The sequence below is a fragment of the Salinicola sp. MH3R3-1 genome (assembly GCF_001937155.1).
GTDB classification, from domain to species: Bacteria; Pseudomonadota; Gammaproteobacteria; order Pseudomonadales; family Halomonadaceae; genus Salinicola; species Salinicola halophyticus.
Window position 1 is genome coordinate 57134 of sequence record NZ_MSDP01000014.1, and the last position, 57251, is coordinate 114384.

Genomic DNA, 57251 nt, shown 5'->3' on the forward strand with positions numbered 1-57251 from the left:
GTCGCCGCCGTAGTGGCTCATCATCGCCTGACCCAGTTGGCTCGCTTCCTGCCATAGCGTCGCCTGCTCGTCGGCGCCCAGATCATAGACTTCGACGACCCGCTCGCGCTGCGGAATCAGAATCGCCCAGGGGTAGCGCGCATCCCGACTCAGGCGAACCTGACACAACGCCAGATCGATGACGTGGACGCTGTCCTGCTGCAGGCGCGAGTCGAGGGTGAAAGTGGGCATGAGGCCTCCGAGTGAGAACGATGAATGACAGTGGAAACGCCAGCTCCAGAACCGCTGACGGCGAGTCGGTGACCGGTAGCAGTTTAGACGCCAAATCCGGCAGTTAGACAAGTTGTCGTACGCCTTTGCGCGACTCTCTGCTACCTTGATGACAGGCCGATAACAAAACGGCCCGGATGAGCTACGAATTCATCCGCCCAAACCGTTAAGGAGGACGACACCATGAAACGCCTAATTGCTTTCTCTCTGTTCGCACTGTTCAGTGCCGGTATCCTGGCGGGCTGCAACACCGTCGATGGCGCTGGCAAGGACATCGAGAGCGGTGGCGAAGCCGTACAAGACGCCGCCAGCTGAGTTCGCGACGCCCGATCCCCAGGATCGGGCGTTTCGGTTGTATCGTCAGGCGAGTCGTATCGTCAGACTAATCCTATCGTCAGACCGGTCGTTTCGTCAGCACGACCCCGCGCCAGAAATCCCGCGTCGTCTACCACCCGTGATATCGTTTCACTGCTTCCCGACGCCCGTCGATGGAATGGAGTGACCTATGACAGCGCCGTTATCCTCTCGCACTGAAAACCCCTCGCAGGATCCCCAGCGCGAGCTCGATCCGTTGACGGCTTTCGAGGATGCCAGCGGCCTGGCGCTCGATACGCTGCCCGGTCCGCAGGAATCGCCCGTCTCGATCGTTTTCAACGATACGGCTTACGCGACGGTACTGGCGACGCCGGATCAACTCGCGTCGCTGGCCGTTGGTTTCGCGTTCAGTGAAGGAGTGATCGATCGCTATGCCGATGTCGAAGCCGTCGACATCGAAACCAGCCGGCATGGCTTTCGGGTCCGCCTGCGGGTCGCCGAGCGGATCGCCAGACGTGCCGGGAGTCAGGCGAGGGCGACGCTATCGACCAGCGGCTGCGGGGCCTGCGGCGTCCAAGAGGAATCGCAGCTGCTGTTCGGCTTGACCCGCCTGCCGGCCACGACCTTGCCCGAGACGACGACGATCGCCGCCGGGCTGGATGCGCTGCGAAACGAGTCCGCCCCCGGCGTGCATCTGGCTCTGGGGCTGTCCGAGATCGGCGAGATCATGACGGTGGGCCGTGATATCGGCCGCCACAATGCGCTGGATAAGGTGATCGGTGCCAGTCTGATCGCCGGCAACATGCCCGCGCTGGTGATGACCTCCAGCCGCTGCAGTCTCGAACTGGTGCAGAAAAGCGTTCGGGCGCGGATCCCGGCGCTGGCAACGCTCTCTTACCCCTCCCGGCTCGCGGTCGAAGTCGCGCGCAGCTGCAATTTGACGCTGATCAACTGCCACCGCGGCAAACGCCTCGAACTGCTGAGCCGCGGTGACGGCTAAAAGTTCGTCCACTCCCCGGTTATCCTCAAGCGCAGCGCGTAACGGCCGATACGCTATCCCGTTTGGCGCGCAAGCCCTCGTCCGTCAGGTTATCGACAGCTGAAACGTTAGCGGCGTAATATACTTTGGTATTACGACCAACGTTCATGTCGGCTCCGTTGCCCATCCAGCGCGCGAGGCTTTCCTTGCGCCGAGAGCGAATCCCGGTCTTCATCGCCGCCACACTGCCGTGTGCCGGTGGCGGGCGCGTCTGTCACTGCCATTCCCGTTCGTCACCCCTCGAACGTGTAAGGAGAAGCATGTCCCAGTCCCAGCAGGAATCCAGCCCAGACGTGTCCAGTGCTGATGCCACTCAGCCCGATGCGAAGGTGTTCGCCTATCACAATCCGGCCGGTGGCTGGGGCGCGCTGAAGTCGGTGGGCAAGCATCTGTTGCACAGCCGCTCGCCGGCGCTCAATGCGCGTTCGCTGTTCAAGCTCAATCAGCCGGACGGTTTCGACTGCCCGGGCTGCGCCTGGGGCGATCCGGAGCACGCGTCGTCGTTCGAGTTCTGCGAGAACGGGGTCAAGGCGGTGACCTGGGAAGCGACCGCCAAGCGTGTCACGCGGCAGTTCTTCGCCAGGCACAGCGTCAGCGAATTGAAGACCTGGGACGACTATCGCCTCGAGGATCAGGGCCGTCTGGTCGAGCCGATGCGCTATAACGCCGAAACGGATCACTACGAGCCGATCGGCTGGGACGCGGCGCTGGACCTGATTGCGGCGGAATTGAAGGCGCTGCCGTCACCGAATGATGGCATCTTCTATACCTCAGGCAAGGCATGTAACGAGTCCGCCTACGTGTTTCAGCTGCTGGCGCGGTTCTTCGGCACCAATAACCTGCCCGACTGCTCCAACATGTGCCACGAAGCCAGCGGCTCGGCGATGAACGCGGCGCTGGGTACCGGCAAGGGCAGCGTGCTGCTGGAAGATTTCGAGAAGGCGGAAGCGATCTTCGTCTTTGGTCAGAACCCCGGCACCAATCACCCGCGTATGCTGGGCGTGCTGCGGGAAGCGGCAGAACGTGGCGCGACCATCGTCACCTTCAATACGTTGAAGGAGCGCGGGCTGGAGAAGTTTGCCGATCCGCAGAAGCCGTTCGAGATGCTGCATAACGGCAGCCACCGCATTAGCAGCCACTACTTCCGGCCCAAGCTCGGTGGCGACATGGCGGTGGTGCGGGGCATGGCCAAGGCGCTGTTCGCTCGCGATGCCGCCGGAGACGACGTGCTCGATCACGACTTCATGGCCGAGCATACCGCGCATCTGCAAGCCTACCGCACCCGCGTCGAGGCGACCGACTGGGCGACGCTGGAAGACCAGTCCGGCCTGACGCGCGACGAGATGGAGCAGGCCGCCGAACTTTACGCGCGTTCCAACGCCACCATCGCCTGCTGGGCCATGGGGATCACCCAGCACGAGCACTCCGTGGCGACCGTGCGCGAGATCATCAACCTGCTGATGCTGCGTGGCAACATGGGCAAGCCGGGCGCCGGCCCGTCGCCGGTTCGTGGGCACTCCAACGTGCAGGGCGACCGCACCATGGGGATCTTCGAGAAACCCTCGAAGGCCCTGCTGGACGCTCTCGAAGCGCGTTACGCCCGAGCCATGCCGCAGGAATTCGGCGTGGACTCGGTGGCCGCGGTCAAGGCGATGCGTGACGCGCCGGGCAAGGTATTCATTGGCCTGGGAGGCAACTTCACCCGCGCCATTTCCGATAGCGTGGTCACCGAGCAGGCCATGGCCAACTGCCGGCTGACCGCATTCATTAGCACCAAGCTCAACCGCAGCCACCTGGTGACCGGCGAGCAGGCACTGATTCTGCCGTGCATCGGGCGTACCGAGATCGATGCCAACAGCGCGGGCAAGTCGCAGCTGATCACGGTGGAAGATTCGATGAGCATGGTGCACGGTTCCGCCGGGATCAATAAACCGGCAGACAAGTCGCTGCGCTCGGAAATCTTCATTCTGACCGGTATCGCCGAACGCTTGTTTGCCAACGACGAGCTCGGTAACGACGGGGTCGACTGGGCCTCGCTGCGCGAGGATTACGACGTCATTCGCGAGCATATCGCCGACGTCATTCCCGGCTTCGTGGACTTCAATCAGCGGGTTCGGCAGCCACGTGGGTTCTGGCTGCCCAACTCGGTCGCCAGCCTCGAGTTCGCTACCGCGACCGGCAAGGCTGAGTTTTCCGACGACGCGCTGCCGCAGGCCGTCATGCATCAGCGTCTGGCGAAACGCGACGGCTGGCTGACGCTGCAGACGATGCGTTCGCATGACCAGTACAACACCACCGTCTACGGCTATAACGACCGTTATCGCGGCATCGAGGGCGGCCGTCAGGTGATCTTCCTCAACCGCGACGATATCGCGCGGCTGGGCTTCGAGGCCGGGCAGTGGGTCGATCTGGTCGGTGAGTCCGATGACGGCGTTACGCGCCGTGTCGACGGTTTCAAGATCGTCGCCTACGACACGCCCCAGGGCTGTGCCGCCGCGTATTACCCGGAAACCAACCCGCTGCTGCCGTTGGATCACAAGGGCGTGCAGAGTCACACGCCGGCATCGAAATCCATCGCCGTGCGCCTGGAAGCCAGCACGCGACTTGCCTGAGCTTCCGGAACTTATCGAGCTGCAGCGCCAATGGGAGGCGCTGCAGCTCGAGCATCCCCAACTCAACCCGGTCGCGGCTCTGGTGCTGGTGGCGCTTCGGCAGTCCGATGCGCCGAGTGCCAGCGGCGTTTCCTCGGCGGTGCTGTCGCGCCACCTGGGGCTCGAACATGCCCTGATCCGGCGCGCGGCGGCCGAGCTGGAGGCCGGCGGCTGGGTCACTGCCCGGCCGTCCGGTGGCGCCAGCCCTGCCTTGCGGTTGATTTTGACACCCACTTGCTGACTCAATGCCGGTATCGACGACTGTCGCGATCATCGCAGAACACGATCACCGTAGAGAGGAAGCCTGCATGTCGGATCATCACCTGAATGGACGAGTCGCCGTGATCACCGGTGGCGGCGTGGGCATCGGTTACGCCATCGCGAAGGCACTGGCGGCTGCCGGGGCGCGAGTCGTCATCACCTACCGCTCCCACGAGCCGGATGCAGAGGCGCTGGCGGCGTTGACCGCCAGTGGCGGAGAGACGGCGCTGGCCCGGTCGCTGGACGTCACCGATGAAGCTGCCGTCGAGGGTTTCGCGCGCTGGCTGAAAGAGAAGGTCGGCGGCATCGATATCCTGATCAACAACGCCGGCGGCTTGATTCAGCGTTCGACCATCGAAGAAATGCCGTTCTCGCTGTGGCGAAGGGTGCAGGCGCTCAACGTGGATTCGGTCTTTCTGGTCACCCATCATCTGCTGCCGCTATTTGGCGACAACAGCGGGCGCATCGTCACGGTGTCATCGCTGGCCGGACGCAATGGCGGGCATGCCGGTGCCACGGCCTACGCCACCGCCAAGGCGGCACTGTTCGGCTTCACCCGCGGACTGGCCAAGGAAGTGGCGGGGCGGGGGATTACGGTCAACGCGCTGGCGCCGGGTTTCATCGAAGCGACACCGTTCCATGCGACCTTTACCACCGACGAATCCAAGCGCGCCACTATCGACACGATCCCCGCCGGACGCGCCGGTCTGCCCGAAGATGTCGCCTCGGCAGCGGTCTGGCTGGCGAGCGACGGTGCCGCGTTCGTCTCCGGCACCATCGTCGATATCAACGGCGCCCAGTACTTTGGCTAAGGGCTTTGGCTAAGGGCTTTTATTAAGGGTTCTAGCTGACGGCCCGCTAGTCGAGCGAGGCGAGGAAATCGTCGAGGCAGGCGGCTAGCGCTTCGGGGCTTTGGAGCATCGGGGTGTGGCCGGCGTCGAGGATCTCGAGTCGGGCGCCGGCGATACCTGAAGTCAGCGCTCGGGCGTGCAGGAGTGAGCGGGCCGGGTCGCGCTCGCCGTGAACGACCAGCGTCGGGCAGCGGATGTCGCCTAACCGTCCCGTGAGATCGAGTCGACGCAGGCTCGTCATGGCGCGGTAGGCGCGTTGGGGGCCAGCGGAAAGCGCGTAGCGGCGCAGCGCGTCGCCGTGGCGAGCCAGTGGTTCTTCACCGATGCAGCGCAGCAGGAAAGTCTCGATGAAGGCTTCTCCCCACTGTGCCAGCAGCCGCTGCGGCAGATCGGGATCGCCATGATGGGCGGCGCTGGCGCCGGTATCGATCAGAATCAGCCCGTCGAGTCCGGCCCCCAGCTGTGCCGCGACCTGCAACGCAACGACCCCGCCGGCCGAGTGGCCTACCAGAACTCGACGATCCAGAACCCGATGGCCCAGAACCCGATGGCCGAGCTCCCGCGCCGGCCAGCGGGCGACGATCTCTCCGGCGGCGATCTCCAGGTCGCCATTGCCCGGACCGACGAGCCAGTCGAGGGGCTGCCAGCGCCAGCCGTTTCCAAGCAGTACCGGGTCGAAGATCGTCGGTGACAGCAGCGTGCCGGGCAGCGCCATCAGCGAGCCCGGCATGAGGGTCATGTTGCCATTAGCCACCGATGGCGCCGATCAGCCAGGCGAAGGCGAGCAGAATGATGCCGATGCCCCACGCCCACAGGAAAGTGAACTTGAGATGCTCGCGCAGCTCGACACCGGCCAGACCGATAGCGAGATAGACGCTGGGCACCACCGGGCTGATGCTGAAGCCGGTGTTCTCGCCGATCAGCATCGCGCGAGCAACCGCTTCGACCGGGACGCCGGCAGAGGTGGCGATGTCACGTACGATCGGCATTAGCGCGAAATAGTAGGCGTCCGGCGAGAACAGCATGCCCAGCGGCACGCCGAAGAAGCCGACGATCAGGTGCAGAACACTGGCCGAGCCATTGGGCAGCAGATCGATCAGCGCAGTGGCCATGCCTTCCGACATCCCCGCGCCGGCCAGTATGCCGAGCAGAATCCCCGCGGCCAGCATCACCAGCGCCATCTGCAGGGCATCGTTGGCGTGCCTGGCCAGCTCCTTGCCCTGCGCTTCCGGGCGCGGGTAGTTGAGCAGCAGCGCGATACCCAGGCCGACCATGAAGCTTGCGTAGAGCGGGAAGGCGCCGGTGAACAGGATCAGCAGAATGATCAGCGTCAGCACCACGTTGGCCCAGTAGCGCCAGTTGCCGATCGGCAGCGCCGTTTCCCGCGGCGGCAACAGGTAGGCGCTCATGTCGCCGCCATTGCCAGCCTGACCGTGGCCGTTGGCTCGATTGTGACGTTGGGCCTTGATGCCGAAGTAGCTCGCCAGCGCCAGCAGCAGCACCATACCCAGCGCCTGTACCGGGATCAGCGGCAGCCACAGCTCGGAGGCTTCCACGCCGGCCGTGGCCGCCGCGCGCGCCGTCGGGCCGCCCCACGGCACCATGTTGATCACGCCAGCACTCAGCCCGACCAGGCAGAGCAGAATCAGCGGGCTCATGTTGAAGCGTTGATAGAGCGGCAGAAAGGCCGGAATGGTGAGCAGGAAGGTGGCCGCGCCGACGCCGTCGAGATGGGCGATGGCGGCCACCAGCACGGTAACGATGGCGACTCTGAGCGGCTCGCCGCGGGTGCGTTTGATCAGGAAGTTGACCAGCGGATCGAACATGCCGCGCTCGCGCATGATCCCGAAATAGAGAATGGCGAAGATGAACAGCGTGGCGGTCGGCGCGACGGCAGTCAGGCCATCCTTGATGAAGCCGCCGGTTTCGGCCGGGCTAAAGCCCGCCAGCAGGCTGGCAGCGACCGGGACCAGGGCGAAGGCGACCACCGGGGTCAGTCGTTTGAGTAGTATCAGTGCGATGATGCCCAGCATCATCACGAATCCGAGTGTTGTTATCATGATGGCTCCGTGAGTTGGCGTTGTGGGACGCTCGAGCGTCTCTTGGCGTGGTCAGAACAAAGGTGAATGTCGAAGGGCCGAAGTCGAAACCGGTTGAATCGGGTCGAATCGGGTCGCTCAGCCGTCGGGCGCCGGCAGACGCATGCCCAGCAGCAGATAGCTCAGACTCTTGCCGTGGCGGTCGAGCGTCGCACTCTGATTGACGCCGCCTTCCAGTGCGCCCTCGATGACGAAGTTCATGCCATCGAGATGGGGCAGGCAGTATCGGGTCACCTTGCTTGGGTGGCGATGCTCGAATCGTGCCGCTATCGCCGCTTCGCCAAGGTGTTGCTCGAGCCACGCGTAATGGCGGCTCTCGAAGGCGAATACGGCCACGTTCAGCGTGTCGCCCTTGTCGCCGGCGCGGGCATGGGCGAAGTCGGCAAGTAAAACGTCTTGGTTCGTCATCGGTGCCTCATTGCCAGGATACGAACGGCGTGACTCGTTCGCGCGCGATCAAAAAAGATTGGGTGCGCAGCGATTCGCCGAGTTGCCGACGCACGCCACCGCCACCGGCCGGCCCGTTGAGATAGAGCGCTTCGAGTTCCTGCAGCGCCGTGTCGATGGCATCACGGTCGCGGTCGACGATGCCCAGGCGCAACCGCACGTCTTCCACCGCCGGGGCTTCCCTCAGGCGCTTTTCCAGCCACTCGCCGCTGCCGTCGTTGAACAGGCTGGCGACGCCGATCAGATCGAAATGCGGCCTCAGTTGCGGCAATCGGGTGCCCAGGCGCTGACGCAGAATCTCCAGCGCCAGTTGGGCGCGTTCCACTGCGTCAGGGCCGGCGTAGGAGATGCCCGCTTCACCGAACCACAACCCGCGCAGCCCCAGGTTGCCCTTGAGCGTCGCGGGGGCCGGGTGCCCGTGAATGCCGTGTATCGCGACCCGGTCCGGGCCCAGGGTTTCGAGTCTCGCCCGCGAGACATCGAGCGTGACGTCCGGCGTCAGATAGGCCGCCGGATCGTGAACCTCGTAGAGCAGCTGTTCCTTGACCGTCTGCTCGGTGACGCAGCCACCGCTGCCCGGCGTCTTGGTGATGACTAGGCTGGCGTCGCTGCCGACTTCGGCGATCGGGCAGCCAAGATTGGCGAGATCCGCGACGGTCTTGCGCCTGGCATCGGCGAAATAGCCGCCGGTGATTTGGGTTCCGCATTCCAGCAAGTGGCCGGCGGCGGTCGCCACCGCCAGATGCTGCCAGTCATCTGCCGCCCAGCCATGGGCGTGACGCAGCGCGCCGACCGCCATCGAAGGGTCCGCCAGCCGCCCGCCGATGACGATATCGGCGCCGTCGCGCAGTGCCTGAGTGACCGCTTCCGCACCGATATAGACATTGCAGGAGACGACCTCCTCGCGCGGACAGTCGGCGGGAAGCCAGTCGGCCCTCGCGGTCTGGCCGTCGAGCGCGTCGCCCAGATCGTCGCCCATCACGCAGGCGATTTTCGCGTCCAGGCCTTGGGTCTTCAGCTGCCGGCGCAGCCGCTGTGCCGCTGCCACCGGGTTGGCGGCGCCACCGTTGGTGATGATCGGAATGCCGTGTGTCAGGCACGACGCGACGATCGGCTCGAGAAAGGCGAACAGATGCGTGGCATAACCCAGGGCCGGGTCTTCGAGCTTGCGTAGCTGTGCCTCGGCCAGGGTGCGTTCGGCCAGCAGTTCGAAAAACAGATAGCGCGCCCCGTCTCGCTCGGCGAGTGCTTCGACCAGCGCGACGGCGGCATCCGGGCGGTCGCCGGCGAACCCGGCACCGCAGCCGATGTGTGCGTAGCGAATGGATGGGGAAGATGACATGGGGAATCCGTTGAACCGTCGATGGCAGAGACAATGGCGCAGGGCGACAAGATCAGGCAAAGCCATATATCTTATGAATTGATAAAAAATATCTATTCGGAAGAGCGATGTTTCACCAACGACAACTCCACGCATTCGTGTTGACCGCCGAGATGGCCAGCTTCACGCGGGCCGCGAAGGAAATTCACCTGTCGCAGCCGGCGTTGAGCTACCTGATACGAAAGTTGGAAGAGGAATTGGGTATCGCGCTGTTCGCTCGCAACACGCGCACAGTGATGCTGACGGAAGGAGGTGAACTGTTTCTGGGCCACGCCCGGCGAATTCTCGCCGACATGACTCTGGCGCTGGATGAGACTCGCAACGTGCGCGAGCTCGAACAGGGAAGACTCACAGTGGCAGGGCTGCCCTCGGTCGCCTCGTCTCTGCTCCCGCGTACCATTGCCGCGTTTCGCAAGCGCCACCCCAGGGTGACCATTGCCTTGCGCGACGGCTTGGCCGATCAGGTCCACCAGTGGGTACGCCGAGGCGACGTCGACATGGGGCTGGGCTCGCCGCTGGATCAGGATCGCGAGCTCGATTTTCAGCCGCTGTTTCACGACGATCTGATCCTGATCACGCCGCCGCGGGTGGTGAGACGTAGCGAATCGCCCTGGTACGGGCTCGATGAGATGCCGTACATCGCCATGACCCCGGGCTCCAGCGCCAGGCACTATGCGGATCTGGCAATGGGCCATGCCGGCAGGCGGATCGAACCCAGCTGGGAAGTGAGCTTCATGAGTTCGGCGATCGCCATGGTGAGAGCCAAGCTCGGCTATGCGTTGCTGCCGGCGTCCAGCGTCGACGTCTTCAACCTCGAGCAGATCACCCGGTTGCCCATCAACATGCGCGAGCCGCGGGAAATCGGCATTCTGCGGCGCAAGCCACTGCATTCATCGCCGGCGCTGGAGGCATTCGTGCGGCAGCTGCGCAAACAGATCGTGCTGAATGACAGCGGCGAGCACCTGAGTGCCACCGACGACTAGCCGCCGAACGACTAGCCACCAAAAGAATATCGCCGCTCCAGCCGTTCGAACAACAGGTCGGTGACGATCGCCAGCAGGCCGACCAGCAGCGCGCCCTGGATCACGTAGGCGAGATTGTTGCCGACCAGGCCGGCGATCAACGGCGTGCCCAGGCTCTTGGCGCCGACGGTGGAGCCGATGGTGGCGGTACCGATGTTGATGATCACCGAGACGCGGATACCGGCGATGATGACTCGCATCGCCAAGGGCAGTTCGACCCGACGCAGAATCTGCCAGCGGCTCATGCCGTTGCCGCGGGCGGCTTCGAGCGTGGTATGCGGCACCGTGCCCAGGCCGGCGATGGTGTTCTGGATCACCGGCAGCAGGCCGTAGAGCGACAGCGCGATGATCGTCGGGGCGAAGCCGAAACCGGCCAGCGGCACGGCGATGGCGAGCACCGCGGCGGGCGGGAAAGTCTGGCCGATCGCGGCCAGCGACGACACCATCGGTTCGAACTCGCGCCCGACCGGGCGGGTCACGAATAGCCCGGCGGCGACGCCGATCGTCACCGAGATCAGCGACGACATCAGCACCAGGCCGATATGCGCGAGCATCAGGTTGAGGAAGCTGTCGCGCGAATAGAGCGGGTTGCCGAGATCGGGAAACAGCGCCCGAAACAGCGGCTCGAGTTGACCCATGCCCAGCGTCAGTCCGACCAGCAGCACGATCAGCACGCCCAGAACGCCGTTGCCGGCGGAGGCGGCGCGAAGTCGGCCGAGCCCCTGAGTTGCGCCACTCATGACGCCGGGTCTCCTGCGCTCAGTCCGCTTTCGGCCTCGATCCCCATGATCCCCTGCATGCCGATCTCGGCGATCAGCTTGCCGGCGTCATCGACCACCGGCAGTACCATCACGCGGTACCACACCATTCGGGAGAGCGCTTCCTTCATGCTCATCTCAGGCGTGGCGCTCCACTCGGGTTTGACTTCGGTCACTTGATGATCGTCGTCCAGCCGGGCGCCCTCGAGAGCGATCGGCCGGCCGGCGTCGTCGAGTTGCCAGCAGTGGTCGAGACCTTTCAGCGTCGCATGGTGCTCGAAACTCGGCTCGCGTTGATACTGATGAACCCAACGCCGGGAGAGCAGCTTGAGACCGAGATCCGCCTGGCCGATGAATTCGCGGACGAAGTCATTGTCGGGCTTCACCATCAGCTCGATGGGCCGGTCGTACTGCACCAGCTTGCCGCCATTGAGCAGCGCGATGCGCGTCGCCAGCTGAAGCGCCTCGTCCATGTCGTGGGTCACGAAGACGATGGTCTTGCCGGTCTGCCTATGCACGCGGCGCATTTCGGCCTGCAGCACTTCGCGGGTAAGCGGATCGACGGCGCCAAAAGGCTCGTCCATCAGCAGTACTTCGGGGTCGGCGGCCAGCGCTCTCGCCACGCCGACGCGCTGCGCCTGACCGCCGGAGAGCTGGTGCGGGTACTTGTGGCGGAACTCGGTCGGGTCGAGATGAAACATCGCCATCAGCTCGTCGACACGATCGTCGATGCGCGACTTCGGCCACTTGAGCAGCTGCGGCACGGTGGCGATATTTTGGGCCACGCTCCAGTGGGGAAACAGCCCGGTCGACTGGATGGCATAGCCGATCCGTCGTCGAAGCTGTTCCGCCGGCAGCTCGGTGACGTCGTCGCCGTTGAGAATGATGCGCCCGCCGCTCAGCGGCACCAGGCGATTGATCATCTTCAGCGTGGTCGACTTGCCGCAGCCGGAGGGGCCGATCAGCACCCCGAATTCGCCGGTATCGAGCGTCAGCGAGACATCGTCGACGACGTTCTTGCCGGCGTAGGTCTTGGTCAGTCCTTGCAACTCGATCATGCGGATCTTCCCTGATTGGGACCCTAAAGTACGCTCAGCGAGTGCCCGGCGGCCGGCTGAGCGTGACCAGAATCTGCAGCGCGAAGTCGGCGATTACCGCCAGCACGATGGTCGGGATGGCGCCCAGCAGCACCAGATCGATGGCGTACTGCCCCAGGCCCTGAAAGATGAAGGCGCCGAAACCGCCGGCCCCGATCAGCGCGGCGACCACCACCAGGCCGATCGCCTGCACGGTGACGATACGCAACCCCGAAAGAATCACCGGCAGCGCCAGCGGGATCTCCACCTGCCACAGGATCTGGCGTGGCGTCATGCCCATGCCGCGCGCGGCTTCGAGCGTGCCGGCAGAGACGCCGGCCAGGCCGGAGTAAGTATTGCGAACGATCGGCAGCAGCGAATAGAGCACCAGGGCGATGATCGCCGGGGCCACGCCGATGCCGCTAACGCCGAGATCGCCAAGCCACGGCACGGCGCGGCCGAGCGCCGAAAGCGGGGCGATTAGCAGGCCGAACACGGCGATCGACGGTAGCGTCTGGAATACGTTGAGCATGCTGAACAGGCCGTTGCGCAGACCGTCGCGGCGATTGACCAGCAGCCCCAGCGGCAGGCCGATCGCCAGGGCCGGGATCAGCGCGCCCGCCACCAGCAGCAGATGACGAATCAGCTGATCGACGAAATTCGCTTTCTGGTTGGCGAATTCGCGCATGATCGACAGCGGCGAAAGCAGATCGCCGGAGAAGCAGGCGCCGATCACGGCCAGCGCCGCCGCGCCGAACAGCGCGCGCTTGACCAGCCCGAGACGCAGCCGCTGTAGCGCATCGATGGCGATCAGCGCGCTGGCGAACAGCAGGATCCAGAAGGTCGCGCCTTGAGAGACACGTGCGGCCGGTGAAGCATCGACCAGCGCGCGGTGGGCATAGTCACCGAGCGCGAAAAAATCCAGCCCCAGCAATGACAGGGTGGCGATCAGCGAAAGCCATAAAGAGGTGCGCCGGGGCAAGGGCCTTGCCAATGTCGCGGCCAGCAGCGCCAGCCCGATGAGCGCGAGCGCCGTGAGCTGCCACCCCGGCAGGGCTTGCCACAGCATCATCGGCTGCCCCGAGGACAGCCGGTTGGGAGACAGGCTGGCAAACGGCAGCAGCACGCTGCTGGCGACCGCCGCAATCAGCAGCGTCAGCAGCACCCGGTTGCCGACCAGGCGAGAGTCGGCAGATCGTGCCAGCGTCATGATCGAATCAGTCCAGCAGGCCCTGTTCGACGAGGTAGTCGTGGGCGACCTTGTCCGCCGACAGGCCGTCGACCTGAATCTTGCCGTTGAGCGTCTGCAGGGTTTCACGATCGAGCGATTCGAACAGCGGTTTCAGCAGCCCTTCGATCTGGGGATGGGCATCGAGCACAGACTGACGCACCACCGGGGCGGGCTCATAGACCATCTGCACGCCTTTCGGATCATCCATGACCTTGAGGCCGGCGGCGGAGATGGCGCCGTCCGTGCCGTAGACCATGGCGGCATTGGTACCGCTGGTGCCTTCCGCGGCGGCGCGAATGGTAGCTGCGGTGTTGCCGCCGGAGAGCACCAGCAGCTGATCTTCGTTGAGCGTGAAATCGTAGGCGCGCTGGAAGCTCGGCAGCGCCGCGTCGCTTTCGACGAATTCGGCCGAGGCGGCCAGCTTCACTTCACCGCCGTCGCTGACCCAGTGACCGAAGTCGGCCATGGTGGAGAGGTCGTTGTCACCGGCCACATCCTGGCGAACGGCGATGGCCCAGGTGTTGTTGGCGGGCGCCGGCGTCAACCAGGCCAGCTGGTGTGCTTCGCTGTCGGCGGCCTTGATCTTGTTGTAGCCGGCCTGTTCGTCTTTCCACGCCGGGTCATCGGTGGTGTCGGTGAAGAAGGCGCCGTTGCCGGTATATTCGGGATAGAGATCGATATCCCCGGCGACGATTGCCTGGCGCACGATGTTGGTCGGACCAAGCTCCAGCCGACTGTCGACCGGCAGATCGGCGTTCTCCAGCACGTCGACGATCATGTTGCCGAGCAGAGAGCCTTCGGTATCGATCTTGGAAGCCACCCGAATCGGTTGCTGGTCATCCTGGGCCATGGCCTGACCGATGCCGAGACTGGCGGTGATCGCCGCGGCGGCGACGGAAGTGACGAAATGGGTCGTGAGCGACTGGCGCATGGTGGCATTCCTTTGCGATCGATGAACTCAAGGCTCGATTGTTGCAGAGCAGCCATCGACAATGGCGACTCCCGGTGGCCCGCCGACGAGGCTGGCCTGACTCGTGCAGGCAGAGTCTGAGTTTAGCGGGAGTGCGCCCGGTCGACCAGCCGATGCCGAGCCTGACGCTAGCTGCTAGGCTAGGAGTCATGGTGGGGCGTTAGATGATCCGTTGTCGACTCGATACTTATGCGACATTCTGTTCGACGAGACAGGGCATTCGGCACGGTGTTTTCAGAACACCGTTTCCAGCAAATCGCATTCAGAAAGTCCTATTCAGAAAGTCGTATCTAAAAAATCGTACTCAACAGGAGCAGGCGATGAAGATTCCCGGCGCGGCAATGATTATCAGCGGCATGCTATTGGCGGGTTGCAGCACCGCACCCGAACCCGATCAGGCGCCGCCGCCACCCGATGTGAAATCGGTTCCCGAAGATGCCTGCGGCGCCCAGAAAGTGGGCAGTCTGGTGGGCGAGATCCTGACGGACGAGCTGCAGGCGCGTATCGGCGAGCGCTCGCGCGCCGAGAACATTCGTGTCGTGGAACCCGGCAAGAACTACACCATGGATTATCGATCCGAGCGTCTCAACATCAAGGTCGATCAGCAGCGCAAAATCACCGATATCGCCTGCGGTTGAGACCAGGAATTCGCCAACGCCCGCCTGGGCGAATTGTCGATCGTCTACAGCAGCGTGCGTCGAGGGCCGGCCAATCACCGGCCCTTTTCATGCCCGCATGTCGGGTCAGGCACGCAATCGTTTTTGCGCCAATGTCATCCGTGGACGCCACTGGAACGGCATCGGCGGAAAAATGCGCATCGATTGAACGAGGAGTCACCATGCTACGTACCGAAGTCATCACCGAAGGCACGCTGACCTGTTTTCCTTCCGGGCTGACCTACGACGACGGTTCACTCGTCAACGTCGAGGTGTCGGCCGTGGTTTTCGACGGCCAGCGCCTGATTCTGGCCAGCGACAAACCGATTCCCGGTGAAAGCCGGTCAGCCGCTTTTGCCTTCGATCTGATCGATGGCCTGCCGGATCCGGACAGCCATCGTTTCCTGACGGCCGAGGCCATTCGGCGCGCGGTCAAGTACGAGGATTTCGCACTGACCGTCGATGGCCGCTATATCCTGGCGACCACCGGTTTCGATCGTATCGATGACGAGAGCCACGATCTCAATGCCTACAATCATCTGCTGATCTGGCCGGTGGGCGACCCGGACCGCGTGCAGGTCGTCGATCCGGACCCACGTGACGGTGTCGAAGGTTCGCTGGAGCTGAGACGTAAGCTCGATGACGCAATCGGCGTGCCCTACTACAAGATCGAAGGGCTGGCGGCAGTGCCGTCGCGGCCCGATCTTGGCGAAGAGAGCGACGGCCTGCTGCTGTTCGGGGTACGCGAGCAAGGGCGGGCTCATGACGACTTCGAGTACGTGGCCCGCGTGGTGGGCGTGCACTACCGCATGACGGTCGACGGCAATCTCGAGTTCGTCGACGAGCTCTGCGAGCGCTATCGCTTCCAGCCCTCCGAGTATGCCGGCGTTCGCCATATCTGCGGGCTCTCCAGTCTCGAGTACGACCCCTACAACGATCGTCTCTATCTGATGGCCAGTTTCGAAATCGAGGACGAGGAGGGCGAACAGACCGGTGGCTATTTATGGTCGATGTCGCTGGCCGACTTGAGCAGTGGCGCCAGCCCGTCGATCGTCGAGGACGCCCACGGCGAAGTGCTGGAGTTCGAACACAAGGCCGAGGGGTTGGCGGTGCTCGATACCGAGCGGCTGTTCGTCGCCTACGACAACGATCGCGATATGACGCTGGGCCGGATCGACGAGCGCGACGAACGGGAAGCCTGCGAGGCGCCCTACACGGTGCTTCGGATCATCGACTGAGGCTGCGAATCCTTCTGACGCCATGAGTCTTAGGTTGAAGCGGCGGATCTTTGGCTGACGCTCCGGATCTTTGGCTGACGCGTCAGCTCATCGAGTCGTTGCCTGCGCGTTGGGAATGTACGACAGTCGGCTTTCACGACGTGATTCACAGAGGCAGGACGATGTTGAAGGATTCCCCGCAACACTATGGGTCGGTCACCCGAGCCTTTCACTGGCTGATCGCGTTGCTGGTCATCGCACAGTTGACCAGCGTGTTCTCCAGCTTTCTGTGGGAGCACAACGCCTATAGTCAGCTGATTCTGCCCTGGCACACGACGATCGGGGTCAGTGTCCTGACCGTGATGGCAATACGCACGCTGTGGGCCCTGTCGCAGCTGTCACGGCGGCCCGCCCATGAAGGGAGACTGCAGCGCCTGGCCATCGCCGGGCACGTCATCATGTATGCCCTGCTGATATTGATGCCGCTGTCCGGCGCTCTGATGACCTGGGGCTCGGGTTACGGGATCCATGTGTTCGGTACGGCCTGGTTCGAAGGCGCCGACGCGCCGTGGGCCGCCGGTTTCGGCAAGCTTCACGGCACCTTCGCCTGGCTGCTGTCGTTCATGATCGTGGGGCACATCGTCATGGCGATGTATCACCATTTCGGTCGCCGGGACGACACCCTGCGCCGGATGCTGGGGCGCAAGGATCCCGGCTGACCGTTCGGCTCACGTTCCGAGGCCTATTCGGGGCGGGCGTCATGGCGCGTTCGCGGCTCGCTGAGTTCGCTTTTCCAGCGCTTCACGGCGACCTGCTCCTTGAGCAGTTCCAGCATGTCGATCAGCACTTGCTGAGTGACCCGATCGGTCCTGTCGTCGACCTGTAGCCAGGCATCCACACCGCTGCCGACCAGGTCGGTCATCAGCGAGTGAAAATGCGGCGAGCGCAGCCCGTCGATGGCCTCGTGAACCACGCGGCTGGCGATATCGCTGAGACTGCGTTCGATACTCTCGGCCACGGCATCACCCATGGGCAGCCGGCGCAGACGGCGTAGCTCGTCGTTCTCTTCCATCGTTCTGGCCACCAGCGCGGCGACGTATCGGTGCACCTGCTGGTGGTTCTCGGCGTAGCCCTTGTTGATCGTTCGCTCCAGCCGCGCCGCCACCTCATCGACCAGGGCCGCCCTACGCGGCTGAATCACTTCGTTCGAGATGCGCTGGGTCAGGTGCTGGCTGTCCCGAATCTCGTTCTGCATGTCTTCCAGCAGGTTGATCGCCACACGGTCGGAAATCTCCTCCATCAGCACGCCGTAGTAAGTGCGATAGAAGCGGTAGAGACGCCAGCGGGTGATGTCGATCACGCCCAGTCGCTGCAGCCGGACGAGCAGCGAGACCACACGAAGCACGCGGAGCAGCCGGAAGCCGGCTAGGGGAATGCAGCCAAGCACGTCGTACCAGTGCACGAACGGATAGAAGAACCACCGCGCGTAGCGTTTCTGGGCGATCGCGATGGCCCAGCCCAGCAGCACGTCGAAAATGAAGATGGCGACGAAGCAGAGATCGATCTCAACGAAATTGGCCCGGATCGTGGTGTCGTAGGCGTCGTGAAGGCTCGGCGCGACAGCTTCGAAGGCGGCGTTGAGCGGCGCGATCAGATAGAGACTATCGAAAAGCAGCAGCGCCAGATTGATCGCCACCAGCGCGATGACGGCGAAATCCCAGACCAGCAGCAGTCGCTCGCTGAGCGGGCTTAGCCGCCGTGTGGCGCGTGGATGGCGAGGGTCGGCTTCAGGCATCGAACGTCCTTGTCCGCAAGGGCAGCGTGATCGGTGGGTATGTCGCGGGGATCGGCCGTGTCATTGACCGGCCGGGTAGGCCTTGAGATGCGCGGCCACGGCGCTGCGTTCCGCCTCGGCTTCCTGCTTGCGCAATGTCTTGCGTAGCGCGGCCTTCTCGAAGCGTAGCTTCTGGAGCGGCGTGTTCAATTCCAGTGCCGGCACCGGGACCGGGTTCCCGTCGCTATCGACGGCGACCATGGTCAGGTAGCAGCTGTTGGTATGCCGGATCACTCGCTCCTGGATCGACTCTGCCAGCACCTTGATGCCGACCTCCATCGACGAGCGGCCGACGTGGTTGATCGTCGCCAGAAAGGTCACCAGCTCGCCGACATGGATCGGCTGCTTGAACAGCACCTGATCGACCGAGAGCGTCACCACGTAGCTGCCGGCATAGCGGCTGGCGCAGGCATAGGCGACTTCGTCGAGCTTCTTGAGAATCGCCCCGCCATGGACCTTGCCACTGAAGTTGGCCATGTCTGGGGTCATGAGTACGGTCATCGACAGTTCATGCTGTCGAGGCAGGTCATCGGGCGTCACGGTGTCCTCGGAATGGCGGCAAGACGTTATTGTGCGCCACATGTAAGCACGTTTCGCCGCAGCTGCCCATCGATCGGCCCGAACGCCGGCTCCCGCGGCGGTAAGCCGGCTTTTGAAAAGGCGCTACCGACAGCCAGTGGCTACAGCAAGGTCAGCCCCAGCCCGATCACCACGCCGGTGACCACCAGCTGGATCAGGCAGAAGCCCATGATGTCCTTGGCGTTGAGGCCGGCAATGGCGAGAACGGGAAGCGCCCAGAACGGCTGCAGCAGATTGGTCCAGGCATCGCCCCAGGCCACCCCCATGGCGACGCGAGACACATCGGCACCCAGCGCCTTGGCGGCCGGCAGCATCACCGGAGCCTGGACCGCCCACTGGCCACCGCCGGAAGGGATGAACAGGTTGACCACGCCGGCACTGATGAATGACCAGAACGGCAGCGTGTCGGCGTTGGCGATGGCGACGAACATCTCGGACAGCGACTGCGCCAGACCGGACTGCATCATGATCCCCATGATCCCGGCATAGAACGGAAACTGGATGACGATGCCGGCGCCGCCCTTGATCGCCTCGTTGAGGCTGGTGAGCAGACTTCTTGGCGTCCGATGCAGCACGATGGCCAGCATCAGGAACAGCAGGTTGACGCTGTTGAGGTTGAGCCCGCCGCCGGCGAAGACGAAATAGTAGGCCAGGTAGAGCAGCCCCGGGATACCCACTAGCAGCGACAGCAGCGTACTGGTCTCGAGTCGATCAGCCGGACGGGTGATGGCGTTCGGATCGGGGCTCGGCGGTTCGGCCAGCTGCTCGCGACTGACGAAGACGCTCTCCTCTTCCGGCGGCAGCATCCAGCGATTGATCAGCGGCATGATCACGAACAAGGCCGCGACGATGATCAGGTTGTAGGCGGCGAAGATCGTCTGCGAGGTGGGAATGATACCGATCTGGTCCTCGCTGAAATGGCCCGGCGTGGCGATGGTCAGCGGAATCGAGCCGGCAAGGCCGCCATGCCAGACCACGAAGCCGGAGTAGGCGCTGGCGATCAGCAGGCGGTAGTCGACCCGGACCTGGCGTGCCAGCGCCTTGGCGAACAGCGCCCCGACGACCAGGCCGAAGCCCCAGTTGATCCAGCTCGCGGCCAGCGACACCAGCGTGACCAGAATGATGGCGCGGGCCGGAGTCCGGGCGGTAGCGGCCAGTCTGTCCAGCAGCCGCTTCAGCGGCGGCGAGTTGGCGAGCATGAAGCCGGTGATCAGGACCAGCAACATCTGCATCGAGAACGACAGCAACCCCCAGAAGCCGTCGCCCCAGTACTGAATCACCGCCAGCGGCGTCTGCTGTTCGAACAGCATGGCGGCCAGCGCGGCGATGATCGTCAACAGCAGCACGAAGATATAGGGGTCGGGCAGATAACGCTCGACCAGCTTGACCGCGGGGCGGGAAAGGCGCTGCAACATGGCGTGGGATCTCGTCGGGTAACCGTTAGCGCGAGCCTACCCGATCCTTCCCGGAATCATCAGTCAACCTTGGTCTAGTGGCTTGATTCCGGGGAGATTTCGCTCCCGTGTTCAGGTGACCAGCGCGTTTTGCGATAGCGCAGGTAACAGAGCCCGAGCGAGGACGAGCGGATGAAGGTGAAGAACAGAAACGAAAACCACAGGCCGTGATTGCCATAGCTCTGGGTCAGCCACCACATCGGCAGGTAGCAGGCGATCGCCAGCCAGACGGTATCGCGCATGGCGCGGCTCTCGGTGGCGCCGATGAAGACGCCGTCGAGCAGATAGCTCCACACCGCCAGCGCCGGCATCGCGATCATCCACGGCAGGTAGTCGGCGGCGGTGGCGCGAACTTCCGGCAGGTCGGTGAGCAGCGATATGAGACCGTCGCCGGCGACCGCGAACAGCAGCATCGAAGCGCCCGCGACCAGCAGCGACAACCTGCCGGCGGCGCGCACGGCATCGCCGAAGTCGTGCCAGTCACGCCGCCCTACGGAGCGCCCGGTGAGCGCCTCGGCGGCATTGGCGAAGCCATCCAGCGCGAACGAGGTGAGCATGATGAACTGCAGCAGCACGGCATTGGCGGCGAGCACGGTATCACCGAAATTGGCCCCCTGGGCGACGAAGAAAGCCTGGGCGAACAACAGCCCCAACGTGCGCACGAACAGATGCTGGTTGACGCGAATCAGTGCCGAGTAGCGCTCCCATACCCACAGCGCCTGACGCGACAGCGACCCGCCGAGATCGCGGCAGTGAACAGCGACCCGCCACAGCCCGAAGGCCAGGGCGCTGTAATCGGCAATCAACGAGGCCCAGGCCACGCCGTCGCTGGCCAGCCCGAAGCCGACCACGAACAGCAGGTCGAGCACGATGTTGACGCCGTTGGTTAGCAGCAGAATCGCCAGGGTGATCCGTGTCTTCTGCTGGCCGATGAACCAGCCCAGGATCGCGTAGTTGGCCAGCACCGCCGGCGCCGAGAAGATACGAATGTGAGCGTAGCTGGCGGCGAGCGACATCGCCGCTTCGCTGCCATCGAGCAGCCACAGGCCGAGATCGATCAGCGGTTTCGACAGCACGATCAGCGCCAGCCCGATCACCACCGCCATCACCAGCGACTGCGCCAGCAGCAGCCTTACGCCGCTGTCGTCCTCGCGACCCATCGCCTGGGACGTCAGCCCGGTGGTGCCCATGCGCAGGAAACCGAAGCCCCAGTAGAGAAAGCTGAACAGCGTCGCACCCAGCGTCACCGCCGCCAGATAGCGCGAATCCGGCAGGTGACCGACGACCGCTGTATCCACCAGACCCAGCAGCGGCACGGTGATATTGGAGAGGATGATCGGCCAGGCCAGCTGCCAGATATGAGCGGTGGTGTAGCGTCTGATCGGGTCGGGGCTTTCGCCATCAGGGCGAGCATCGGGTTGAGCCACGCGTTCCTTGCCTCTTTTCAGTGCCGATGGAATCCGGTGCCTCGATGAAGATGTCAGCGATTTGCCGTCACAGAGCCGACAGAATAACGCCGCCAAGGAGGCGGCGTTGTAGAAAGTCAGTCCAGATCGACGCTGCGGGCATGAATCGTCAGGCGGCAGTAATGATCTTGTACTTCTCCATCAGCTGATCCTTGCTCTCCTCGTGCTCCGGGTCGAGCGGAATGCAGTCGACCGGGCAGACCTGCTGGCACTGCGGCTCGTCGAAGTGGCCAACGCACTCGGTGCAATGGTTGGGATCGATGACGTAGATCTCTTCGCCCGGCGAGATGGCGTCGTTGGGGCACTCCGGCTCGCAGACATCGCAGTTGATGCATTCATCGGTGATCATCAGGGCCATATCAATGTCCTCCTGACGGTTGGTCGCCGTCTGCCGCGAATCGTCGCCGCAGGGCCTCGGCCACGCACGGCGATACATGTTGGGAAACATCCCCGCCGAGGCGCGCGATCTCGCGCACGATCGTCGAGGAGATATAGGAGTTCTCGATCTCCGGCGTCAGAAACAGCGTCTCGACGTCCGGCGCCTGGGCGCGATTCATGTTGGCCAGCTGCATCTCGTACTCGAAGTCCGATACCGCCCGCAGCCCGCGCAGAATGATGCGGGCCCGCTGCTGGACCAGCAGCTCGGTGAGCAGGCCATTGAAGCCGATCACCTCGACGTTGGGCCATTCGGCAACGACCTCACGGGCCAGCGCCTCGCGCTCGTCGAGCGACAGCGTCGGCTGCTTGCGCGGGCTCTGTGCAACGGCGATCACGACCTTGTCGAAGATCCGCGCGGCCCGGTGAATCAGATCGCGATGACCGTTGGTGATCGGATCGAAGGTGCCGGGATAGACGACGATATTGTGCATTCAAGGCACTCCGCGCTCGTATTCAGTCCAGTGTACCGAAAGGATTGTCGACCTTCAGTGACACCGGGTTGGCGTAACCGGGGATGCGGATCGAATCGCGGCCGACTTCCAGCTCCGGCCCTTCCAGAACGCCCTCGCCGAAGCGGTAGATGACCTCGAACCGACCGGCATCGGCGGCAGCTTCATAGCGTGCCGCGGCGGCGAGCGTCTGTTCGCGACGATGGCGCCAGTCGTCGAGTGCACGCTGGCCGTGGCGCTTGGCTAGCAGGCGCTCGGTCACCTGCGGCGACAGCAGCAGGCCGGTGGCGTTGTTGCCGCCAAAGCCCTTGGCGTTGATGAAGCTGCAGTCGGCCTCGAATGCCAGCGGCTCGCGGAAGAAACGCAACCGCTCGGCATGGACGTCGTCGGCGACCGCATCGAGCGTCGGAATGCCCGGCACCCAGCCGTGGGCGAAAGTCCCCAGCGCACTGGCGATCTGATCCCCGGCGGCGCTGCCCTGGGAGTGGCCGATGAACGCCTTGATCGCAGCGACCGGCCAGTTCTCGATACCGTTGGCCCGCGCTACCTGATCGAAGATATGCGACTCGGTGGTGCGGTTCTTCGGCGTGCTGGTGCCATGGGCATGAAGATAGCTGCGCTGGCGGACGCTCTGCTCGCCGAGGATCGACGTGGCCAGCGCGACCGACTTGCCCAGCGTCAGGTAGTTGCCGATGCCGGGAGCGGAGATCGAACGCTTCCAGCCGTCGGCGTTGACGTTGACTTCCGGCACCGCGGCGAGGATCTGTGCGCCGGTCTCGAGTACCAGCGAATCGTCCATCAGCAGCACGAACTGCGACGCTTCGGCGATGGTGAACCCGCAGTTGCGTGCGAACGGCCGGCAGGCCCGCTGATAATCCTCGTCGGTCAGCAGTTCCAGCGCATCCAGCGCCATCAGGCTCTGATCGTCGGCCAACGCGCTCATGGCGCGGAACCCTTCGATGATCTCCGGCGTCACCGGCGCGTCGCTGGTGCCGACCATGACGATCCGTCGGCGGCCCTGACGAATATCGTCGATGCCCAGGCGCAGGTTGTAGAGGAAGGTAGCGCAGGCGCCCTGAATCGCGCCGGTGGCACCCACGCTGCCCAGCACGTAGGCATTGAGAAAGTCGGCCGGCATCTGGCCGTAACCCAACGGCATCTGCTTGGAAGTGGTGCGGCTTCCGGTGACGAAACTCTTGAGCATGCCGCCCCAGCCGGCATCATCGAGCTGGCCGATGGAGTTGCCGGCATAGACCGCAATGGCGTCGGGATCGACCCGCTCGCGCAGCGATTCCCAATCGAGGCCGCTCTGGCCGAGGCAGTCGCTGACACCGAAGATCGCCATCGACAGGCCGCGCGGGTGGTGGACACTGCGATAGAAGGTGTCCGGCGCGAACCCCGCAGGCAGGCACCCCGCGGCACGTACCAGCGCCTGACGCCGTTCGGGCAGCAGCGCATCCAGCGTGCCGGCGGGAATGCTGACCTCGACCGTCTGCTTGTCGAGTTCGCGAATCTCCCAGCCCTCGGGCAGCGGTTGCGGCAGCTGTCGTCGTGAGGTCGTGAAACGCATCGGCTCCTTGAGCGTCAGTCGCATTTCGCGGTTGCCGGGGATTCCGGCTTCCCGAAAGGCGTCGTCCTCGATGCGCCGAATCAGCGTGTGCTTGAGAATGGACTCGCGATAGCGGGCGACGACCGCCTGTTCGCTCAGCGTTTCCCCATCGGCACCGAGCCACTGACCGTTCCCTTGTGGCGTGATCAACTGCATCAGGGTGGCCAGGGCGACGAGCGTTTGCGTCTGCTCGGCGTCTGGCAGAACGTCGAGAATCGTGCGGCGGTAGGCTTGGTGCCCCGAGGTTCTACCCGCGGCGTTGACGCCGCCCATACCGACGATTACCGGTAAATGTGACAAGCCACGTCCCTCGTGAACATTGGGGGCAATCGGTAACGCATGGCATGGAGAGAACGCGACTGCGATGAAAAGGCGTCTCCCGCCGAAGGCGCGCCGTCGCCGACTCGCGGTCGGTGACGGTACCCCTGAGCTGGCAAGGCAGAACTCTCGAGAGAGCCTGAGCCGGCGCAAGGCAGTGACCGCGCATGCCATCGAAGGCCGTATTGCCAGAATTGGCTGAATGTGGGCAGGGATGATACACCTGCGCGCGCGCGGCGTCATGCCGCGCAGAGTAAGTGATCATGCCGCCGCGGCTGCGGAGGCCGGCGCCGGGCGCATGTCGATGCCCGAACGGCGCGAATGCTGATGTCGAGGCTGATGGCGAGACTGATAGAATGCGCGAGCCGTCGTTCGCCGGTAAACGGCATTCATCACTCTACGGTAGCCATCATCGACGGTACTCATCATTCAAGGTACTCATCATTCAACGGTATTCGCCATGCAAGCGTCTTCCCGCGCCATCACTTCCAGCCAGCTGGGGCCGCACCAGGATCTGATACGCCGCGTTCAGCGAGCTCGCGACGGCGAATGGCAACGCCCGCCGGCGGCGCACACGCGCGCTGCCTTCGACGGGGCGGCCCGCTGGCTGGCGGCGCAGGATAGGCCGCTGATTCTCGATGCCGGCTGCGGTGTGGGCTTATCCACGCGGCGGCTGGCGCAGCGTCATCCGGACCACGCCGTGATCGGCGTGGATCGCAGCGAACAGCGGCTGTCTCGCGATCACGGCGCGTTGCCGGACAACGCGTTGCTGGTGCGTGCCGATTTGGTCGATTTCTGGCGCTTGGCACTTGCCGCCGAATGGCGCCCGGTCGAGCATTATCTGCTCTATCCCAACCCGTATCCCAAGAGCACGCAGCTCAAGAAGCGCTGGCACGGGCATCCGGTCTTTCCGGCGATACTGGCGCTGGGGGGGCGGCTCGAACTGCGCTCCAACTGGAAAATCTACGTTCAGGAGTTCGCGCTGGGGGTGGAAACGCTCTGTGGCGTCGATGGCGAGCTCACTGCCTTCGTGCCGGGGGATTCGACCATGACACCATTCGAGCAGACTTTCCTGACGCCGTTCGAGCAGAAGTATTTCGAGAGCGGCCAGGCGCTGTGGCGCTACTGCGTTGATCTGACGGCAACCGTTGTCGACTGAACGGGGTATATATCGTATTAACATCACGCCAGGCATCGCATCCGAACAGCGTTAGTTGGTACGCTCTGGATCAGTTTGGCCCTCATTTTTCTTCGGAGCGAGCATCCCATTATGCGGCGATGGCTAGGTCGTGGTTCTGTGTTTATCGGTGCGTTGTCCCTGTCCGTCGCCTCCTTCGTCGCCCAGGCGGCCGGATTCGATCATGTCGGCCGGCTGGCTGACAAAGGCTTCGCGGTCAGTGCTCAGGCGCGTCTGCTCGACAGCGGTGAAGTGCTGGGCGCCATCAATCCGGCGCAATCGCTGTCGCCGGCTTCGGTTACCAAGCTGTATACGGCGGCGGCCTCGCTGGACCGCTGGGGCCCCCAGCATCGTTTCACCACGCGTTTCGTCTCTACCGGCGCGCTCGACGGCGATGGCGTGCTTCATGGTGATCTGGTGCTCGAGGGCGGCGGAGACCCGGCGCTGACCTCGGAGGCGCTGTGGCAGTTGATCCAGAAACTGCGCGAGCGGGGTGTCTCCAGCGTCGACGGCCAGCTAGTGGTCAGCCAGGCGCGCTTCGGCCCGGTCAGCTGCATCACGACCGACCGCTGCGATACCCGGACGGAGGGCACCAATGCCTACGCCGCGCTGCTCTCGTCCGCTGCCATCAACTACGGCAACTGGTGTGCCACGGTGATGCCTGGCGTCGTCGGCCAGCCGGCGCGAATCACCAGCTGTGACACGGTGGCGCCGACCATTCGCATCGAAAACGGCGTGAAGACGGTGGCGGCCGGCGGTTCGGCCAGCCTTTATGCCAAGCGAGTGACCGACAGCCAGGGCGATACGCTGCGCGTCAGCGGGCAGATTCCCGCCGGCAGCTATCCGCGCCCGGTCTACAAGGCGAGCTCGGATCCGGCCGACCAGACCGGCCAGACGCTGTTGTCGCTGCTGCGCCAGTCAGGGATTCCGGTCAGCGGTGGTTACGCGGTCAGCCGTCAGGCGCCGCCGGCCGCGGCGCAGTCGTTGGCCGCCGTCGAAGGCAAGCCGCTGCAGGAGCTGCTGCTGCGCACGCTCAACTATTCGAACAATTTCATGGCCGATACGCTGGCGCTGGATCTGACCTCCGGCACGCAGCAGGGGCTGCCCGACGCCGGGCGCGCGCTGGAGCAATTCGCCGCCGGCCTGCCGGGACACGGCCCGGTCACCTTGCACAGCGGTAGCGGGCTGACGCCGGAAAACCGTGTTTCCGCCCAGAATCTCAATGCGCTGCTCGGTGCGATGTACGGCCGCGCGTCGCTGTTCCCCACCTTCGTCGCCGGCATGCAGGTTCCGACCAACGGGCCGATGCACTTCATCCGCCGCGGCAGCCAGACCTTCCAGGATCACGTGATGCTGAAGACGGGGACGCTCAACGAGCCGGTGACGGTACGCGCCATTGCCGGTTATTTTCGAACCGAGAGCGGTCGCTGGGGCAGTTTTGCGGTACTCGTCAACGGCACCGGGTCGACGCCGTATCTCTCCTGGCGAGAGACGCTGCCAATGATCTCGGACGATCTGACCGCGATGATCGAACGCCACTAGGCGCATCCATCGACGCATGTCGGGCGATCCGCATTGCCGGCGCGATCGCCCGCGCGAGATACGTTTTCATCCGTTGTCCACAAGAGGAATGCCATCGTGCTGTCACGTTTTCCCCTGCTGACCGTTACTGCCGCTCTGGCCGCCGCTCTGGCCGCAACCCTGGCCGTTTCCGGCTGCGCCACGAACCCCGGCGCCAGCGATACCCAGGCCGTTGCCGATACTCAGGCGGCTGGCGACTCGCAGGCCGCCAGCGAGGCGCTGGTCGGCACCTATTGGAAGTTGATGACGCTCGACGGCAAACCGGTGGCCGTCGCGGACAATCAGCGTGAAGCGCATCTGGTTCTTGACGGCCAGGGGCGTGTGACCGGTTCGACCGGCTGCAATCGACTGATGGGCAGTTACATGCTGGAGGCCGATGCACTGACCTTTTCTCAGCTGGCCTCGACCCGAATGGCCTGTCCGGCGGAGATGATGGCGCTGGAGCAGGCCTGGCTGGCGGCGCTTTCCGACACAGCGCACTATTCGATATCGGGCCAACGATTGGTGCTCGAGGATGCCAACGAGCAACCGCTGGCCGAGCTCAAGGTCAACGCGCTGTATTGAACTGCACGGCGAACACCGACCCGACGACGAGAACCGAACCTTGACCCTGATCGACTGTGAGTTCGGCCGGCACGGCGATGCCGTGCTGGCGATCTTCAACGATGCCATCCTCAACACCACGGCGCTCTACGAATATCAGCCGCGCACCGCGGCGTTTGTCGAGGGCTGGTTTCAGGCCAAACGCGATGGCGGCTTGCCGGTCATCGGCATGCTCGACGACGCCAGCGGCCGATTGATGGGCTTCGCCAGCTATGGCCCGTTTCGCCCTCATGCCGCCTATCGCTACAGCGTCGAGCACTCGGTCTACGTGGATCGGGATTTCCGCCAGCGCGGTGTGGCCAGACGACTGATGACGGCGCTGATCGAGCGCGCCGAGGCCCAGCAGTATCACACCCTGATCGGCGGCATCGACGCCTCCAATGCGGCGAGCATCGCGCTGCATCAACAGCTGGACTTCAGCCACGCGGGAACCGTTCGTCAGGCCGCTTACAAGTTCGATCGCTGGCTCGATCTGGCGTTCTATCAGCGGATCCTGTCGACGCCGGGGAATCCCTGCGGGGGCTGATCAGGGCGTGTCGCCACTCGACGCCGACGGGTCCTGGTCGCTCTCTTCGGACTCGGCGTCGTCACTGATGGCGTCTGTCGGGGTGCTGGGAAGGGCGTCGGAGCCGATCGCCAGCTTGTCGGCGTCGGCCATGTAGACCTCCTGGCTGCTGCGCCGGAACAGGCAGAGTTCCTGCCCGGCCTGGCCGTTCATGTGTTTCTGTGGATAGTGACCCTGGATCAGCAGTGCCGTCATCCCGGCTTCATCGTCGAACAGCACCGGGTCGCCCGCTGGCGCGGCGTCCGGAAACTGGCTGGCGTCCTGGCACTGTTCGATGACCGCGCGGTCGTGCTCTTGCCACGCGGCATCGCTGGAGGCGCTGGCGGAGCCGGCCAGCGGCAGCAGCGCCGCGGCCAGGAAAAGGGGGATGAGCTGCAATTCAGAACGACGCATGGGGCGTTCCCTGTTCCGGTGTATTGAGGTGCCGATGCGCGTGGCCCGTCTGTCAGGCGGGCGGATCCGTCATCGGACGTGAATCTTTTCATGGGCCGCCGAGGCCCGTCATTGGAGTATAGACCCCGTATGGTGTTCCCCGTTGCGTTGCTGTTTCTGGCCGTGGTGTTCTCGACGTCGGTGCTGTCCGGCGTATTCGGCATGGCCGGCGGATTGGTGCTGCTGGGCTTTCTGCTGGCCTGGCTGCCGGCGGCGACGGCGATCGCGGTGCATGGCGTGATCCAGCTCACCGCCAACGCCTCGCGGGCCTGGCTGTCGCGACGTTTCATCGAGTGGCGAATCGTCGGCATGATCGCCTGCGGGGTCTTGATCGCGGCGGCGCTGCTGACGCTGGTGCGCTATTCGCCCAGCGAGACGGTGGTGCTGATCGTGCTGGGGCTGATGCCGGTGATGGTGTGGATTCCCAAACGCTGGTTCCACTTCGATGTCTCGCGGCCAGGCCATGCGGTCATGTGCGGCCTCGTCTCCGGCGGCCTGACCATCGCGGTCGGGGTCTCGGGCCCGACCATCGATATCGGCTTCATCCGCACCCAGCTCGACCGACGCACCGTGGTGGCGACCAAGGCCACCATCCAGGTGATCGCGCACAGCCTCAAGATTCTCTTCTACTGGCAGGCGGCGATGGCGATGGACAGCGGCGAGTGGGGCTGGGTGGCGCTGGCGATTCCCTTCGCTTTTCTGGGCACGCGCACCGGCAATCTGGTGCTGGCGCGGCTCACCGACGACGGTTTTCGCTACTGGACACGCTGGATCGTCACCGTGGTGGGCGCTTATTACCTGATTCGCGGGCTGATGAATCTCTTCGCCTAGGTCTTTTCATACCGCTGCGCTTGGGTCTGTTTCTATCGCTGCGCTCAGCTCTGCGACGGGCTGACGCCGAAATAGCGCTTGTACTCGCGGCTGAACTGCGAGGTGCTGCGATAACCGACATCGGCGGCGGCGCGAGAGACGTTGATGCGCTGCTGGCCGAGGAGAACTCGCGCCCGGAGCAATCGCAGCCGTTTGAGATACTGCACCGGCGATAGCTGCGTGGTGCGTTTGAAGTGATGATGAAAGTGGGAGGCGCTCATGCTGGCGCGCTCGGCGAGCGTCTCTACCGTCAACGGCAGCGCAAAATGGCGATGGAGATAGTTCAACGATTCGGCGATGCGCGCGTAGTGGCCATGCTGCTGTACCAGCTGGCGCAGCGACTGCCCCTGCGGGCCATTGAGCGCGGCGAACAGTACCTCCCGCACCCGTCCCGCGCCGAGCGCCCGGCTGGCGTGTTCGTCCTGCAGGCACTGCGCCAGGCGTTGCACGGCTTCCGCCATGGCGTCGTCGAGTGCGACCGCCGCCATGGGCTCGGGGGCGCCACGATCGACACCGGACGGCGCGGGCAGATGATGCACCAGCTCGCTCAACGTCAACGGGTCGACGGCAATCGAAATACCCAGCAACGGCGCATCGGCGCGGGCGAGCGTTTCGCACTCGAACGGTAGCGGCATCGCCTGGACCAGATAGTTGCCGGGTCCATAGTGAATGACCCGGTCTCCCAGATAACCGATCTTGTCGCCCTGGGCGATGACGAATATCCCTGGTTCGTAGATCAACGGCGTGCGCGGATGGCCGCATCCGGAAGCGATCAGTCTGACGCCGTCGATGGCGGTCTCGGAGAAGCCGTCGGCCGTGGCCAGCGGCGCCAGCGTCCGGGCCAGTCGCGAGGCCCAGGACACGTTAGGCCTCGAAGCGTCGAGAGACGGATTCGTAGGGCCGCGGTGGACTCGGGATGGTTCGGAAAGGCGATCGAGCATGACGACCTCGCGCTGATGAGGATAGACAGGTTCAGCGTATTGTGCATGAGTCCAGCCGGACAGAGGTAGTGGCCTCCTGGATTGGAGAGGATCGAGCAGACGTTGCAGAGGAAACGGCATGGCCGCCGAGCGAGTTGTCGACCACACTGGGCGCACGATCCATTCATTCACCCATCTTTCATGGGGAGTCATCCAGATGACACAAGCTACCGCCGCGCCCGCCAAGGGTTACGCCGCACATTCCGCCACGTCGCCGCTGGAAGCCTGGGATTTCGAGCGCCGCGCACCGCGGCCGGACGATGTCTCCATCGACATTCTCTACTGCGGCGTCTGCCACAGCGATCTGCACTTCGCCCGCGATGATTGGGGCATGGCTTCCTATCCAGTGGTGCCGGGTCACGAAATCGTCGGCCGCGTCACTGCCGTCGGCGACGACGTCAATCAGTACAAGGTCGGCGATCTGGTCGGCGTCGGCTGCATGGTCGACTCCTGCCGCCAGTGCCAGGCTTGCAACGACGGGCTCGAGAACTACTGTGCCGAAGGGTTCGTGATGACCTACGGCAGCCCGGATAAGCATGACGGCACCCTGACCCAGGGCGGCTACTCCGACAAGGTCGTGGTCAGCGAGCGCTTCGTCGTGCGCATGCCCGACGGTATCGATCTCAAATCCGCTGCGCCGATCCTGTGCGCCGGTATCACCACCTATTCGCCGCTCAAGCACTACGGTGTCAAGCCGGGCGACAAGGTCGGCATCATCGGCATGGGCGGCCTCGGCCACATGGGCGTCAAGCTCGCCAAGGCGCTGGGTGCCGAAGTCACGCTGTTCACCCGTTCCGAGTCCAAGAAGGCCGAGGCGAAGAAGCAGGGCGCCGATCACGTGGTGATCTCGACCAACGAAGACGAGATGGGTGCGATCACCGAGACCTTCGACTTCATGCTCGACACGGTGCCGGTGCAGCACGACATCAACCCGTATCTCAACGCCTTGAAGCCGGACGGCACCCATATTCTGGTCGGCCTGCTCGAGCCGCTCGATCCGGCGGTATCCGGTGCCAATCTGGTGTTCCGTCGCCGGGTGCTGGCGGGTTCGCTGATCGGCGGCATGCCGGAAACCCAGGAAGTGCTCGATTTCTGCGCCGAAAAAGGCATCACCTGCGACGTCGAGATGATCAACATCGATCAGATCAACGAAGCCTGGGAGCGGATGCAGAAGGGCGACGTGAAGTACCGCTTCGTGATCGACATGGCCTCGCTCAAGGACGCCTGATAGTTACGAGTTACGAGTTACGAGTTACGAGTTACGAGTTACGAGTTACGAGCTACGAGCTACGAGCCTGCGCCGAGTTTGGGGCGCTGTAGAAAGCAGCTACGGGCTAAAAGCTAAAACCTGAGCCGGCTTCGGGACGCCAGAAGAGAATGCCAGCGACGTTCGTCGCTGGCATTTTTTGTACCGGAAACTTCACTCTGATTTTCGCGGCTCGCGGCTCAGGGCTGAACCCTCACCAACCCTTCCTGCGCCGTCGAGGCGATCAGGCGCCCCTCGCGATTGTAGAAGCTGCCGCGAGCAAAGCCGCGCGCCCCCCCCGCCCACGGGCTTTCCATGACGTAGAGCAGCCACTCGTCGACTTTCGGGTCCTCGTGGATCCACAGCGCATGATCCAGGCTGGCAATCCGCAGGCGCGGGTCGCCGAACTCCACGTCGTGGGCCAGCAGCGAGGTCAACAGCAGATTGAAATCGGAGCTGTAGGCGAGCAGATAGCGGTGCAGTGCCGGGTCTTGCGGCATCGGGCCGCCGCCCATGCGGAACCAGATCATCCGCGAGGGCGGTCGCTCGCGGCACTCCTCGACCGTGATGAACTCGACGGGATGCCCGCGGAAACGCTGATGAACCGCCTCGCCCTCGGCAAGCAGCGCCTCTGGAGACGGCACTTCCGGCATGTCGGGTTGATGACTCAGGCCGTGCTCGCGGCCCTGGAACGAGGCGCTGCAGAAGAAGATCGGCTTGCCTTTCTGAATCGCGGTGACGCGTCGCGTAGTGAAACTGCCGCCGTCGCGAACGCGGTCGACGGAGTAGATCACCGGCAGCTGGGCATCGCCGGGGCGCAGAAAATAGCCGTGCAGCGAGTGCAGATAACGGTCCTCGGGCACCGTGCGAGTCGCGGCAGCGGCGGCTTGCCCCAGCGCCTGGCCACCGAACAGCTGGGGCAGCCCCAGATCCTGGCTCTGGCCACGGAACAGATTCTCTTCCAGCGCTTCCAGGCCGAGAAGCTGGATCAGGTCGTTCAGCGCTTGTGTCATTCGGGTATCCTTGATGGCACGTCAATGAAGCTTTGCGAATCAGACTTTTTCGAATCAGGCTTTCGAGCAAGGCTTTCGAGCGAGGCTTTCGAATCAGGCTTGCCGCGAGTATATCCTGCTCGACGGCAGCCCGCCGCGACGGCGACGACCTCAGACCGGCTCGCGAGCGCAAGAGACCGGGCCGCGATGCCGCAACACGGAATGAGCACGATGCGCAGCGATGAATTCTACATGCACCGGGCGCTGGAGCAGGCGCAAATGGCGTTCGAGCGTGGCGAGGTGCCGGTGGGCGCCGTGGTGGTCGATCCCGCCGGCGAAGTGATCGGCGCGGGCTACAACTGCCCGGTTAGCGGCCAGGACCCCACCGCCCATGCCGAAGTGCAGGCGCTGCGCAGCGCAGCATCGGGTCTGAGCAATTATCGGTTGGACGGTTGCACGCTGTTCGTCACCCTCGAACCCTGCCTGATGTGTACGGGGGCGATCATCCATGCCCGCGTCCGGCGGGTCGTCTACGCCGCCGCCGAGCCCAAGGGCGGCATGGTCGAATCCCGGGCCAATCTGTTTGCCCAGCCGTGGTTCAACCATCGCGTCGAAATCGTCGGCGGCGTGCTCGCTGCCCCGGCCAGGCGACTGCTTCAGCAGTTCTTCCGGGAGCGCCGCCAGCGCGAGCCATCGCCAGCGGGCGATGCGAACCACGCGAGCCACGAATCCTCTTGAGCTACGAATTCTCTCTGGCCACGAAGCTTCTCTAGCCACGAATCCTCTCGAGCCATGAATTCCCTTGAACCCCGATTCGGACGGACGGCTCTTGCGACGCTCCGGTTTTAGAGGGCGTCGGCGAGAACGACGCGATTGCGGCCATTCTGCTTGGCGCGATACAGCGAGTCATCGGCCGCCTGGAAGATCCGGTCGCGATGTATCGACAGTGTCTCGATGACGTTGACCCCGATGCTCAACGTCACCGGTTCGCCATCGGGCTGGACGAGGCCGCTGTCGGCAACCGCCCGGCACAGGGCTTCGGCGATCTCTTCGGCTCGGTGGCGATCGCACCGCGGCAGGCAGGCGACGAACTCCTCGCCGCCGTAGCGGGCGAACATTCCCCCGGCGCGCTCCACCGGCAGGCGACAGCACTGCGCGATCGTCTTGAGATAGCGATCGCCTTCCAGATGGCCGAAGTGATCGTTGACGTTCTTGAAGTGATCGAGATCGCAGATCATCAGCGCCAGCGGCAGCGGCTCGCTCTGGATATCCATCCAGCGCAGCAGCTCGCGCCGGTTGGGCAGGTGCGTCAGCTCATCGTGCCGGGCGATCCACTCGATCTCCTGCTGCAGCCGTTCGCGCTCTCTTATCTCTTCGCGCAACGAGACATTGGTTCGGTTGGCCAGGCGGTGCTGATGCGTCAGCCGACGGTAGATGTAAAGCACCATGTGCAGCAGGTAGGCGAGCACAATGCCGAACACCAACGTGATGTCCGGCAGTCTGTCGCGATTGGCTTCCAACCAGTGCAGTGAAGGCTTCACGCTGAGCGTCAGCCGATCGGTACCCAGGGCCACCGTTTGTCGGTAGCTCCAGTCGGCGAGGTCACCCAGCGGACCGTAGTGAAAATAGAGCCGATCGCCGCCACGGAGCGTCACCGCCCGGTCCTGGTTATCGGTCTGCGCCAGCAGTGAATTGAGCAGATTGTCCACGCTCACCACCATGGCGACGGCGCCACGCAGCGTGCCGTCGACCGCATCGCGGACCGGCAGGTAGCTGACGACTCCCCGTCCGCCCTGCAGGAAATCGATGATGCCGGTCTGGCCTTCGATACCGTAGATCAGGGGGCGATCCAGCGCCTCCCTGGCGGAAGGATCCGACGCATAGAGATTGACGCCGAGCACCGACTGGTTCCCCCGCAATGGGTAGACGCGGATGACGGTGCCATCGAGATCGACGAAGGCAATGTTGCGGAAGTAGCTGAAATCGTCGTGATAGCGCTTGGCCTGCTGCTCCCACTCCGAGCGGGTGGGCACATGATCCATCATGTTCCAGAAGCTGGTGAAGCGTCGCATCGCCTCGAGATGGGCGGACGTTTCGGAAGCCAGCCGGGTGGCGATGTCGTTGCCTTCGTCGGCAGCGAGGTTATAGAGACGCTGATTGTCGGTCTGACGCTGCTCCTGCCAACTGGTCATGGCCAGCAGCGCGATCGATCCGCCGATCATCAGCGGCGTCACGATGCGCCGCCAGTAGCAGCGAAGCGTGGGATACAGCACCAGCCCCTGGGCGAACCAGAGCAACCACAGCGAAGCCAGAATCGGCAGCGGTATGCTGACCATGCCGGACGCGTATTCCGGCGGCGGCGTCAGTGAGCGATAGCTGAGCCAGCTGCCGCCCATGGCGACCAGCAGCAGCAGAATCGGCGAGCCGAGGCCCAGGCGCGAAAGCAGTAGGACGTTGAGAATCAATCCGAAGACGATGCTCAGCGACAGAATGGGAGGTCGGCTGTGGAAGAACTCCCAGTGGCCGGGGAGATGATCGAGCCAACGCTGCCAGACGTCGACGCTCAGCCAGTTTTCGGCGATCAGAAAGCTGCTGATGATCGCCAGGGTCAGGAGTCCGATGGGAATCAGCAGCCAGCGGCTGGCCCTGTGCCAATCCTGGGACGCGGCAAGCTGGCCCAGCCACAGCGCGCCCACCAGCGGCATCAGGATCCAGCGCTGCCCGGGTTCGTCGCCGGGCCAGATCGCCAGCAGCAGAATCGGTAATGCCAGGTACAACGACAGACGAGATACCACCATAGTCGCTAGGGTTCTCCACGGTGGGTTGCCAACGATGCGTTATCAGCAAGGCATTACGGACTACAGCAGCGGAGCAATGACCTCGAAAGGAGGGTTCTCCTCTCCCTCGAGGGCTCGCTCGCCTAACTGATTGAACTGCTGCTGGCTTCGGTTGACGTACTTGAGTATCTCGTAATAACGGCGAATGTTGCGCACGTAGATTACCGGTTCCCCACCACGAGCGTAACCGTGGCCCACCCGAGAGTACCACTCGCGCTGCTGCAGCAGCGGCAGGGCTTCGCGGACGTCGGCCCAGCGCTCGGGGTTGCCGCCGCGCAGGCGAGCGATCTCCTGGGCATCGAAGAGATGGCCCAGGCCGACGTTGTAGGCGGCGAGTGCCATCCAGGTCCGGTCCGGCTCGGGAATGTCGTCGGACAGCCGCTGCTTGACCTGGAGCAGGTACCGGGCCCCGCCGTCGACGCTCTGGCGCGGGTCCAGACGGTCGTCGATGCCGATCTCCTTGGCGGTGGGGCGGGTCAGCATCATCAGCCCGCGAACGCCGGTCGGTGACTCGGCGCCGGGCTTCCAGTGCGATTCCTGAAAGCCCAGCGCGGCCAGCAGGCGCCAGTCGAATCCGGTGTCGCGTGCGGCTTCCTTGAAATACGGCAGGAAGCGCGGCAGACGGTTGCCCACGTGGCGTATGAACAATCGGGCGCCGACGTACTCGAGATAGTCGTCGTGACCGAAATAGCGCCCGACGAGTTCGTCCAGGGTGCCGTTTCGGCGTTGCGCGTCCAGGAAGTGGTTGGCGGCCGTAAGCAGATCGATCGGCTGATCCGCGGCGAACGCCCAGCTCAGGCTCATGGGTTTGCCCAGCGGGAAGCCCCGCTCGACGTTGGGGAAGAATAGTCGATTGAGCTGGAACTGGTGGGTGTAGACGACGGCCGCGTCGAGATCGTCTCGTTCGACCATCTCCATCAGGTCGGCGATGGTCACACCGTCCGCCTCGCGCCAGCCGAGTCCCGGCAGATTCTTCTGCTGTGCGCGCAACGCGGCCGCCGTTCCGGAGTCGGCGATGGCGCCGATGCGCAGACCCACGAGATCGTCGAGAGTGCGCACCGGGGGCAGCCCGCGACGATAGACCACCATTGGCTGCAGCGTCAGGATCGGCTCGCTGTAGCGAATGCCCGGCCGGTCGAGATCCAGCGTGAGTGCCGCGGCACCCATGTCCGCGTCGCCTTCGCGTACGTGGTCGAAGACGTCGGCGATTCGTGTCTCGCTGTCGACTGCCAGGCTGACGCCCAGCGACTGCGCGAAACGTCGCATCAGTTCATATTCGAAGCCGGTCGGGCCGTGGCCTCCCGCATAGAAGGTGATGGGTCCATTGCGGGTGGCGACCTGCAGGAAATCGCGTTTGCGGATCGGATCGAGCCCGTCGCTGAAGCGCAGCGCCAGCTGAGCGGGGCACAGGAGAGTTGCCAACGCCAGTAGCACCGTCAGCACGAGTCGCAGGCGTGTCGAGAGCTTGGACATGCAGTGGGATCGGTGACAGCGTGACGGCACACCATATCCGGCGATCGTCCTGCTGTCATCTATTGGCTACCAGGCTATGTATCCCGGAACGCGGGCGCCGTGCCTCGCTCCGACCAGCGTCTGGCGCGTATCGAAACATGCCATGGATCTCGCGGCGTTGGCTTAGCGAGCGCCGCCGCTTTCCAGTATGATATCGCCCTGATCCGGCATCGCCGCCCCGTCTCGCAATGGCCGTTTCGAATGAGACGGACGCGATCCTCGACCGTCCTGGAGGCTTTCCTCGCCATGCTCGAATTGCAAGGCGCGCCTGCGCTATCTGCATTCCGTCACGCCAAACTGCTCGCCGATCTTCGTGCCGTCGCGCCCGAAGTCGAGTCCGTCACGGCGCACTACGTTCACTTCGTCGATGTTCTTTCCGTCGATCATCAAGACGAGCTCGATGAGCAGCCCCGCCAGGTGCTCGAGCGATTGCTGGACTATGGTTTTCAAAGCCATGGTTTCCAAAACGCTGAAGGCCAAGGGGGCGGCGGATCCGATCGTGATGCGCCGCTTGAGGGTCACCTGTTTCTGGTGGTGCCGCGCATCGGCACGATCTCGCCATGGTCCTCCAAGGCTACCGATATCGCGCACAATTGCGGGCTCGAACAGATCGCGCGCATCGAGCGCGGGATCGCCTACCGGGTGACGCTGAAGAGTGCCCCGGGTGCCGAAGCCTACGACGCCATGGTGGCATGTCTGCACGACCGCATGACCGAGACCGTGCTGTTCGACGCAAGCGATGCGGCCAAGCTGTTCTCGCATCATCAGCCGACGCCGCTGGCGACGGTGGACGTGAAGGGCGGCGGCCGAGCGGCGCTGGCGGATGCCAATGACGAGCTGGGTCTGGCGCTGGCCGACGACGAGATCGACTACCTGGTCGACGCGTTCCAGGCGCTGGGGCGCAATCCGACCGACGTCGAACTGATGATGTTCGCCCAGGCCAACTCCGAGCACTGCCGCCACAAGATCTTCAACGCCGACTGGCTGATCGACGGCGAACCGCAGACCCATTCGCTGTTCAAGATGATCAAGAACACCTTCGAGCAGTCCGGCGACAAGGTGCTTTCGGCCTACAGCGATAACGCCGCGGTGATCGAAGGGCCGACGGCGGGGCGGTTCTTCCCTTCGCCGCAGAACCAGGTCTACGGCGCGACTCAGGAACCGGTCCACATCCTGATGAAGGTGGAGACCCACAACCACCCGACGGCGATCGCCCCCCATTCGGGCGCTGCCACCGGTGCCGGCGGCGAGATCCGCGACGAGGGTGCCACCGGGCGCGGCGGCAAGCCCAAGGCGGGCCTGACCGGTTTCACCGTTTCCAACCTGCGGATTCCCGAGTTCGTGCAGCCGTGGGAAGCCTTCGACTACGGCAAGCCCGAGCGGATCCAGTCGGCGCTCGACATCATGCTCGAAGGCCCGATCGGCGGTGCGGCGTTCAACAACGAGTTCGGCCGGCCCAATCTCAACGGCTTCTTCCGTACTTTCGAGCTTGATGCGGTGGGCGCCGATGGCATCGAGCGTCGCGGCTATCACAAGCCGGTGATGCTGGCTGGCGGCTACGGCAACGTGCGTGACGGTCATGTCCTCAAGGGCGAGATCCCGGTCGGCGCCAAGCTGATCGTGATGGGCGGCCCGGCGATGCTGATCGGCCTCGGCGGCGGCGCCGCCTCGTCGATGGCGTCCGGCACCTCCAGCGAGAATCTCGACTTCGCCTCGGTGCAGCGCGACAACCCCGAGATCGAACGGCGCGCCCAGGAAGTGATCGATCGCTGCTGGGCGCTGGGGGACGACAACCCCATCGCGTTCATCCATGACGTCGGCGCCGGTGGGCTTTCCAACGCCCTGCCTGAGCTGGTCAAGGATGGCGGCCGTGGCGGCCTGTTCGATCTGCGCGCGGTGCCCAACGCCGAACCCGGCATGAGCCCGCTGGAAATCTGGTGCAACGAGGCCCAGGAGCGCTACGTGCTGGCGGTGACACCCGAGCAGCTCGAGCGTTTCGATGCGCTGTGTACCCGCGAGCGTTGCCCCTACGCCGTGGTCGGCGAAGCCACCGAGGCACATCACCTGGCCGTGCGCGATGGGCATTTCGAGGCTGATCCGGTCGACTTGCCGATGAGCGTGCTGTTCGGCAAGCCACCGAAGATGCAGCGCAGCTTCGAGCGCCACACGCTCAACCTGCCGGGCCTCGGCCTCGACAATCTCGATCTGCGCGAAGCGCTGGACCGCGTGCTGCGGCTACCGGCGGTGGCGTCCAAGAGCTTTCTGATCACCATCGGCGATCGTTCGATCACCGGTATGGTGGCTCGCGACCAGATGGTCGGCCCGTGGCAGGTGCCGGTGGCCGATTGCGCGGTGACCACCTCGAGCTACGACACCCACGCCGGCGAAGCGATGGCGATGGGCGAACGCCCGCCGGTGGCGCTGATCGATCCTGCCGCCAGCGCGCGTCTGGCGGTGGCCGAGGCGATCACCAATCTCGCTGCCGCGCCGATTGCGGCGCTTTCCGATATCAAGCTCTCCGCCAACTGGATGAGCGCCGCCGACCATGCCGGCGAGAATCAGGCGTTGTACGACGCGGTCCACGCGGTGGGCATGGAACTCTGCCCGGCGCTGGGTATCGCCGTGCCGGTGGGCAAGGATTCGATGTCCATGCGCACGGCCTGGCAGGTCGGAGAGGGCGACCGCCGCGACGAGAAGAGCATCACCGCGCCGCTGACGCTGAACATTACCGGTTTCGCGCCGGTTACCGATGCGCTGCGAACGCTGACGCCGCAGCTGCGGCTCGACCAGGACGAAAGCGATCTGATCCTGATCGATCTCGGCCGCGGCCAGAACCGTCTCGGCGGCTCGGCCCTGGCCCAGGTCTACGGTCAGGTCGGCAACGTCTGCCCGGATCTCGACGAGGCCGAAGACCTGGCGGCGTTCTTCAGCGTCATTCAGGGGCTCAACGCCGACGGCAAGCTGCTGGCCTATCACGACCGTAGCGACGGCGGCCTGATCGTGACGCTGCTGGAGATGGCTTTTGCCGGCCGCGGCGGGCTCGAGATCAAGCTCGACTGGCTCACCGACGATGCCGTCGGCGCGGTCGATGCGCTGTTCGCCGAAGAGCTCGGCGCGGTGATTCAGGTCAACCGTCAGGAAACCGAGTTCGTGCTGGCGCAGCTTGCCGCCGCCGGCCTCGAGACCTGCGGCGTGATCGCCCGGCCGCGCTACGACGACCAGATCCGCGTGACGCTGTTCGAAGAGCCGCTGCTGGAAACCACCCGCGCCATGACGCAGCGCATCTGGTCGGAAACCAGCTATCGAATGCAGGCGCTGCGTGACAATTCGGAGGCCGCCAAGAGCGAGTTCGACGGCCTGCTCAACCTGCGTGATCCGGGCCTTTCGGCCAACCCGACCTTCGATGTCGACGAGGATATCGCGGCGCCATACATTCAACGTGGCGTACGCCCGCGGGTGGCGATCCTGCGCGAGCAGGGCGTCAACGGTCATATGGAAATGGCCGCGGCCTTCGATCACGCTGGCTTCGAAGCCGTCGACGTCCACATGAGCGACATTCTTGCCGGTCGTGTCGGTCTGGAAGAAATGAAAGGGCTGGTCGGCTGCGGCGGCTTCTCCTATGGCGATGTGCTCGGCGCCGGCGGCGGCTGGGCCAAGTCGGCGCTCTACAACCCCCGCGCTCGCGATCAGTTCGCGGCCTTCTTCGCTCGCGAGGACACCTTCGGTCTCGGCGTCTGCAACGGCTGCCAGATGTTCTCGCAGCTGAAGGAGTTGATCCCCGGCGCCGAGCGCTGGCCGCGCTTCGTGCGCAACGGCTCCGAGCAGTTCGAGGCGCGGGTGTCGATGGTTCAGGTCGAGGAGAGCCCGTCGATCCTGCTGGCCGGCATGGCCGGTTCGACCCTGCCGATCGCCGTCGCCCACGGTGAGGGCCAGGCGCTGTTCGAGGACAGCGGCCATCTGCGCAGCATGCAGAACAGCGGCCAGATCGCGATGCGCTACATCGACAACGAAGGCCAGGTCACGAGCCGTTATCCGGCCAACCCCAACGGCTCGCCGGCCGGTATCACCGGCCTGACCACGCCGAACGGGCGCGTCACCATCATGATGCCGCACCCCGAACGCGTCGCCCGCGCGGTGACCAATTCCTGGCGCCCGTCGGAATGGACGCAGGATGGCGCGTGGATGCGGATGTTCCGCAATGCGAGGGTGTGGGTTGATTGATCTGAGGGTCGACTGACACTGGAACCGGCGTCATGAAGAAAGCCGGCTTGCCCTGGGGTTCTATACCCTGGGGCAGGCCGGTTTTTTTATGAGGATGTCGCTATGGATCGTTATATCCGCCAGCGCCTTCGAGAGCGCGCTGGCGGATCGACGGTTAGCCGGGTCTTTCGACATGGATGTCGAAAGAGGCACGTCAGGTCAGGATGTCCGTACGCGCCGACCCGAAGCGTAGCCGACGATCTGCCAGGGTTGCGCGATTTCGGGCGCGAGAAAGAGGGAGAGCGAAGAGAGGGCGAGCGTTAAGCCCTCTCTTCAGACCGTGCGATAGGGTGGTAAGACCGTAGGCAGTAGTGTCCTTGCTGAACTCGTCGTGACCACCTTTCAGGTTTCCGAATAAAGCGCCCAATACCGCGCCCGCATTCGCTCGAGACAGAGCCTGAGCTCGCCATCCAGCGCGCGGTCCTCGACCACCGGGGCGAAATCTTCGCGCAGGATTTCGACCATGGCGGCAAGCGGGGCGGGCAGAGGATCGCCGCGCAGATGCACGCCCTGGAGTCCGGCGAGCAGCGCGGCGGCGGCGACCTGTTCGGTGAGTTCGAGCACGCGCAGGGCATCGCGGGCGGCGATGGTGCCCATGCTGACCTTGTCCTGGTTGTGGCACTCGGTGGAGCGCGAGAAGACGCTGGCGGGCATGGTGCCCTTGAGCGCTTCGGCGGCCCAGGCGGAGGCGCCGATCTGGACGGCCTTGAAGCCGTGATTGATCATCGCGCGCTCGGCCGGCGCGCCGGAGAGGTTGCTCGGCAGACCGTGGTTGTAGCGGGTGTCGACCAGCAGCGCCAGCTGGCGGTCGAGCAGGTCGGCGACATTGGCGGTCAGTGTCTTGAGGCTGTCCATGGCGAAGGCGATGTGGCCGCCGTAGAAGTGGCCGCCATGCATCACTTCGCCCGCATCCGGGTCGATCAGCGGGTTGTCGTTGGCGCTGTTGAGCTCGATCTCGATGAAGCCGCGCAGCCAGCCGAGACTATCCGCCAGCACGCCCAGCACATGCGGTGCGCAGCGTAGCGAGTAGCGATCCTGCAGGCGTTGCTGCGGCGGCAGATTTTCCAGTTCCAGATCGGCTCTCAGCCACGCGGCGACACGGGATTGGCCGGGGTGTGGCTTGGCCGCGAATAACCGCGCCTCGAAATGATTGGGGTTGCCACGCAGGGCGGTGACGTTGAGTGCGGTGATGCGGGTGGCGAGTTTTAAAAGATACTCGGCGCGACCGAAGGCCTGACAGGCCAGCGCGGTCATCACCGCGGTGCCGTTCATCAATGCCAGCGCTTCCTTGGGCCGTAACGTCAGCGGTTCCCAGCCCAGCTCGGCATGCGCTTCGGCCGCGGTTCGCACTTCACCTTGCCAGATCACCTCGCGTTCGCCGCACAGCATCGCCGCCACGTAGGAGAGCGGCGTCAGATCGCCGCTGGCGCCGACCGAGCCCTCTTCGGGAATTCTGGGCAGCAGGTCTTCCCGCAGGCAGGCCTGCAGCCGTTCGAGCAGCGCGAAGCGCACGCCGGAGACGCCCAGACACAGCGATTGCAACCGCGCAGCGAGCACGGCGCGGGCCGCCTCGGGTTCGAGAAAGCGACCCAGCCCGCAGCCGTGGAACGTGTAGAGCTGACGCGGCAGCGCCTCGACCTGGGAGAGCGGAATCGCGGTGACGCAGGAGTCGCCGTAGCCGGTAGTGATGCCATAGATCTGCCCCTCGCGGTCCAGCAGGCCGTCGACCACCGACGCACCCCGATCGATCCGAGCGCGCCATTGCGGGTCGGCATCCAGTGTCGGTTTGGCGCGGCGTTCGCTCAGCGCGATGACGGATTCGATGGATAGCGGCGTGGGGCCGAAGGTGACAGGTGGGGTGTTCGGGGGCATGCAACGGCGTCCGGTTGGGTTCGGGAAACGCCGAGTGTAGCCGCGGGCGATGCCACGCGGCCAGCGGAGGCGGCCAGGCGCCTCTTTTCGATAGGCTTATTCGGGGCGGGTGGCGGTATAGAAGAAACGGACAGAAGGTTCGCCGTCGATCAGCGGCGCGGTGCCTTCCTTGAACGGCGGGTAGTGCGGCATCTGCATGTGATGCTCGAAGGCAGCTCGATCACGATAGACTTCGTGAAGCACGACCATGTCTTCGCTACCTTCCGGCGTCAGCACGTCGAACGCCAGACAGCCTTCTTCGTTGCTCAGCGATTCACTGGCGTCGTTGTGCGCCAGCGCGAGAAAGGCCGGCACCTGGCCCGGCTTGATCTGAAATTCGGCAATGACCACGAAGTGAGTGGAATCGGCCATGATGATCTCCTTATCGGGGGGTAAGAAAGGGGTCGCTTCGAGCGCCTGACGATATTGATGCCGCCAGGCCGCTTTCCCTGCTATCAGCCTACTTGCGACTGGGGTACTTGCGATCAGCGTACTTATGATCAGTGTACTTGCGATCAGTGTACTTGCGATCAGTGTACGCGCGGCGCCTCGCCCATGCCGAGACGTTCCTGGAATTCGGCAACGGCGCTCTTGAGGAGTTCCAGCAGCCCGGGAATCAGCGCCACGCCCTGATCCGGCCCCTCGACGAACTGCTCCACGCTGACGTGCACGGCTTCGTTATGCACCACCAGCTTGGCGGCTTTCAGCGTGTTCATCACATCGTTGGCGGTTTCCAGCAGCAGCAGGCGGTTGGCGGCGTCCGCAGCCTGCCACACGCCGGGCAGCATCAACTGAAAGAAAGCCGGCTCGTCGGTGGCGACGACCAGCACGAACTCGAGGTGATCCTGGCGAATGCGCGCGGCCTGGGCATCCATCGCCTCGATGTCGATCTCCATGGCGCGCAGCTGTTCGATGTATTGCTCGAGCGGGCTGGGGGAGTCTGATGGGGTGTTGGGCTGCATGAAGGCACTCCGGACAGGAATCATGACGAAGACGCGGTGGCGCCGATGACCTTCATTGTAAGGCAGGGCGTCCCGGCGGTCAGGTTTACGCTGTCGGATGCAGTACGGTGGCACCCAACGCCTTGAACCTGTCGATACGCGCATCGGTGGCGTCGGTAATCAGCGTCCAGTGCGGAGGGAAGGCGGTCCAGTGCTGCTGGCTGGCCCGGCCCAGCTTGGTGGCGTCCGCCATGATGTAGACTTCGGCGGCACGCGCGATCATCGCCTCCTTGAGCCACGCCTGTTCCGGGCTTGCTTCGCACAGCCCCAGTTCGGTGACGCCATCGGCGCTGAGGAACAGCCGGTCCACCGTCAGCCGGGCCAGCGCCGCATGCGCCAACGGCCCGTAGACGGTCATGCTGGAGGCGCGCAGATCGCCGCCGAGCACGGTCGTGTGACCCTCCGGCAGCTGCGTGAGACAAGGCAGCGCCGCCATGTTGTTGGTCACCACGTGGAGGCCGCGACGCTCGTTGAGTCGGGCCGCCAGCGCGGCGGTAGTGGTGCCGCCGTCCAGCAGCACGGTGTCGTTGTCTTCGACACAGCCCAGCGCGCAATCGGCCAGCCGGGCCTTGACGTCACCCTGACGCGTACGCCGCTGTTCCAGGGTCAGCTCGGGTTCGCGATGGCCGATATGGGCCGCGGCGCCCCCGTAGGTTCGAACCAGCAGGCCCTGATCCGACAGCGCGCCGAGGTCGCGCCGTGCGGTTGCCTCGGAGATGGTGAAATGCTGGCAGAGCGCCTCGATGCTGGTGATGCCCGAGAGCACAGCATCCAGCATCGCCTGGCGACGTTTGGCGACTTTCATGGTGATTCCTTGAGGCCGACCAATCTCATTTTCCGAGTGACGTATGGTAACGCGCCGCCACGATATCGGAGAGCTCGGGCACGTATTTTTCGCCGTCGCCCTGGGATTCAGCGCTGGCGTAGAGATCGCGAACGGCCTTGGCGACACCGGCATCGACGTTCATCGCCTCGGCCAGCGACGCGAGGTAGCGGGTGTCCTTGTGAGCGTTGGCCAGAGTGAAGCGATGGGCATTGCGATCGCGCTCAAGCACGTACTGAAAGAAGGTCTGATAGAAGCCGCTGTCCATGCGCGAGCCGCGAATGACACTGTCGAAAGTCTGCGGCGTGATGCCGGCCTTGGCGCCAATGGTCAACGCTTCGGCGAAGATCGCCCCGTAGCCCATGGCCAGGAAGTTGTTGAGCAGCTTCATGGTATGGCCGGCACCCACTGGGCCCACGTGCATGATCCTGGCAGCCCAGGTCTCCATCACCGGGCGCACGCGCTCGAGAGTGGCGTCGTCGGCACCCACGATCGCCTGCAGTTCACCGGTCTCGGCCTGGGCCGGCGTACCGCCCAGCGGCGCGTCGATCAGCGTGATCCCGTCCTCGCTCAGCGAGGCGGCCAGTTCGCGGGTCAGCGTGGGTTCGGAGGTCGAGCAGTCGACGATCACCAGGCCTTCGCGGCCGGCGTTTCTGGCCCCGGCCCGGATCCCTTCATCGCCGTCGATCAGCGCCTTGACCTGTGGCGCGCCGGTCACGCAGAGAAAGACGATATCGCACTCGGCTCCCAGCGCTGCGGCATTGCTGGCCTCTTCGGCGCCCCAGGCAACCAGATCGTCGATGGGTTGGCGGTTGCGATGGGCCAGTACCTTGAGCGGATGGCCCGCCTTCAGAATGTTGGCGGCCATACCGGCCCCCATGAATCCCAGTCCTGCAAAACCGATGGTGGGCATCTCTCTCTCCTCAGCGGTGACAGTCATGAATGCGATGAAGGGTGTCAGCGATCATGCCGATCGAGCGGTCTGGCGGCTAGCCAGCTCGACCGCCTGGCGCAGCGCCTCGATCAGACTGCGATCGTCGGCGATGCCCTTGCCGGCAATATCGAAGGCGGTACCGTGGTCGACCGAGGTGCGCACCACCGGCAGACCGACGGTGACGTTGACGCCCGCTTCGAGCCCCATCACCTTGACCGGGCCGTGGCCCTGATCGTGATACATCGCCACCACGCAGTCGAAATCGCCACGACCGGCACGGAAGAACAGCGTATCGGCGGGCAGCGGTCCCTCGACGTTCCAGCCCCGCTGGCGGAGCGCCTCGATCGCCGGCACGATCTTCTCCTCCTCCTCACCATAGCCGAACAATCCGTTCTCGCCGGCATGAGGGTTGATGCCGCAAACGGCAATGCGCGGATCGGTCTGCCCGGCGCGGGCCAGCGTTTCGTGGGCGCGCTCGATGGTGCGGGTGACCAGTCCCGGCTCGATCCGGGCGATGGCGTCGATGATGCCGATATGGGTGGTGACGTGGATCACCTTCATCTTCGGTGTCACCAGCATCATCGAGACTTCCTCGGTGCCAGTGAGATGCGCCAGCAATTCGGTGTGGCCCGGGAACAGGTGGCCGCCGGCATGCAGCGCTTCCTTGTTGAGCGGTGCGGTACAGATCGCATCGAGCTCGCCAGCTTCGATCAGTTCCACGGTCTTGGCGATGTACTGATAGGCGGCATCGCCGGCGATCGGCGAGACCTTGCCCCAGGGCAGATCGGCGGGAATCAGGCCGAGGTCGATGCACTCGAGCGTGCCGCGCTCGAATCGCGCCTGGGCGGGCGCGTCGACGACATGCAGCTCGAGGGTCGAACCGACGATCTCCATGGCCTGACGCAGGCGACCGGCGTCGCCGATGACCAGCGGACGGCAGGTGTCGTGGACGGCGTCCTGGGCGAGCGCCTTGACGATGATTTCCGGGCCGACGCCGGCGGCGTCTCCCATGGTGATACCGATGATGGGGCGATCGCTCATGTTCGTATCCTCTGCTGAGTCTTGAAAGTGGGTGACGGATTCACTGTGGGTGGCGACTGTCCCGTGGGTAGCGGATCCCGCGTCGTGCCAGACCCGCTGTAAGGCTTCGGCATCGCCGAAGCCGCCGGCCTTGGTGATCACCTCCAGGGGCCGCTCGCCATGGCGGGTCACCAGCCGGGCCATGCCGGTGTCGGGGGCGTCGATCAGCGTCAATCGGGTGATGTCCGCGGCCATCAATATGGCCCGTGCGGTGGCGCCACCCGTGGCGATCAGGCGGTCGACCGCGGCCAGATGCGGGGCGAGCATCACGCCGAGTTCGGCGCTGAGACGCGGTCCATCCGCGGCGTTGCGATCCTCGTTCTGGGCCAGACGAACCATGACGTCGTTGCCCGTCTGCAGCGTCTCCCCGATACGGTGAGAGAGACGCTGGGGGATCGACGCCAGCGCGGGCGACGACGAGGTCTCTTCCGTCTCGCCGAACAGCTCGGCCGGGGTGATCTCCACGACCGCGAGGTCGGGGTTGGCGGCCACCAGCGCGTCGGCCTGAACGTGCGAGATACCGCTCATGCTGCCGATCACGATCAACGTCGGGCGTCGACGCGGGGCGCGGGCGGAAGGGGTTTCGGCCGTCGAAGCGGTAAGACCCAGCGCATCCGGCAGCACCAGGCCCAGCCCGGCCGAACCGACCCAGAACACGCCGTCGAGCGTCGCGGATAGCGCTGCCAGCCGACGCAGGTCGGCATCCGTCAGGGCGTCGCAGATCACGGCCTCGACACCTTCCTGCTGATACTGCCGCAGCAGGTTCGAGACCACCGAATCCGTTTCATAGAGCGTTGCCAGGTCGAGGTGACGCGTGGTCAGCGCCGCGCCTTCCAGCATCTCGACCAGATCGGCGCGGCCGCGGATGCCTTCGTTGGTCCAGACCTCGGTCTCCTCGACCGGGCGTTCGTGTAGCCACTGGCGGCCGGCCCGGGTGGTGCGTCCGGTGGCCGGGTAAGCCGGGGCGACGATGGCCATGCCGGCGCTTGGCACCAGACTCGCGATCTCGGCGGCGACGTTGCCGCGCAGGGTCGAATCGATCTTCTTGAACAGATAGCGATAGCGCCCCTGCCACTGATTCAGGCAGTCGCGATGCCGCTCTTCCGCCTGCTGTGGGGAGCAGGCTCGCGAGTCGAGATCGATGGCGACGGCATTGGCGCTGGCACCGACCCTTCCCGAAGCGGAGAGCATGACTTGCGTCGAGAGCCCTTGTCGGGTGCAGCCAATCGCCGAATCGGCGGTGCCGGTCAGATCGTCGGCCAGAATGAGCAGGGATGTCTGATCGGCCATCGAGGGTGGATTTGCCGGGTACGAAGCAGGCGCTATCGTCATGGTTATGATTGAACCGATTAAATATTTCCGTATAAATTGATCGATTCGATCATAAATGGCAAGTCGACGAAGGTGGAACACGACCCGCCATGAGCCTGAACACGCGTGGCCACCAACCGGAAAACGAGGCCGAATTCAGTTCCACTGACTCAGACAGTGACTCGGTCAGTGAGTCAGAAAGTGTTTGGGCTGGTGATTCGGCCCGCGATTCGTCCAGGTCAGGGTTTCAGCGCCGGACTGCCAGAATCGCCACGCAGGGCATAGGCTTCCAGCACGCGGGCATGGACATCGGCGAGAGGGTGGTCGTTCTCGAGGGCAAGGCGATGGATATCATCGTATTCCGGTGCCACCCGGATATCGCGGCCGTCGAGGCTGCCGATCTTGACCCTGACCTCGCCCCACTCGGTTTCGACGACTTCGATTCGGCGATCCAGAATTCGCCGGCTGGATTCATGACGGCGCACGCCGAAGGTCGAGGTGTGTAGAAGCAAGAGTCGCTCCTGGGCGTCCGCCCGCGGCCACGGTGCCAATACCGTGATCAACGTTCCGGGGCGAGATTTCTTCATCGTGACCGGGGTGTAGAACACATCGAGGGCCCCGGCTTCCAGCAGCAAGCCCATCAGGTGGCCCAGTTGCTCGCCGGTGACATCGTCGAGCTGGCACTCCAAGACGGCGATCGACTCTCGCGGTTCGTAGTCGTGGGCGGTCGTGGACGATCTCTCGGCCTCGAACAGAACACTGCGCAGCACGTTGGGATGGGCCGAGTCGCGATTGCCGGCGCCGTAGCCGATCCGCAGCGGTCTCCCGGCCGGCAATCCGCCGAAGCGCTCGACCAGCACGCCGAGAAACGCGGCGCCAGTGGGCGTGGTCAGTTCGCCCGGCGCATCGAAATCCGACAGCGGCACCCCCTTGAGCAGCTCCAGAGTGGCCGGCGCGGGAATCGGAAAGCGGCCATGAGCGATATCGATGATGCCGTATCCCACCGGCACCGGCGAGGCGCTGATCCGATCGATATCGAGCAGCTCGAGCGCCAGGCAGACGCCGAGGATGTCGATGATCGAGTCCATCGCCCCCACTTCGTGCAGGTGGACCTCGCCGGGATCGATGCCGTGGATTCGCCCCTCGGCCTCGGCAATCGCGGTGAAGAGCGCCGTCGCCCGATGTCTGGCCCGGTTCGGGAGGTCGGCGGCCGCGATCATCGTCAGAATATCGCCGGCACGGCGATGACCATGACCATGGGCGTGCTCGTGCTCGTGCTCGTGCTCGTGATTGTCGTGATCGTGGTCGTGGTCGTGGTCGTGATTGTGGTCGGCGTCGTGATGATCGTGATGGGAATGATCGTCGTGAGGAGAGCCGTGAACATGTCCATGCGGATCGGCGATGTCGAGATCGATCGTCAGCAGGCGGGCCCGAATCCCGCAGCGATCCACCGGTCGGGTATCGAGTTCGAACGGATCGATCGGCAGCCGACGTAACGCGGTGGCGATCTGGTCCAGATCGGCACCCAGATCCACCAGCGCCGCCAGCAGCATGTCGCCGGCGATGCCGAAGGTGCAGTCGATATGAAGCGTCTTCATGAGCTACGTGGCCCTGGTTGAGGCGGATTCGGCGGGTTCCTCGGCGGCGGCTGGCGAACTCTCGAAGCTGGCGGGTCGCGGATCGGGGCCTCGCTCGAGCAGCGAGAGAATGCTGGCCGCCTGCCAGGCGGCGCCGAAGCCGTTGTCGATATTGACCACGCTCATGCCGGTGGCGCATGCCGACAGCATGCCGAGCAGAGCGGTGACGCCCTGCAGGCTGGCGCCGTAACCCACCGAGGTGGGTACCGCGATCACCGGATTGCGCACCAGCCCGGTGATCACGCTGGGCAGCGCGCCTTCCATGCCGGCAATCACGATCAGCACGTCGGCTCGGGTCAACGCTTCGCGATGCGCCAGCAGGCGATCGATGCCGGCGACGCCGACGTCGTTGAGCCGGGCGACGTTGACGCCCAGCCATTCGAGGGTGCCCGCCGCTTCCTCGGCCACGGGCAGGTCCGAGGTGCCGGCGCAGATCACTGCCACGGTGCCGGGGAGACGCTTCGGCGAGGCACCCCACGAAAGCAGCCGGCTGATCGGATCGTAGTGCCCGTGGGGATGATCCTGAAGCACGCGTTCGGCGCGCTCGGCATCGAGTCGGGTGACCAGCGCTCGCCGGTGACGATCGATCAGGCGGGCGACGATGGCGCTGATCTGATCGGCCTGCTTGCCCTCGCCGAACACGACTTCGGGAACGCCGTTGCGAGCTTCGCGAGCGTGATCGACGCGGGCGAACCCGAGATCGGAAATGGGTCGGTCTGGGCGTTCGGTCATGTCATATCCTGTCGAGCCGAATTCAAGGCAGCAGTCGATTCATGCTGCCGCTGCGGTAGCCGGCCAGATCCAGCGTCACCCAGGCGTAACCCAGCGCCGTGAGTTCCGCGACCAGCCGGTCGTGATGTTCGAGCACCGTCGCCATGTCCTGGGGTTCGACTTCGATCCGCGCCAGTTCGCCATGATGGCGCACGCGGAGCTGGCCGATGTTCAGGGCTCTGACGCGGCGCTCGGCTTCGGCGATCCGCTCGAGCTTCTCCAGCGTGATGCGCTCGCCGTAGGCGACCCGCGATGACAGACACGCCAGCGAGGGCTTGTTCCAGGTCGGCAGCCCCATGGCCTGGGAGAGTTCGCGGATCTCGGCCTTGTACAGGCCGACTTCATGCAGCGGTCCGCGGACGCCATACTCGCGGGCCGCCTGGGTGCCGGGGCGATGCTCGCCGTCGTCGTCGGCGATCAGGCCGAAGACGATATTATGGAATCCGGCGTCGACCATGATCGGCGCCAGGTGGGTGAACAGGCCGGATTTGCAGTAGTAGCAGCGATTGGCGTCGTTCTCGGCGTAACCGGGAATGGCGATCTCCGAGGTCTCGATGACGCGGTGCGGCGCCTCCAGACGCCGGGCCAGTTCGCGGGCGGCATCGAGTTCCTCGAACGGATAGGATTCCGAATCGGCGGTGACCGCCAGCACGCGTTCCCGGCCCAGCGTCTCCAGCGCGATGGCCAGCAGGAAGGTGCTGTCGACGCCACCGGAGAACGCCACCACGACATCGCCCATCTCGCGAAGCACGTGACGCAGGCGTTCCAGCTTGGCCTCGAGTTCGGCGCCCTGGGCCACGTCGGCGGTCAGCGACACGCCAGACGGACGCGACGGCGCCGCTGCTTCCACGCTCAAGGCATCGATTCGTTCGGTTCGAGCCATCGAAGTCATGGGTTCTCTCCCGTCGTGTGTACGTCGATCGGCGGCTCAGTCATCGACATAAGGCACGGTCAACGGGCCCAGCGGCATCACGGCGATGGTCATCTCGTCACCATAGCGTGCCTTCAACGACTGCAGCGCCTCGGCGATGTCGTGCACCGGCTGCATCAGTGCGGCGCGCGCCTGGGTGTCGCTCAGCGTCGAGTAGAGCATCACATCGGCCCAGCTCTGGATGACAGCCTGCTTCTGCACCTGCCACTGATCGAGCATGGCGAATTCGGGATCCTCGATCATCTCGAGCAGCGCCTGGGGCGAATCGGCCATGGCCAGAATCTCGGCGAACTTGCCGTGATCGGGAATGCCGTCCGAGCACTCGCAGGCCATCAGGATCGTGCCGCCGCGCTTGACGATCTTGTGCGCGGCACTCATGCCCTTGACCGCCTGATAGAGATTCTGGTCGAGCGGATAGCCGGAATTGCCGGTGATCACCACGTCGAAGCGCCGATCGGCTTTCACCATCGCGTGCTCGAGTTCATGTTCGCAACCCTGACGGTGCGCCTCGGTCAGGTCGCCGGCAAACACCCGGGTAATCGCCTTGTCGCGATTGAGGGTGACGTTGAGCATGAAATGCGGCGGGCATAGCGCGTTGATCTCGCGGGTCATCGCCTGCAGCGGATTGTCGGCCATGTTGCCCCAGGTCGAACGCGGATCGCCGATCATGCGGGCGTTATGGAACGTCATGATCGTTTCGAGCCCGGCGATACCCGGCATCACGCCCTTGGGCCCGCCGGAGAAACCGGCGAAGAAGTGCGGTTCGATGAAACCGGTCACGATACGAAAGTCGGCCTCGACCCAGCGCCGGTTGAGCCACGAGGGGCAGCCGAAGCTGTTGTCGCCGACGTTGACCAGTTCGTCGTAGTTGTCGCAGTGGTTGTTGATGATCTCGATGTGATCCACCACCCAGTCGCCCAGCATGCCGCGGAGCTCCTCGACCGTCTGGTCGCGGTGGGTGCCGGTGCCGTTGATGATGACGAAATTCTCGTGCGGCACGTGATCGAGCGTTTCGATCAGCAGCGGTACCAGCAGATGATTGGGCGTCGGGCGGGTGATGTCGCTGATCACGATGGCGACGCGATCGCTGGCCTTGACCATCTCCTTGAGCGGCGGGGTACCGATCGGCGAAGAGAGTGCTTCGCGAACGCCGGCTTCGGGATTCTCCATCCCATGCTGCGTCGTCGGTTCGACGACGAATGTGTCGTCCGGCAGGTCGAGTGCCAGCTCACCCTTGCCGTAGAGCAGAGAGATTTTCATGAAGGCTCCAGGATGGCGGCGCTTGCGCGCCGCCGGATGATGTCATTCGTCTCAGCATGCCACGATACGGCAGCGGCGTCGCTCAACCGTCGCGGGCGACACCGAGATCCTCGTCGACACGGGATTGCGGCTCGTCCTCGAGGGTGCCTTCGATGCCGCGTCTCTTCTGCCAGCGATCGACCAGCATCACGGCGATCGGCCCCAGAATGGCGGTCGTCAGCGTGGCGATCGATATCTGCGACGTCGCGATGTTGACCAGGTCGTGATAACTCTGCGCTTCGGCCGCGCTCATCATCCCCGAATTGGCGGCAACGGCTGCCGCGGCGGCGATGGCAGCCGGCGTGCCTGCGGCGTTGCCCGCTGTGGTCGCTTCGGAAACCGGCGCGATGACGCTGGGTTCGCGGAACAGCCGGAAGACCAGAATGCCGACGCCGCCGGTGAGTACGGTAGTCATGACGCCCAGCAGCAGGCCGGCACCCACCACCTCGGGATTGAAGAACGCCGCCAGGTTCATGTTCGCGCCCAGCGCAAAGGCGAAGAACGGCACCGGCAGAATTTCGCCGGGCTTGAGGAAGGCGCGAATATCGCGGTCGATATTGCCCAGCAGCATGCCCAGCGCTATCGGCAACAGCACCGCAATGAAAGCGATCACCGGGAACTGGGAACCCAGCAGGCCCAGCGACATCAGGGTGAAGAACGGACCATCGTTGAGCGACAGGATCGCCACCGCGCCGGTATCGGAGCGGTTGCCGTACTGGCTGGTGAGTGCCGCGTACATGCCGCCGTTGCCGTTGGTCATGGCGGCGATGATCGCTACCGTCGAAAGACCCAGCAGGCCATCGATCGGGTCGAACATCAGCCCCAGCCCCACGCCCACCGCCAGACCGGTCAGGTATTTGGCTGTGACCAGCAGGGCGCCTTTCTTGAGCGCCTTGCCGCCCACGCGCAGGTTCATCTGGCTACCGGAGCAGAACAGGAACAGCGCGATCAGCACCAGCGCCCCATCCTTGAACAGCTCCTGGGAGAAGCCGCCGATGCGCAGGAATTCGTACTGGCCGCTATCGGTCTGCCCGGCACCCAGCCACTGCAGAATGGCGGTGATCCAGGAGAGATGGAGCTGATCGATGGTGTTGAGCGCGGCACCGAAAATGAGGGGGACCACCATCAGGCCCCCGGGGACCTTCTGGATCGTGGCGAGCAGTTTCATGGAGTTGGCTCCCGTGCGCCATGCGTGGCGAGTGGTTCACTAGCGGTTAGTGATCGAAACGATTGCTAATTTGATCGAATCGATCATTTTTCACAATTCCACTAAAGGCGTAGATGAAAGAATTCCTCCGGCCTCAACCGGATGATGCGGCTGGCTATTGGAATGACGCTCCCGGGGCGTTTCTTCGGTCGCGCGATCTGAGTAACATGCCGGCCATGCTCAAATCCTCCTCGGACAGCGCTGTCCCCCGGCTTCGCCCCTATCAGAACCAGGCCGTCGATAATGTCATCGCGCACTTCCGGGGCAGTGACGATCCGGCCGTGGTGGTGTTGCCCACCGGCAGTGGCAAATCGCTGGTCATCGCGGAGCTGGCGCGGCGGGCCCGTGGCCGGGTGCTGGTGCTGGCCCACGTGCGCGAGCTGGTCGAGCAGAATCACGCCAAGTATCTCGCCTACGGGCTCGAAGCGGATATCTTCAGCGCCGGCCTGGGCCGCAAGGAGAGCGGGCGCCAGGTGGTGTTCGGTTCGGTGCAGTCGGTGGTCAACGGTCTGGATGATTTCGCCACCGGCGAGTTCACACTGCTGGTGATCGACGAGTGCCATCGCGTCTCTCTCGCCCGCGATAGCGGGGACGAGTGCCAGAAGGCAGCGTCGGGAAAAGCGGGCCAGCGGGCTGTCTCCACCTACGAGAAGGTGATCGCGCGGCTTCGCGAGGCGCGGCCCAACCTCAAGGTGCTGGGGCTCACGGCAACGCCGTATCGGCTTGGCGAGGGCTTTCTCTATCACCGCCACTACCACGGCATGGTGAAAGGGCCGGAGAACACGTTCTTTCGCGACTGCGTATTCGAGCAGCCGCTGCGCGTGATGGTGCGTCAGGGGTATCTCGCCGAACCCAGGCGCATCGACGGCGCCATGGCCTTCTACGACTTCTCGCGCCTGACCCCACAGCGCAACGGCCAGTTTGCCGAGCGCGATCTCAACGGCGTGGTTCAGGGCAATCGTGCCACGCCGCAGATCATTCATGACGTGATCCAGCGCGCCCACGATCGTCAGGGCGTGATGATCTTCGCGGCCACCGTGGCGCACGCCGAAGAGGTGCGGGAGCTGCTGCCCGCGACCGAGAGTGCGCTGATTACCGGAGCGACGCCGGGCCCGGAGCGAGAGCGACTGATCGCGGCGTTCAAGGCCCGCGAGCTCAAGTATCTGGTCAACGTGGCGGTATTGACGACCGGTTTCGACGCGCCGCACGTGGATGTGATCGCCATTCTGCGCCCGACCGAATCCGTGGGGCTCTATCAGCAGATCGTCGGGCGCGGTTTGCGGCTCTCGCCAGGCAAGACCGACTGCCTGATTCTCGACTACGCCGGCAACCCGTGGGAGCTCTATGCGCCGGAGATCGCCCAGGCGCGTCCGGACGGCGAGAGCGAGCCGGTACAGGTCGAATGCCCCGAATGCGGCTTCGCCAACACTTTCTGGGGCAAGCGTGACGGCGACTTCGTGATCGAGCATCACGGTCGACGCTGTCAGGGGCTTCTTTTCACACGCGGCCAAAGCCCCGCGCTCTCTATACGCGGCCAAAGCCCCGCGAAAAGCGGAAGGTCAAACCCGGGGAAGGAGGTCGATGCTGGCGCGGGGTCGGGCGCCGTGGAGAGTCGACATCAATGCACGTTCCGTTTTCGTTTCAAGGTGTGCGAGCAGTGCGGCGGCGAGAACGATATCGCCGCACGCTCCTGCGGGCACTGCGGCGAGCGCCTGGTCGATCCCGACGACAAGCTGCGAGATGCGCTCAAGTTGCGTCATGCCAGGGTGTTGCGGGTCAGCGGCATGCAGCTTGAGGCAACCACCAACGGCCGCGGCGTACCGCGGCTCAAGGTGACCTACCATGACGAGGATGGCGAGACGCTGGACGAGTGGTTCGGGCTGGAAACACCGGCCCAGCAGCATGTGTTCGAGCGGGTCTTCCTGCGCCACCATCTGCGCGCGCCGGCCAGCGGCTGGCGGCCGCAATCCGCCGAGCAGGCAGCGGCGGAGGCGTATCGATTACGCGCGCCGGATTTCGTCATCGGCCGCAAGAGCGGTCGCCACTGGCGGGTCGACGAGAAACTTTTCGACTATGTCGGACGCTATCGCAAGGCGGATGGCGCCGGCATCGACGGTTAAAAGTTTACTTGCTAAGTAAATTCTTGGGATAAACCGCGACGATTGGCTAATATGGAGAAGCGCTCATCCGAGCGTGATCGACAATCGACCTCAGGAGCTCCCCATGAGCTGGACGACCCCGGAAGTGAAGGAAATCTGCGTCGGTATGGAAATCAACGACTACATGCCCGCTGAATTTTGAGCCATCAGCAAGACACGCGCGGCGGTGCTGCTCTGCAGCTGCGCGTACTCGGGGCGGCCGCCGGTGGCGGCTCGCCTCAGTGGAACTGCCGCTGCGACGTGTGCCGTCTGGTCTGGGAAGGCGATCCGCGCGTGACGCCGCGAACCCAATCCTCGATTGCCGTCAGCGTTGACGGTCAGAACTGGGCGCTGATCAACTGCGCGCCCGATATTCTCAAACAGATTCAACAGACGCCGGCACTGCATCCGCGCGAGGGCCGACGACATACGCCGATCGCCAGCGTGCTGCTGACCAATGCCGACGTCGATCATATCGGCGGGCTGCTCAATCTCCGCGAAAGCTCGCCGTTTCGGCTGCTGGCGACGCCGATGATCCAGGATGTGCTGCGTGGCAGCCCGATCTTCGATGTGCTGAACCTCGATTACGTCAGTCGCGAATCGATCGCCCTGGATCAACCCTTCACGCTGCTAGACGGCCTGCAGGCTCGGCTGTTCGCGGTGCCGGGCAAGACCGCACTCTTTCTGGAGGGCGATCAAGTCGAGATTGGTGTCGAAGGCGAGAGCACCGTCGGCGTCGAACTGATCAGCGGCGACAGGCGC

At 64.4% G+C, this 57251-nt stretch carries 52 protein-coding genes (2 of these 52 running past the window's edge); 20 read left to right on the forward strand and 32 right to left on the reverse strand.

The features are described 5' to 3' along the window. Positions 1 to 231: the 5' portion of an HIT domain-containing protein gene (locus BTW08_RS09080; protein ID WP_075562203.1), read on the reverse strand. It extends 195 nt beyond the left edge of the window; only the first 231 of its 426 coding nucleotides appear in the window; the start codon lies at positions 229 to 231; its stop codon lies off the left edge, out of view. Positions 232 to 453: 222 nt separating this feature from the next. On the opposite strand from BTW08_RS09080, the gene BTW08_RS09085 reads away from it, so the two are divergent. From BTW08_RS09085 to fabG, 5 genes are all read left to right on the forward strand, one after another. After that, a complete protein-coding gene (locus BTW08_RS09085) occupies positions 454 to 585 on the forward strand; it encodes an entericidin A/B family lipoprotein (RefSeq protein ID WP_075562204.1) in 132 nt (43 codons plus the stop codon). 190 nt (positions 586 to 775) lie between these two features. Continuing rightward, on the forward strand, positions 776 to 1585 hold the full coding sequence (locus BTW08_RS09090) for a formate dehydrogenase accessory sulfurtransferase FdhD (RefSeq protein ID WP_083627775.1): 810 nt from the start codon (positions 776 to 778) through the stop codon (positions 1583 to 1585). Between the two features lie 299 nt (positions 1586 to 1884). Next, entirely contained in the window at positions 1885 to 4236 is a 2352-nt protein-coding gene (locus BTW08_RS09095; RefSeq protein WP_083627776.1) for an FdhF/YdeP family oxidoreductase, read from the forward strand. Next, positions 4229 to 4516 carry a helix-turn-helix domain-containing protein gene (locus BTW08_RS09100; RefSeq protein ID WP_075562205.1) on the forward strand — a complete coding sequence of 96 codons (288 nt, stop codon included), beginning with the start codon at positions 4229 to 4231 and terminating at the stop codon, positions 4514 to 4516. The genes BTW08_RS09095 and BTW08_RS09100 overlap by 8 nt, the downstream gene beginning before the upstream one ends. Positions 4517 to 4583: 67 nt before the next feature. Next, a complete protein-coding gene (gene fabG / locus BTW08_RS09105) occupies positions 4584 to 5348 on the forward strand; it encodes a 3-oxoacyl-ACP reductase FabG (RefSeq protein WP_075562206.1) in 765 nt (254 codons plus the stop codon). A gap of 46 nt (positions 5349 to 5394) precedes the next feature. Here fabG and BTW08_RS09110 read toward each other — a convergent pair whose 3' ends face one another. The 4 genes from BTW08_RS09110 to BTW08_RS09125 all read right to left on the reverse strand — a co-directional run bounded on the left by BTW08_RS09110 (position 5395) and on the right by BTW08_RS09125 (position 9275). Beyond that, positions 5395 to 6126 carry an alpha/beta hydrolase gene (locus BTW08_RS09110; protein ID WP_083627777.1) on the reverse strand — a complete coding sequence of 244 codons (732 nt, stop codon included), beginning with the start codon at positions 6124 to 6126 and terminating at the stop codon, positions 5395 to 5397. 7 nt (positions 6127 to 6133) lie between these two features. Then, a complete protein-coding gene (locus BTW08_RS09115; protein ID WP_075562208.1) occupies positions 6134 to 7447 on the reverse strand; it encodes a citrate:proton symporter in 1314 nt (437 codons plus the stop codon). A 117-nt stretch (positions 7448 to 7564) separates the two neighbouring features. Then, positions 7565 to 7894: a hypothetical protein gene (locus BTW08_RS09120; protein ID WP_075562209.1), complete on the reverse strand. Its 330-nt coding sequence runs from the start codon at positions 7892 to 7894 to the stop codon at positions 7565 to 7567. A 7-nt stretch (positions 7895 to 7901) separates the two neighbouring features. Beyond that, the gene (locus tag BTW08_RS09125) at positions 7902 to 9275 is read right to left on the reverse strand and encodes an acyclic terpene utilization AtuA family protein (protein ID WP_075562210.1); all 1374 of its coding nucleotides are present in this window, start codon (positions 9273 to 9275) and stop codon (positions 7902 to 7904) included. A gap of 107 nt (positions 9276 to 9382) precedes the next feature. Between BTW08_RS09125 and BTW08_RS09130 the strand changes: the two genes are divergently transcribed. Beyond that, positions 9383 to 10297: a LysR family transcriptional regulator gene (locus BTW08_RS09130; protein ID WP_075562211.1), complete on the forward strand. Its 915-nt coding sequence runs from the start codon at positions 9383 to 9385 to the stop codon at positions 10295 to 10297. Between the two features lie 11 nt (positions 10298 to 10308). Here BTW08_RS09130 and BTW08_RS09135 read toward each other — a convergent pair whose 3' ends face one another. Genes BTW08_RS09135 through BTW08_RS09150 form a run of 4 tightly spaced genes read right to left on the reverse strand, consistent with a single transcriptional unit; the run spans position 10309 to position 14332 of the window. After that, the gene (locus BTW08_RS09135) at positions 10309 to 11076 is read right to left on the reverse strand and encodes an ABC transporter permease (RefSeq protein ID WP_083627778.1); all 768 of its coding nucleotides are present in this window, start codon (positions 11074 to 11076) and stop codon (positions 10309 to 10311) included. Next, positions 11073 to 12152, reverse strand: coding sequence for an ABC transporter ATP-binding protein (locus BTW08_RS09140; RefSeq protein ID WP_075562212.1), 1080 nt, complete (start codon positions 12150 to 12152; stop codon positions 11073 to 11075). The genes BTW08_RS09135 and BTW08_RS09140 overlap by 4 nt, the downstream gene beginning before the upstream one ends. Before the next feature lie 34 nt (positions 12153 to 12186). Next, a complete protein-coding gene (locus BTW08_RS09145; protein WP_075562213.1) occupies positions 12187 to 13380 on the reverse strand; it encodes an ABC transporter permease in 1194 nt (397 codons plus the stop codon). A 7-nt stretch (positions 13381 to 13387) separates the two neighbouring features. Beyond that, the gene (locus tag BTW08_RS09150; protein WP_075562214.1) at positions 13388 to 14332 is read right to left on the reverse strand and encodes an ABC transporter substrate-binding protein; all 945 of its coding nucleotides are present in this window, start codon (positions 14330 to 14332) and stop codon (positions 13388 to 13390) included. Positions 14333 to 14691: 359 nt separating this feature from the next. Between BTW08_RS09150 and BTW08_RS09155 the strand changes: the two genes are divergently transcribed. The 3 genes from BTW08_RS09155 to BTW08_RS09165 all read left to right on the forward strand — a co-directional run bounded on the left by BTW08_RS09155 (position 14692) and on the right by BTW08_RS09165 (position 16963). Further along, positions 14692 to 15009 (forward strand): I78 family peptidase inhibitor, encoded by a 318-nt coding sequence (locus tag BTW08_RS09155; RefSeq protein ID WP_075562215.1) that lies wholly within the window; start codon positions 14692 to 14694, stop codon positions 15007 to 15009. A 200-nt stretch (positions 15010 to 15209) separates the two neighbouring features. Continuing rightward, complete coding sequence (locus BTW08_RS09160) at positions 15210 to 16265, forward strand: hypothetical protein (RefSeq protein ID WP_075562216.1); 1056 nt, start codon at positions 15210 to 15212, stop codon at positions 16263 to 16265. 161 nt (positions 16266 to 16426) lie between these two features. After that, positions 16427 to 16963, forward strand: a complete 537-nt coding sequence (locus tag BTW08_RS09165; protein WP_083627780.1) for a cytochrome b — start codon at positions 16427 to 16429, stop codon at positions 16961 to 16963. Between the two features lie 23 nt (positions 16964 to 16986). Here BTW08_RS09165 and BTW08_RS09170 read toward each other — a convergent pair whose 3' ends face one another. From BTW08_RS09170 to BTW08_RS09200, 7 genes are all read right to left on the reverse strand, one after another. Beyond that, positions 16987 to 18039 (reverse strand): ion transporter, encoded by a 1053-nt coding sequence (locus BTW08_RS09170; RefSeq protein WP_075562217.1) that lies wholly within the window; start codon positions 18037 to 18039, stop codon positions 16987 to 16989. Positions 18040 to 18099: 60 nt separating this feature from the next. Next, positions 18100 to 18579 (reverse strand): acyl-CoA thioesterase, encoded by a 480-nt coding sequence (locus BTW08_RS09175; RefSeq protein WP_245392107.1) that lies wholly within the window; start codon positions 18577 to 18579, stop codon positions 18100 to 18102. Between the two features lie 179 nt (positions 18580 to 18758). Further along, complete coding sequence (locus BTW08_RS09180) at positions 18759 to 20072, reverse strand: short-chain fatty acid transporter (protein ID WP_075562219.1); 1314 nt, start codon at positions 20070 to 20072, stop codon at positions 18759 to 18761. A gap of 74 nt (positions 20073 to 20146) precedes the next feature. Further along, positions 20147 to 21493, reverse strand: a complete 1347-nt coding sequence (locus BTW08_RS09185; RefSeq protein ID WP_075562259.1) for an MATE family efflux transporter — start codon at positions 21491 to 21493, stop codon at positions 20147 to 20149. 193 nt (positions 21494 to 21686) lie between these two features. Continuing rightward, positions 21687 to 21935 carry a YfhL family 4Fe-4S dicluster ferredoxin gene (locus BTW08_RS09190; protein ID WP_075562220.1) on the reverse strand — a complete coding sequence of 83 codons (249 nt, stop codon included), beginning with the start codon at positions 21933 to 21935 and terminating at the stop codon, positions 21687 to 21689. A 1-nt stretch (position 21936) separates the two neighbouring features. Beyond that, a complete protein-coding gene (gene coaD, locus BTW08_RS09195; protein ID WP_075562221.1) occupies positions 21937 to 22446 on the reverse strand; it encodes a pantetheine-phosphate adenylyltransferase in 510 nt (169 codons plus the stop codon). A 22-nt stretch (positions 22447 to 22468) separates the two neighbouring features. Then, on the reverse strand, positions 22469 to 24346 hold the full coding sequence (locus tag BTW08_RS09200) for a beta-ketoacyl synthase (RefSeq protein ID WP_083627781.1): 1878 nt from the start codon (positions 24344 to 24346) through the stop codon (positions 22469 to 22471). 91 nt (positions 24347 to 24437) lie between these two features. On the opposite strand from BTW08_RS09200, the gene BTW08_RS19130 reads away from it, so the two are divergent. The 5 genes from BTW08_RS19130 (at position 24438) to BTW08_RS09220 (ending at position 28278) form a co-directional block, all read left to right on the forward strand. Continuing rightward, positions 24438 to 24593: a hypothetical protein gene (locus BTW08_RS19130; protein ID WP_168170650.1), complete on the forward strand. Its 156-nt coding sequence runs from the start codon at positions 24438 to 24440 to the stop codon at positions 24591 to 24593. A gap of 258 nt (positions 24594 to 24851) precedes the next feature. Continuing rightward, on the forward strand, positions 24852 to 25550 hold the full coding sequence (locus BTW08_RS09205) for a methyltransferase domain-containing protein (RefSeq protein WP_075562223.1): 699 nt from the start codon (positions 24852 to 24854) through the stop codon (positions 25548 to 25550). Positions 25551 to 25688: 138 nt separating this feature from the next. Continuing rightward, entirely contained in the window at positions 25689 to 27110 is a 1422-nt protein-coding gene (dacB, locus tag BTW08_RS09210; RefSeq protein ID WP_348638912.1) for a D-alanyl-D-alanine carboxypeptidase/D-alanyl-D-alanine-endopeptidase, read from the forward strand. A gap of 96 nt (positions 27111 to 27206) precedes the next feature. Beyond that, positions 27207 to 27713 carry an META domain-containing protein gene (locus BTW08_RS19355; RefSeq protein WP_083627782.1) on the forward strand — a complete coding sequence of 169 codons (507 nt, stop codon included), beginning with the start codon at positions 27207 to 27209 and terminating at the stop codon, positions 27711 to 27713. A gap of 40 nt (positions 27714 to 27753) precedes the next feature. Beyond that, complete coding sequence (locus BTW08_RS09220; RefSeq protein WP_075562225.1) at positions 27754 to 28278, forward strand: GNAT family N-acetyltransferase; 525 nt, start codon at positions 27754 to 27756, stop codon at positions 28276 to 28278. Here the strand turns inward: BTW08_RS09220 and BTW08_RS09225 are convergent, their stop codons facing one another. Continuing rightward, positions 28279 to 28710 (reverse strand): hypothetical protein, encoded by a 432-nt coding sequence (locus BTW08_RS09225; RefSeq protein ID WP_075562226.1) that lies wholly within the window; start codon positions 28708 to 28710, stop codon positions 28279 to 28281. A gap of 129 nt (positions 28711 to 28839) precedes the next feature. Between BTW08_RS09225 and BTW08_RS09230 the strand changes: the two genes are divergently transcribed. Next, on the forward strand, positions 28840 to 29580 hold the full coding sequence (locus BTW08_RS09230; RefSeq protein WP_075562227.1) for a TSUP family transporter: 741 nt from the start codon (positions 28840 to 28842) through the stop codon (positions 29578 to 29580). 44 nt (positions 29581 to 29624) lie between these two features. Here the strand turns inward: BTW08_RS09230 and BTW08_RS09235 are convergent, their stop codons facing one another. Then, a complete protein-coding gene (locus tag BTW08_RS09235; protein ID WP_075562228.1) occupies positions 29625 to 30482 on the reverse strand; it encodes an AraC family transcriptional regulator in 858 nt (285 codons plus the stop codon). 274 nt (positions 30483 to 30756) lie between these two features. Here BTW08_RS09235 and BTW08_RS09240 point away from each other — a divergent pair, with 274 nt between their 5' ends. Further along, complete coding sequence (locus tag BTW08_RS09240) at positions 30757 to 31827, forward strand: NAD(P)-dependent alcohol dehydrogenase (RefSeq protein ID WP_075562261.1); 1071 nt, start codon at positions 30757 to 30759, stop codon at positions 31825 to 31827. A 218-nt stretch (positions 31828 to 32045) separates the two neighbouring features. On the opposite strand, the gene BTW08_RS09245 is transcribed toward BTW08_RS09240, so the two are convergent. Next, positions 32046 to 32858: an acyl-CoA thioesterase II gene (locus BTW08_RS09245; protein WP_075562229.1), complete on the reverse strand. Its 813-nt coding sequence runs from the start codon at positions 32856 to 32858 to the stop codon at positions 32046 to 32048. Between the two features lie 210 nt (positions 32859 to 33068). Between BTW08_RS09245 and tadA the strand changes: the two genes are divergently transcribed. Further along, positions 33069 to 33575: a tRNA adenosine(34) deaminase TadA gene (gene tadA / locus BTW08_RS09250; protein ID WP_075562230.1), complete on the forward strand. Its 507-nt coding sequence runs from the start codon at positions 33069 to 33071 to the stop codon at positions 33573 to 33575. Between the two features lie 107 nt (positions 33576 to 33682). Here tadA and BTW08_RS09255 read toward each other — a convergent pair whose 3' ends face one another. Next, entirely contained in the window at positions 33683 to 35635 is a 1953-nt protein-coding gene (locus BTW08_RS09255) for a diguanylate cyclase (protein ID WP_075562231.1), read from the reverse strand. Between the two features lie 60 nt (positions 35636 to 35695). Next, entirely contained in the window at positions 35696 to 37147 is a 1452-nt protein-coding gene (gene mltF / locus BTW08_RS09260; RefSeq protein ID WP_075562232.1) for a membrane-bound lytic murein transglycosylase MltF, read from the reverse strand. A gap of 285 nt (positions 37148 to 37432) precedes the next feature. Between mltF and purL the strand changes: the two genes are divergently transcribed. Then, positions 37433 to 41407, forward strand: coding sequence for a phosphoribosylformylglycinamidine synthase (gene purL / locus BTW08_RS09265; protein ID WP_075562233.1), 3975 nt, complete (start codon positions 37433 to 37435; stop codon positions 41405 to 41407). A 381-nt stretch (positions 41408 to 41788) separates the two neighbouring features. Here purL and BTW08_RS09270 read toward each other — a convergent pair whose 3' ends face one another. The 11 genes from BTW08_RS09270 to BTW08_RS09320 form a co-directional block, all read right to left on the reverse strand. Beyond that, positions 41789 to 43318 carry an aromatic amino acid ammonia-lyase gene (locus BTW08_RS09270; RefSeq protein WP_075562234.1) on the reverse strand — a complete coding sequence of 510 codons (1530 nt, stop codon included), beginning with the start codon at positions 43316 to 43318 and terminating at the stop codon, positions 41789 to 41791. 96 nt (positions 43319 to 43414) lie between these two features. Next, positions 43415 to 43729 (reverse strand): putative quinol monooxygenase, encoded by a 315-nt coding sequence (locus tag BTW08_RS09275; protein ID WP_075562235.1) that lies wholly within the window; start codon positions 43727 to 43729, stop codon positions 43415 to 43417. Between the two features lie 158 nt (positions 43730 to 43887). Beyond that, a complete protein-coding gene (locus BTW08_RS09280) occupies positions 43888 to 44319 on the reverse strand; it encodes a hypothetical protein (RefSeq protein WP_075562236.1) in 432 nt (143 codons plus the stop codon). An 85-nt stretch (positions 44320 to 44404) separates the two neighbouring features. Continuing rightward, on the reverse strand, positions 44405 to 45163 hold the full coding sequence (locus BTW08_RS09285; protein ID WP_075562237.1) for a DeoR/GlpR family DNA-binding transcription regulator: 759 nt from the start codon (positions 45161 to 45163) through the stop codon (positions 44405 to 44407). A 25-nt stretch (positions 45164 to 45188) separates the two neighbouring features. Further along, entirely contained in the window at positions 45189 to 46094 is a 906-nt protein-coding gene (locus tag BTW08_RS09290; protein WP_075562238.1) for an NAD(P)-dependent oxidoreductase, read from the reverse strand. Positions 46095 to 46145: 51 nt separating this feature from the next. Continuing rightward, positions 46146 to 48485, reverse strand: coding sequence for a 4-hydroxythreonine-4-phosphate dehydrogenase PdxA (gene pdxA, locus BTW08_RS09295; protein WP_075562239.1), 2340 nt, complete (start codon positions 48483 to 48485; stop codon positions 46146 to 46148). Positions 48486 to 48745: 260 nt separating this feature from the next. After that, positions 48746 to 50104, reverse strand: a complete 1359-nt coding sequence (larC, locus tag BTW08_RS09300; protein WP_075562240.1) for a nickel pincer cofactor biosynthesis protein LarC — start codon at positions 50102 to 50104, stop codon at positions 48746 to 48748. A gap of 3 nt (positions 50105 to 50107) precedes the next feature. Further along, complete coding sequence (larB, locus tag BTW08_RS09305; RefSeq protein ID WP_075562241.1) at positions 50108 to 50875, reverse strand: nickel pincer cofactor biosynthesis protein LarB; 768 nt, start codon at positions 50873 to 50875, stop codon at positions 50108 to 50110. 22 nt (positions 50876 to 50897) lie between these two features. Continuing rightward, positions 50898 to 51806 carry an ATP-dependent sacrificial sulfur transferase LarE gene (gene larE, locus BTW08_RS09310; RefSeq protein WP_210403229.1) on the reverse strand — a complete coding sequence of 303 codons (909 nt, stop codon included), beginning with the start codon at positions 51804 to 51806 and terminating at the stop codon, positions 50898 to 50900. A 36-nt stretch (positions 51807 to 51842) separates the two neighbouring features. Beyond that, complete coding sequence (larA, locus tag BTW08_RS09315) at positions 51843 to 53105, reverse strand: nickel-dependent lactate racemase (RefSeq protein WP_075562242.1); 1263 nt, start codon at positions 53103 to 53105, stop codon at positions 51843 to 51845. Between the two features lie 82 nt (positions 53106 to 53187). Then, positions 53188 to 54312: a 2-keto-3-deoxygluconate permease gene (locus tag BTW08_RS09320; RefSeq protein WP_075562243.1), complete on the reverse strand. Its 1125-nt coding sequence runs from the start codon at positions 54310 to 54312 to the stop codon at positions 53188 to 53190. Between the two features lie 215 nt (positions 54313 to 54527). Here BTW08_RS09320 and BTW08_RS09325 point away from each other — a divergent pair, with 215 nt between their 5' ends. Beyond that, entirely contained in the window at positions 54528 to 56471 is a 1944-nt protein-coding gene (locus tag BTW08_RS09325; protein WP_139313620.1) for a DEAD/DEAH box helicase, read from the forward strand. A 177-nt stretch (positions 56472 to 56648) separates the two neighbouring features. Continuing rightward, on the forward strand, positions 56649 to 57251 hold the 5' portion of the coding sequence (gene pqqB, locus BTW08_RS09335; RefSeq protein WP_246837683.1) for a pyrroloquinoline quinone biosynthesis protein PqqB. It continues 333 nt past the right edge of the window; the window shows 603 of its 936 coding nt (coding positions 1-603); it begins with the start codon at positions 56649 to 56651; its stop codon lies off the right edge, out of view.

Bases quoted from the DNA above. Each gene is read 5' to 3' on its own strand.
- BTW08_RS09085 (WP_075562204.1), top strand. From the start codon at position 454: ATGAAACGCCTAATTGCTTTCTCTCTGTTCGCACTGTTCAGTGCCGGT.
- BTW08_RS09090 (WP_083627775.1), top strand. From the start codon at position 776: ATGACAGCGCCGTTATCCTCTCGCACTGAAAACCCCTCGCAGGATCCC.
- BTW08_RS09095 (WP_083627776.1), top strand. From the start codon at position 1,885: ATGTCCCAGTCCCAGCAGGAATCCAGCCCAGACGTGTCCAGTGCTGAT.
- fabG (WP_075562206.1), top strand. From the start codon at position 4,584: ATGTCGGATCATCACCTGAATGGACGAGTCGCCGTGATCACCGGTGGC.
- BTW08_RS09110 (WP_083627777.1), bottom strand. From the start codon at position 6,126: ATGACCCTCATGCCGGGCTCGCTGATGGCGCTGCCCGGCACGCTGCTG.
- BTW08_RS09115 (WP_075562208.1), bottom strand. From the start codon at position 7,447: ATGATAACAACACTCGGATTCGTGATGATGCTGGGCATCATCGCACTG.
- BTW08_RS09120 (WP_075562209.1), bottom strand. From the start codon at position 7,894: ATGACGAACCAAGACGTTTTACTTGCCGACTTCGCCCATGCCCGCGCC.
- BTW08_RS09125 (WP_075562210.1), bottom strand. From the start codon at position 9,275: ATGTCATCTTCCCCATCCATTCGCTACGCACACATCGGCTGCGGTGCC.
- BTW08_RS09130 (WP_075562211.1), top strand. From the start codon at position 9,383: ATGTTTCACCAACGACAACTCCACGCATTCGTGTTGACCGCCGAGATG.
- BTW08_RS09135 (WP_083627778.1), bottom strand. From the start codon at position 11,076: ATGAGTGGCGCAACTCAGGGGCTCGGCCGACTTCGCGCCGCCTCCGCC.
- BTW08_RS09140 (WP_075562212.1), bottom strand. From the start codon at position 12,152: ATGATCGAGTTGCAAGGACTGACCAAGACCTACGCCGGCAAGAACGTC.
- BTW08_RS09145 (WP_075562213.1), bottom strand. From the start codon at position 13,380: ATGACGCTGGCACGATCTGCCGACTCTCGCCTGGTCGGCAACCGGGTG.
- BTW08_RS09150 (WP_075562214.1), bottom strand. From the start codon at position 14,332: ATGCGCCAGTCGCTCACGACCCATTTCGTCACTTCCGTCGCCGCCGCG.
- BTW08_RS09155 (WP_075562215.1), top strand. From the start codon at position 14,692: ATGAAGATTCCCGGCGCGGCAATGATTATCAGCGGCATGCTATTGGCG.
- BTW08_RS09160 (WP_075562216.1), top strand. From the start codon at position 15,210: ATGCTACGTACCGAAGTCATCACCGAAGGCACGCTGACCTGTTTTCCT.
- BTW08_RS09165 (WP_083627780.1), top strand. From the start codon at position 16,427: ATGTTGAAGGATTCCCCGCAACACTATGGGTCGGTCACCCGAGCCTTT.
- BTW08_RS09170 (WP_075562217.1), bottom strand. From the start codon at position 18,039: ATGCCTGAAGCCGACCCTCGCCATCCACGCGCCACACGGCGGCTAAGC.
- BTW08_RS09175 (WP_245392107.1), bottom strand. From the start codon at position 18,579: ATGACCGTACTCATGACCCCAGACATGGCCAACTTCAGTGGCAAGGTC.
- BTW08_RS09180 (WP_075562219.1), bottom strand. From the start codon at position 20,072: ATGTTGCAGCGCCTTTCCCGCCCCGCGGTCAAGCTGGTCGAGCGTTAT.
- BTW08_RS09190 (WP_075562220.1), bottom strand. From the start codon at position 21,935: ATGGCCCTGATGATCACCGATGAATGCATCAACTGCGATGTCTGCGAG.
- coaD (WP_075562221.1), bottom strand. From the start codon at position 22,446: ATGCACAATATCGTCGTCTATCCCGGCACCTTCGATCCGATCACCAAC.
- BTW08_RS09200 (WP_083627781.1), bottom strand. From the start codon at position 24,346: ATGGGCGGCGTCAACGCCGCGGGTAGAACCTCGGGGCACCAAGCCTAC.
- BTW08_RS19130 (WP_168170650.1), top strand. From the start codon at position 24,438: ATGAAAAGGCGTCTCCCGCCGAAGGCGCGCCGTCGCCGACTCGCGGTC.
- BTW08_RS09205 (WP_075562223.1), top strand. From the start codon at position 24,852: ATGCAAGCGTCTTCCCGCGCCATCACTTCCAGCCAGCTGGGGCCGCAC.
- BTW08_RS09225 (WP_075562226.1), bottom strand. From the start codon at position 28,710: ATGCGTCGTTCTGAATTGCAGCTCATCCCCCTTTTCCTGGCCGCGGCG.
- BTW08_RS09230 (WP_075562227.1), top strand. From the start codon at position 28,840: ATGGTGTTCCCCGTTGCGTTGCTGTTTCTGGCCGTGGTGTTCTCGACG.
- BTW08_RS09240 (WP_075562261.1), top strand. From the start codon at position 30,757: ATGACACAAGCTACCGCCGCGCCCGCCAAGGGTTACGCCGCACATTCC.
- BTW08_RS09245 (WP_075562229.1), bottom strand. From the start codon at position 32,858: ATGACACAAGCGCTGAACGACCTGATCCAGCTTCTCGGCCTGGAAGCG.
- tadA (WP_075562230.1), top strand. From the start codon at position 33,069: ATGCGCAGCGATGAATTCTACATGCACCGGGCGCTGGAGCAGGCGCAA.
- BTW08_RS09255 (WP_075562231.1), bottom strand. From the start codon at position 35,635: ATGGTGGTATCTCGTCTGTCGTTGTACCTGGCATTACCGATTCTGCTG.
- mltF (WP_075562232.1), bottom strand. From the start codon at position 37,147: ATGTCCAAGCTCTCGACACGCCTGCGACTCGTGCTGACGGTGCTACTG.
- purL (WP_075562233.1), top strand. From the start codon at position 37,433: ATGCTCGAATTGCAAGGCGCGCCTGCGCTATCTGCATTCCGTCACGCC.
- BTW08_RS09270 (WP_075562234.1), bottom strand. From the start codon at position 43,318: ATGCCCCCGAACACCCCACCTGTCACCTTCGGCCCCACGCCGCTATCC.
- BTW08_RS09275 (WP_075562235.1), bottom strand. From the start codon at position 43,729: ATGGCCGATTCCACTCACTTCGTGGTCATTGCCGAATTTCAGATCAAG.
- BTW08_RS09280 (WP_075562236.1), bottom strand. From the start codon at position 44,319: ATGCAGCCCAACACCCCATCAGACTCCCCCAGCCCGCTCGAGCAATAC.
- BTW08_RS09285 (WP_075562237.1), bottom strand. From the start codon at position 45,163: ATGAAAGTCGCCAAACGTCGCCAGGCGATGCTGGATGCTGTGCTCTCG.
- BTW08_RS09290 (WP_075562238.1), bottom strand. From the start codon at position 46,094: ATGCCCACCATCGGTTTTGCAGGACTGGGATTCATGGGGGCCGGTATG.
- pdxA (WP_075562239.1), bottom strand. From the start codon at position 48,485: ATGGCCGATCAGACATCCCTGCTCATTCTGGCCGACGATCTGACCGGC.
- larC (WP_075562240.1), bottom strand. From the start codon at position 50,104: ATGAAGACGCTTCATATCGACTGCACCTTCGGCATCGCCGGCGACATG.
- larB (WP_075562241.1), bottom strand. From the start codon at position 50,875: ATGACCGAACGCCCAGACCGACCCATTTCCGATCTCGGGTTCGCCCGC.
- larE (WP_210403229.1), bottom strand. From the start codon at position 51,806: ATGACTTCGATGGCTCGAACCGAACGAATCGATGCCTTGAGCGTGGAA.
- larA (WP_075562242.1), bottom strand. From the start codon at position 53,105: ATGAAAATCTCTCTGCTCTACGGCAAGGGTGAGCTGGCACTCGACCTG.
- BTW08_RS09320 (WP_075562243.1), bottom strand. From the start codon at position 54,312: ATGAAACTGCTCGCCACGATCCAGAAGGTCCCCGGGGGCCTGATGGTG.
- BTW08_RS09325 (WP_139313620.1), top strand. From the start codon at position 54,528: ATGCTCAAATCCTCCTCGGACAGCGCTGTCCCCCGGCTTCGCCCCTAT.